The organism is Paraburkholderia bryophila (genome assembly GCF_003269035.1).
GTDB classification, from domain to species: Bacteria; Pseudomonadota; Gammaproteobacteria; order Burkholderiales; family Burkholderiaceae; genus Paraburkholderia; species Paraburkholderia bryophila.
Genome location: NZ_QLTK01000004.1, coordinates 1 through 56,508, shown reverse-complemented (window position 1 = coordinate 56,508; position 56,508 = coordinate 1). Strand labels below are relative to the sequence as shown.

Below are 56,508 nucleotides of genomic sequence, written 5' to 3'. Positions count from 1 at the left end.
AGCAAGTCACCATCATCGGCTATGGCTCGCAAGGCCATGCGCACGCGCTGAACCTGAAGGAAAGCGGCGTGAACATCACGGTCGGTCTGCGTAAGGGCGGCGCATCGTGGAGCAAGGCTGAAAACGCCGGCCTGCAAGTCAAGGAAGTGGCTGAAGCCGTGAAGGGCGCGGACGTCGTCATGATGTTGCTGCCGGACGAGCAGATCGCCGAAGTCTATGCGAAAGAAGTGCACGCGAACGCCAAGCAAGGCGCGGCGCTGGCCTTCGCGCACGGCTTCAACGTGCATTACGGTCAGGTGATTCCGCGTGCCGACCTCGACGTGATCATGATCGCGCCGAAGGCCCCGGGCCACACCGTTCGTGGCACGTACTCGCAAGGTGGCGGCGTGCCGCACCTGATCGCGGTCGCACAAGACAAGTCGGGCGCGGCACGCGACATCGCCTTGTCGTACGCTGCGGCGAACGGCGGCGGCCGTGCCGGCATCATCGAAACCAACTTCCGCGAAGAAACGGAAACCGACCTGTTCGGCGAACAAGCCGTGCTGTGCGGCGGTACGGTCGACCTGATCAAGGCCGGCTTCGAAACGCTGGTGGAAGCGGGCTACGCGCCGGAAATGGCGTACTTCGAATGCTTGCACGAACTGAAGCTGATCGTCGACCTGATCTATGAAGGCGGTATCGCCAACATGAACTACTCGATCTCGAACAACGCCGAATACGGCGAGTACGTGACGGGTCCGCGCATCGTGACGGCTGAAACGAAGAAGGCGATGAAGGCCGTGCTGACCGACATTCAGACGGGCGAGTACGCGAAGAGCTTCATCATCGAAAACAAGGCCGGCGCGCCGACGCTGCAATCGCGCCGCCGTCTGACGGCTGAACACCAGATCGAAACGGTCGGTGCGAAGCTGCGTTCGATGATGCCGTGGATCGCCGCCAACAAGCTGGTCGACCAGTCGAAGAACTAAGCTGGTCACCGCTTTTGCCCGGCGCGGCGCCAAGCCGCAAACGTAACGAAAGAGCCGGGCAGATCAAAAAGCCGTCCAAGGGTGCTGAACCCTGGGCGGCTTTTGCTATCCTACGGTTTTACGTGCGACACGCACGCTCGTGTCCGTCAGCCCCACGTTACGGGGCATCGACTAGAGGGTTATTGAGGAAGGTCTCGACTGGACTCACCATGCCCTCCGCAGGCGGCTCCCTTGTGAGCCGCACTTTAAGCAGTAGATGTGTCCTTAGGGGCACACCTTAGTAGTGAACACGGGACACGGTGCATTCCGCCGTCAACCGTATTGCATTGACCTGATTACCGTCAGGTCCCGCCCAGTCAGCGGCTTCATCTCCGCCGACAGGGCGGGGTGATGTTTGCAATTCCTGCGCCTCAGGGCAACGGAGTCGCTAAACGATACGAGCGAAAAGCTCGGTGTGTCATTGTTCGGCCTCGCTGGCTGCATTGGCGAGGGTAGTGAACCTGCTGTACGACCAGCAGTAGCCTAGGAAGACATGCGTCACTGGCAACGGTGGGGTGTGAAGCTCTTCTAACAATGTACCCCCCGGAAGTTCGGGCGGATGGTGGTTGCGAGATGACCATCCGGAGACTCCCAGCAGCAACGGGGTTGAGGGGCTAGGCTGGCTGATATGGTTAATGCAAGTGAACTGCTGATAAACCTCGTAAGTAGGACGGTGCCAAAGCTGCTGACAGGCATCAACCAAACAGGTGTGCGGTCGGATAACCCGCTGTAAATTCGGGTTACGTCGTCATCGGACCGCCGGGGAATAGGCAGAACCTAAGTCAGTCGTGTGACATGCCGGGAACGTGGTAAGCCTGTATGGTTGCCGGTCGTAGTTTGACTGGCAGGCGAACCGTGAGGGACGCTGTTGATTGTGCAGGTATGGGATGACGGAGAAAGCGAAAGCCGGTCTGTAATGGGTCGGATAGGGGTTGGAACATTACCCCACGCGAAAGCGGGCAGACTTCCGTCTGGTCTACCGTCGCAAGATGGCTGACTAACCCTTAGCTGGAAGATGATTGCTGTCGGGCTTCTGGACCGTCAGCATATGTTTTTAACCCCCTTGCGGGAGCAGATCGCTCCCGCAAGGGGCGATCTGTTCTTCGCTCGGGATTCACTTCTTCGAGTAGGAGAGCAGCATGAGAGTATCTGTCCGAAAGGACGGATCTGCGCTTTCCCACGCGCCGGACAACTGGTACGCCGTAGATTGGCGGCGGGTTGAACGGAACGTGAGAGGGATGCAGATTCGAATTGCGAAGGCGACGCGGGAAGGCAACTGGCGCAGGGGGAGAGCCCTGCAACGGATGTTGACCCGCACGTTGTCCGCAAAGCTGTATGCGGTACGACGTGTTACGCAGAATCAGGGTGCGCGAACGGCTGGAGTCGATCGCGAACTTTGGGACTCGCCTGAGAGCCGATGGCTTGCTGTCGGCAGGTTGAAGCGGCGTGGATATAAGCCTCTGCCTTTACGGAGAGTCTTTATCCCCAAGGCCAATGGAAAGGAGCGCCCTCTGGGCATTCCGACCATGCGGGACAGGGCGATGCAAGCCTTGTATCTGCTGGCCTTGGAGCCGGTGTCGGAATCGACGAGCGACCCGAACTCTTATGGGTTCAGGTTAAACCGCTCGACGGCTGACGCCATGTCACAGATATTCGTCGCCATGTCCCAGAAGGGCTCAGCCCGTTGGGTGCTGGAGGCGGATATCAAGGGATGCTTCGACCATATTAGCCATAACTGGTTGGAGACCCATGTCCTGATGGACAAGGAAATCCTCCGGAAATGGCTGAAAGCTGGCCTGATTTACAAGGGGCAGCTTCAGGCGACAGAGGCCGGTACGCCGCAAGGAGGGATCATTTCTCCGACGCTGGCGAATGTGACGCTGAACGGGCTGGAGCGAGAACTGCTAGCGCACCTTAGTGCGAAGTTTGGGATCGCAAAAGCCAACAAGCTTAAAGTCAATGTGGTGCGGTACGCGGACGACTTCGTGATCACCGGTGACTCGCAAGAGTTGCTGGAGCAGGAAGTTCGACCTTGGGTGGAAACATTCCTTGCCGTTCGAGGTCTGCAACTGTCCGAGGAGAAAACGCGGATCACACACATTGACCAAGGCTTCGATTTCCTGGGGTGGAATTTCCGAAAGTACTCGGGGACGCTACTCATCAAGCCGAGCAAGAAGAACGTGAAAACGTTCTATCGCAAGGTGGCGGATACGATCAGCGGTCATAAGACGGTAAAGCAGGAGAATCTGATTCGACTGCTGAACCCGATGCTACGGGGCTGGGCGCAGTATCACAGTCCTGTGGTCGCCAAAGAGGCATACAGCCGCATGGAGTCTTTGATTTTCCGAAGGCTTTGGCGGTGGTCGAAGAGGCGGCACCTGAACAAGAGCGCCGAATGGGTGAAGCAGAAATACTTTCACTCGGAGGGCAATCGACACTGGGTGTTCGCCGTTCCTGTAGCTCGTGACGACGGTGGTAAGGGGTTGCTTAGCCTGTACCAGATCAGCGGTACGGAAATTAAGCGACACAGAAAGGTCAAAGGAGCATTCAATCCCTTTGATCCTGAGTGGGAGCAGTACGGCGAACAGTTGCGACAGGCGCGCATGGAACACTCAATGCGTTATCGGAAGCAATGGGTTTCGCTGTATATGTCGCAAGACGGGCTTTGCTCGCATTGTGGCTGTGCCCTGACAAAGGAGACCGGCTGGCATGACCATCATCTAGAGTATCGGATGCACGGTGGCACTGACGCTATCTCGAACAGGGTTCTGCTTCACCCGCACTGCCATCAGCAGGTGCACGCAGGTAAAATTGCGGTAACTAAGCCGGCCCGGTCCTAAGACCGGGCTTTGTTTGTAGATTTGAGCCGTATGCGGGGAAACTCGCACGTACGGTTCTTAGGGGGCCCTTCTTCCGCGAGGAAGGGGGGCTACCCTCCAAAAACACAGAAGCCATTCATGAATTACCCTCATCCGATCATCGCGCGAGAAGGCTGGCCGTTCATCGCCATCGCGGCCGTCGTTGCACTACTGGTTCACTTCTTCGCGGGATTCGGCATTTCATGGCTGTTCTGGCTGCTGCTGATCTTCGTCGTCCAGTTCTTCCGCGATCCCGCACGTCCCATTCCCACTCAGGCGAATGCGGTGCTGTGTCCGGCGGACGGCCGCATCGTCGCAGTCGAGACCGCGCATGATCCGTATGCCAATCGTGAAGCGCTGAAGATCAGCGTCTTCATGAACGTGTTCAACGTCCACTCGCAACGCTCACCGGTGGATGGCGCGATTTCCAAGGTCGAATATTTCCCGGGCGCGTATTTGAATGCCGCAGTGGATAAAGCGTCGACGGAAAACGAACGCAATGCGGTGGTGATCGAAATGGCCGGCGGCCAGACGGTGACCTCGGTGCAGATCGCCGGTCTGATCGCGCGGCGCATTCTTTGCTACGTCCGGGCAGGTGAGCCGCTCACGCGTGGTCAACGTTATGGATTCATCCGGTTCGGCTCCCGAGTCGACGTCTATCTGCCGGTGGGCAGCCGTCCGCGTGTGTCGATCGGCGAGAAAGTTTCGGCGTCGTCCACGATCCTCGCTGAACTGTAAAGCGGCACCAAGGAGGTTTTCCGAATGGCCGCATTCAAACCGCGTCGCCCCCGCAATAGCGGACCGCTGCCGCGTCCGTTTCGCCGTAACAAGCCAATGGTGGCCGAGGCGGCGGTCGACAGCCGGCGCGCGCAACGCCAGCAGTTCCTGAGAAAGCGCGGCATTTATCTGCTGCCCAACGCGTTCACCACCGCAGCGCTGTTCTGCGGCTTCTTCGCCGTCGTGCAGGCCATGAACGTGCGCTTCGAAGTCGCGGCCATCGCGATCTTCGTTGCGATGGTGCTCGACGGCATGGATGGTCGCGTGGCCCGTATGACGCATACGCAAAGCGCGTTCGGCGAACAGTTCGACAGCCTGTCGGACATGGTGTCGTTCGGCGTCGCGCCGGCGCTCGTCATGTACGAGTGGATTCTGAAGGACCTCGGCCGTTGGGGCTGGCTTGCGGCGTTCGTCTACTGTTCCGGCGCGGCGTTGCGCCTGGCGCGCTTCAACACGAATATCGGCGTGGTCGACAAGCGTTTCTTCCAGGGTATGCCGAGCCCGGCCGCCGCGGCGCTGATCGCCGGTTTCGTGTGGCTCGCCACTGACAACCGCGTGCCGCTCAAGCTGGTCTGGCTGCCGTGGGTCGCCTTCGTGCTGACCATCTACGCCGGCGTGACGATGGTGTCGAACGCGCCGTTCTATAGCGGCAAGGCGCTGGACGTGCGGCATCGCGTGCCGTTCGGCGTGATTCTGCTGGTCGTACTCACGTTCGTGCTGGTGTCGTCCGATCCGCCGCTGATGCTGTTCGGCCTGTTCGTGCTGTACGGTCTGTCGGGCTATGTGTTCTGGGGTTACCAGGCGCTGCGCGGCCGCGCCAATCCGGCGCGTTCGGTGGTGCGGGACCGGTGAAGTTCAAGCGCAGGCGGGTGCCTTTCAACCTGCGTGCGACATGCCAGAACGGCGACCGGAAGGTCGCCGTTTTTCGTTGTGCGGAGGCCGTCGGCAGCGCCGCTGCAGGCAGGTTCGGCGCTAATTGCACGGCTGGGGGAATGCCGTTATAGTCGTTCGTTGAATACGTTCACACGCCTCTTTGGGCGCGCCACGTGCCTCGTCAGGCCGGCGTGTCATCCAGCGTGCCGGCGCGTGGCTCGCGCTGATCGTCGCCTGCATCGTCGTGTGAGTCGCCGCCTGGTCGTATTCGCGCGCCGCTCCGTTTGCCGCGTCTGTGGCCGAACGTCGCCAGCGGTGGCGCAGAAACCTCCGGACACCCCCATTCCAAGATCCGATCCCCACAATTGAACGACTCCTCAGGAGACCCGACATGTCCGACAAACTGATCATATTCGACACTACGTTACGCGACGGCGAGCAATCGCCCGGCGCGTCGATGACGAAAGAAGAAAAAATCCGCATCGCGAAGCAACTCGAACGCATGAAAGTGGACGTAATCGAAGCCGGCTTCGCGGCCAGCTCGAACGGTGACTTCGACGCGATCCAGACTATCGCCGGCATGATCAAGGACAGCACGATCTGCTCGCTGGCCCGCGCGAACGACAAAGACATCCAGCGCGCCGCCGACGCGCTCAAGCCCGCCGATCATTTCCGCATCCACACGTTCATCGCCACGTCGCCGCTGCACATGGAGAAAAAGCTGCGTATGACGCCGGACCAGGTGTTCGAGCAGGCGAAGCTGGCAGTGCGTTTCGCCCGCAAATTCACCGACGACGTCGAATTCTCGCCGGAAGACGGCAGCCGCTCGGATATGGATTTTCTGTGCCGCGTGCTCGAGGCGGTCATCGCCGAAGGCGCGACCACCATCAACATCGCGGATACGGTCGGTTACGGCGTGCCCGAGTTGTACGGTCAGTTGGTGAAAACGCTGCGCGAACGTATTCCGAACTCGCACAAGGCGGTGTTCTCGGTGCATTGCCACAACGACCTCGGCATGGCGGTGGCGAACTCGCTGGCCGGCGTGCAGATTGGCGGCGCGCGTCAGGTGGAGTGCACGATCAACGGTCTCGGCGAGCGCGCGGGCAACACGTCGCTCGAAGAAATCGTCATGGCGGTGAAGACCCGCAAGGATTATTTCGGCCTCGACGTGGGCCTCGACACCACGCAGATCGTGCCCGCGTCGAAACTGGTGTCGCAAATCACCGGGTTCGTGGTGCAACCGAACAAGGCGGTGGTCGGCGCGAACGCGTTTGCCCACGCCTCCGGTATTCACCAGGACGGCGTGCTGAAGGCGCGCGATACCTACGAAATCATGCGAGCCGAAGACGTGGGCTGGAGCGCGAACAAGATCGTGCTCGGCAAACTGTCGGGCCGCAATGCGTTCAAGCAGCGTCTGCAGGAACTGGGTATTGCGCTGGACAGCGAGGCGGAGTTGAACACCGCGTTTGCGCGCTTCAAGGAACTGGCCGACCGCAAGGCGGAAATTTTCGACGAAGACATCATCTCGATCGTCACCGAGGAATCGGCGGCGGCGCAGGAGAAGGAGCACTACAAGTTCCTGTCGCTGTCGCAGCATTCGGAAACCGGCGAACAGCCGCACGCGAAGATCGTGTTCTCGGTGGAGGGCAAGGAGATCACCGGCGAGGCGCGCGGCAACGGCCCCGTCGACGCCACGCTCAACGCGATCGAAACCGAAGTGGGCAGCGGTTCTGAATTGCTCCTGTACTCGGTGAATGCGATCACCACCGGCACGCAGGCGCAGGGCGAAGTGACGGTGCGCCTGTCGAAGAGCGGGCGTATCGTCAACGGCGTCGGCACCGATCCGGATATCGTCGCGGCCTCCGCCAAGGCGTATATCTCGGCGCTCAACAAGCTTTACTCGAACGTCGACAAGTTGAATCCGCAACGTTCGGAGTGAGTGAGACGAACGCGGCGCGCTGACCTGGCGGCCTTGCAGCGTTTATAAAAGCCCCGCGCCATTAGATGAATGGCGCGGGGCTTTTTCGTGGAGAGATTGCCAATCCGCGCGCTATTCCGCCGCCCGCCGCATCGACCAGCCGCGCGCCGCGCGTGCCTGCGCCTGAACCTGATGCCGTACCTCGACCGCGATCCCCCGGCGCGGCGCATCGGCCACGAAGGTATCGAGTAGTTCGCGTACATCGTGATCGACGAAATCGGCGCGCGTCGCGTCGACGATCAGCGTGGCGCCGTCGGGAATCTGCTGCAGATAATGCTTGAGCGGCACCTTGCTGAGAAACGACACGTCCTTGCGAAACGACAGCAGGTAGTGATCGCCGTGTTGCGCCAGCACGATCGGACCGCGCAGGTTCGCCACCAGCGCGAGCAGCACGCTGCACAGAATGCCGAGCACGATGCCGATCAGCAGATCGGTCGCGAGCACGCCGACCAGCGTGACGATAAACGGTGCGAACGGCGCGAAACCTTGCCGGGCAATCGCAACGAACAACGACGGTTTGGCCAGCTTCACGCCCGTGAAGATCAGGATCGCCGCGAGACAGGCGAGCGGAATCAGATTGATGACGCTGGTGAGCGCGAACACGCTGACCAGGAGCAACACGCCGTGAATGATCGCCGACAGCCGGCTCTGCGCGCCCGCGTGCACATTCGCCGAACTGCGCACGATCACCGACGTGATCGGCAAGCCGCCGATCGCGCCCGCGATCAGATTGCCCACGCCTTGCGCCTTCAGTTCGCGATCCGGCGGCGCGGCGCGCCGCTGGGGATCGATCTGTTCGACGGCTTCGAGGCTCAGCAGCGTTTCAAGACTCGCGACGATCGCCAGCGTGATGGCCACGCGCCAGATATCGGGATTGACGAGTTGCGCGAAGTGCGGGCCGAAGTCGGCCCATTGAAGCGCAACCTGCAACGCCGCGAACGATTCCAGCGACGGCAGCGCGACCCGGTGTTCGGCCGGCGGCGCGAACGAAGGCGCGAGCACACTGAGCAGCAAGGTCGCGCCGATCCCGAGCAACACGACGGCGAGCGGTGCGGGCAGTAAACGCACGAGTTTGAAGCGTCGCATGGCGCGGGTTTCCCAGCCGACCAGAATAGCCAGCGACAACAGCGTGATGACGCAGGCCGCGAGCGAGATCGAGCCGAACGGGGTGGCGATTGCGCCGGCGGCGTGGACGCCCGGCGCCGCTGCTGCCGTTGCCGCCGCGGATGACGCGGACGAAGCCCCGCCTAACCCCAATGCAAGCGGGAACTGCTTGACGATCAGCAGCACGCCGATCGCGGCCAGCATGCCTTTGATCACCGGCGACGGCACGTACGCCGCGAATCGCCCGGCCTTGAGCATGCCGAAGCCGAACTGGATCGCGCCAGACAGCAGCACGGCCAGCAGGAACGCGGAAAAGCTGCCGAGCTGCGCGATCCCGTCGACGACGATCACGACGAGGCCCGCCGCCGGCCCGCTCACGCTCAGACGCGAGCCGCTCAGCACGGCCACCACCAGGCCGCCGACGATACCCGAGACGAGCCCGGCGAACGGTTCGACGCCCGACGCGTTCGCGATGCCCAGACAGAGCGGCAAGGCCACCAGAAAAACGACCGTGCCCGCAAGCAGGTCGCGCTGAAACGTGGAGAAGAAAGCGCGTGGATTCATAGTGTCCGTGCAGTGAGGTATAGGGCATTGGCGAGCGGCCTGGGCGGGTAGCGAAGGGCGAGCCGTTGCCTCTGAATATCGGGCGAACTGCGAAAGCTGCGGCGCGTGCGTGCCTGAGTGCTCTGAATGCAGGCGATGCGGCGTCCGTCAGCGAGGGTCGGCGCTCCTTTGCGCTCTTCAGCGCGTTTTGCCGTTAAGCCGCGCTATGTGCCGCGGTCGCGCAGGTCATCGCGTCGTCGGCCTCGTAGCCGGAGGTGAGCACCTTGATGCGGCCGTCCTCCAGCGCAAAGATCCAGCCGTGGACGAGCGGTGCCGGACCGGCTTCCCGCACGATCGGATGCGCGCGTAAGCGTCGTACCTGATCCAGCACGTTGAGTTCGGCGAGGCGGTCGATACGCTCACGCCCGGTCGCGCGGGCGTCGAGTTCGTCGCGATGCGCGTCCGCCAGCGCGCACAACGGCGCGATCCGGCGGTTCACGTGCGGCAGGCTCGGCTCCGGCGGCAGCAGCGCGGCGCGCACGCCGCCGCAGCCGTAGTGACCGCAGACGATCACGTGTCCGACCTTCAGCACCTTCACCGCGTATTCGAGGACGCTCGCGGAGTTGTCGTCGTCCGGCTGAAACAGGTTGGCGATATTGCGATGGACGAACAGGTCGCCCGGCTCGCAATGCGTGATGGTTTCGGCGGGCACGCGGCTGTCCGAGCAGCCGATCCACAGCACGTGCGGGTTTTGCCCGCAGACCAGATCACGAAAGAACGCGGGGTTGCGCACGGCGGTTTCGTGCGCCCATGCAACGTTGGCGACCAGCAGGCGTTTGGGACGGTTCATCGATAGCGGCTCCGGGAGGGGCATCGATCCGGCCGAGGTGTGCGGCGGCTGTACTCGCATGTCAGCCAGCCTGCCCGTCACCTCGACGAATAGCGAATCAATGCTTACGAATGCCTTTCTATCAAAAAATAAATCCACCAGGCGAGAAATAAAATTCGCCTGCATGCGAAATAAATAAATAAAAGCCGCCCGGCGGGGCGGCTTTCGTAGATCCGTTCGGACTGGTTCGAGCGATTGCTTAGAACAGGCCTCGGCGATCGGGATCATGCAACGGATCCGGCGTTTTCTGCGTGGTTCGCAGAATGCCCTGATCGTCGAAATAAAAGCTGTACATCATGTACCAGACGTTGTCTTCCTGATAGCGGTAGGTCCAGACTTCGCGCTTCATCAACGGGAAGTACGCCGTTTCGACCGGGCGGCCGAAGTTCACCAGCACGTCGCTCTTGGTCCATTGACCGATTTGCGCCCGGTAGAACTCGTTGGGCTGCAGCACCTGGCGCACGTTGACGATCTTGCCGGACGCGTCGATATCGGCGGCGGTAGTGGTTTCGCCCATCGGCTGGGTCGGCCACATCAGCCGTTTGCCGCCGTTCGGCAGGTCGTAGCTTTCGCGCGGCGGCCCGAGGCGCGTGACGATGGTCGATTCGTCGGCACCCGGCTGGAATTGCTGCCAGGGCTGCGCGCAGCCGGCGAGCGCCAGCGCGCTCAGGCAGACGAGCGCGGCGCGGCGCAGGCGCCCAGTTGCCTGAACTCCGGCGGCCGGCGCTCCGGCGGCCGGTGCACCGGCCGAAGCCGCCGTAAAGGCGTGGCGGTTGAACATAAATTCCTCCGATGGCATTTGAGTCGCGGTTTTTATCATCGAGACCCGGTATTTTGACATGCGCTGCGGCCAAACAGCGGCGCTTCGTCAAAGGGCGCCCAAGTCAGTACGGTAACGCTTGCGGCGGCTTGCTTATTCCGTCGCGAACGACCTATGATCCGCGCTTCGACGAATCAAGCGGGGCGATCACGATGGCGAAGTGGCAACGAGCGGCGGCAGCGGCACTGGCGGCGATGTCGATGGCGGCGGCGGGTTATGCCGTGGCGCAAACGGGCGGCAAACCGACCGGCGCCCCGATCCAGCTCGCGCTGATCGAAGGCATGTCCGGTCCGTTCGCGAACGCGGGGGCTGCGGTGGAGCGCAATCTGCGCTTCGGCGTCGAGCAGGTGAACGCGCACGGCGGCGTGAAGCTTGCCGACGGCGCGCATCCGTTCGAACTGGTCGTGCTGGACAGCAAAGGCAGCGCCGAAGAGGCGCTCACGCAACTGCGCGCGGCCGCCGACCGCCATATCGGCTACATCATGCAAGGCAACAGTTCGGCGGTCGCCGCCGCGCTGATCGGCGCGATCGACAAGCAGAACAGCCGCGAGCCGGCCAACCGGGAGTTGTTCCTCAACTATTCCGCCGACGACCCCGCGTTGACCAACGCCAACTGCAGCTTCTGGCACTTCCGCTTCGACGCGCACGCGGGTATGCGCATGGATGCGCTGGCCGATGTGATCCAGCGCGACAAGGCGGTGAAGAAGGTGTACCTGCTGAACCAGGACTACAGTTTCGGGCACGACGTCAGCAGCCTCGCGCGTTCCACGCTGGCGGCGAAACGCCCGGATATCGCGGTGGTCGGCGACGAGTTCCATCCGATCGGCCGGGTGAAGGATTTCGCGCCGTACATCGCGAAGATCCGCGCGAGCGGCGCCGATGCCGTGATCACGGGCAACTGGGGCAACGACCTGACGCTGCTGGTCAAGGCGGCGCGTGAGCAGGGTCTGGACACGAAGTTCTATACGTTCTACGGCAACAGCCTCGGCGCGCCGGCCGCGCTCGGCGACGCCGGCGTCAAGCACGTGATCGCCGTGGCCGACTGGCACCCGAACGCCGGCGGCGCGGCGTCCGACGCCTGGTATGCCGCGTTCCGGGCCCGTTTCCCGGCCGCCCAGGACGATTACCCGGTGCTGCGCATGCCGCTGATGATCGAAACCCTCGCCGCGGCGATGAACCGTGCCCGCAGCGCCGACCCGCTGGCTGTCGCCCGCGCGCTCGAGGGCATCAGGTTCGACAACGGCTTCCACGCCTCGTGGATGCGCGCCGACGACCATCAACTGATCCAGCCGCTCTACGTGATGGAGATGGACAAGGCCGGCACGCCGGGCGTGCATTTCGATAACGAAGGCTCCGGCTACGGTTTCCGCACCGTGCTGGCGCTGCCGTCCGAGCGCACCGTGCCGCCGACCACCTGCAGGATGAAACGGCCGTAAGGCGTGCCTCGAGCGGCCTTCCGGTGCTTGACCCGCCCATGAGTCGTCCTCGAATCGCCCCGGCGCAGCAGGGTTCGCGGCCGCAATGGGCTGTGCTACAATACGCGTCCCGTTGTGAGGCATGGCCTATCAAGTTCAGGCTTCAGCTACGGGAGTAACCCACGGCACGGCCTTTCTTCCGTGACCGCCTGTCTAGTTCTTAAGGAAATCGACATGTCCGCAGTTGAAACAAGCACCAAGTCCGAAGTCGTTGCGCAATTCGCACGCGCAGCTAACGACACCGGCTCCCCCGAAGTTCAGGTCGCGCTGCTCACGACCCGCATCAACGAACTGACGCTCCACTTCAAGGCTCACACGAAAGATCACCACAGCCGCCGCGGTCTGCTGCGCATGGTGAGCCGCCGTCGTAAGCTGCTCGACTACCTGAAGGGTAAGGACGCGGACCGTTACCGCGCACTGATCGAGAAGCTGGGTCTGCGTAAGTAATCGGGCGCGCGGTTAGGCGCTCTCAGCAAGATGCCTGTGTCAGTTCCGCTGATGCAGGCATTTTGTTTTTGCACGGTGCGCTTCATGTGACGCGCGCTGCCTGTGGTCCGCAGTGGCGTGCCGGTTCATGCGGCGGGAACAGGAAGTCGTCGTAAAGCAGTAGCAAAGAGCGGTAGAACAAGCCGCACAAGAGAAACATGGCCGGGCTTCAGGGCAGAGCTTTGTGTCATTCCAGCGGTTCGCGCACGTACTCGACGTAGGGCGTGGTTCTCTGGAATGGCATAACACTACTCTTCCCCCTGCGGCGCCGGTCCTGGCGTTGCCGCGCCGCTTCTGGTCCGCGCGGCATTACGAAGAGGAAAAGCAATGACTATGTTCAATAAGATCGTCAAAGAATTTAAGTGGGGACAACATAACGTTCGCCTCGAAACGGGCGAAATCGCTCGTCAGGCGAGCGGTGCGGTGATCGTCGACGTCGAAGACACCGTCATCCTGGCAACCGTGGTCGGCGCCAAGACCGCCAAGCCGGGTCAGGATTTCTTCCCGCTGACCGTCGACTACCTCGAAAAGACCTACGCCGCCGGTAAGATCCCGGGCGGCTTCTTCCGCCGCGAAGGCCGTCCGTCGGAAGGCGAAACGCTGACCTCGCGCCTGATCGACCGTCCGCTGCGTCCGCTGTTCCCGGAAGGCTTCTACAACGAAGTCCAGGTCGTGATCCACGTCCTGTCGCTGAACCCCGAAATCCCCGCTGACATTCCCGCGCTGATCGGCGCGTCGGCGGCGCTCGCCGTTTCCGGTCTGCCGTTCAACGGCCCGGTCGGCGCAGCACGCGTGGCCTACATCAACAACGAATACGTGTTGAACCCGACGCGTCCGCAAATGAAGGAATCGGCGCTCGACCTGATCGTCGCCGGTACGGAACGCGCGGTGCTGATGGTGGAATCGGAAGCGCAGCAACTGAGCGAAGAAGTGATGCTCGGCGGCGTGGTGTTCGGTCACGAGCAGATGCAGATCGCGATCGACGCGATCCATGAACTGGTCCGCGAAGGCGGCAAGCCGGAATGGGACTGGAAGCCGGCAGCGAAGAACGAACCGCTGATCGCACGCGTGGCGGAACTGGCGCAAGCCGACCTGCTCGCCGCTTACCAGATCCGCGACAAGCAGGCACGTTCGGCCAAGCTGAAGGAAGTCTACGCAGCGACGTCGGCGAAGCTGGAAGAAGAGGCGGCTGCAAGCGGTACGGCAGCGGCCGACAAGGCGACCGTCGGCAATGTGCTGTTCGACATCGAAGCGAAGATCGTCCGTACGCAGATCCTGAACGGCGAGCCGCGTATCGACGGCCGCGACACGCGCACCGTGCGCCCGATCGAAATCCGTACCGGCGTGCTGCCGCGTACGCACGGTTCGGCACTGTTCACGCGCGGCGAAACGCAAGCGCTGGTGGTGGCAACGCTCGGCACCAAGGGCGACGAGCAGAACATCGACGCGCTCGAAGGCGAGTACCGCGAACGCTTCATGCTCCACTACAACATGCCGCCGTTCGCGACCGGCGAAACGGGTCGCGTCGGTTCGCCGAAGCGCCGTGAAATCGGTCACGGCCGTCTGGCCAAGCGCGCACTGGCAGCCTGCCTGCCGAGCGCCGACGAATTCGGCTACTCGATTCGCGTGGTGTCGGAAATCACCGAATCGAACGGTTCGTCGTCGATGGCTTCGGTGTGCGGCGGCTGCCTCGCACTGATGGACGCCGGCGTGCCGATGAAGGCGCACGTCGCCGGCATCGCGATGGGCCTGATCCTGGAAGGCAACAAGTTTGCCGTGCTGACCGACATCCTCGGCGACGAAGATCACCTCGGCGACATGGACTTCAAGGTGGCGGGTACGGAACAAGGCGTGACCGCGCTGCAGATGGACATCAAGATCCAGGGCATCACGAAGGAAATCATGCAGGTCGCTCTCGCGCAAGCGAAGGAAGGCCGCATGCATATCCTCGGTAAGATGACCTCGGCGGTGTCGGGCGCCAACACGGTGCTGTCGGACTACGCACCGCGCATGATCACCATCAAGATCAATCCGGAAAAGATCCGCGACGTGATCGGCAAGGGTGGTTCGGTGATCCGCGCGCTGACCGAAGAAACCGGCACGACGATCGATATTTCGGACGACGGCGTCGTCACCATCGCCAGCACGAGCAGCGAAGGGATGGCCGAAGCGAAGAAGCGTATCGAGAACATCACGCTGGAAGTCGAAGTGGGTCAGGTGTACGAAGGCACCGTGCTCAAGCTGCTCGATTTCGGTGCGATCGTGAACATCCTGCCGGGCAAGGATGGTCTGCTGCACATCTCCGAAATCGCTAACGAGCGTATCAAGGACATCAACGACTACCTGAAAGATGGCCAGCAAGTGAAGGTCAAGGTCATCCAGACGGACGAAAAGGGCCGCGTGCGTTTGTCGGCCAAGGCGTTGCTGAACGACGCGCCGCAAGGCGAGCCGACGCCGGAGTAATCCGGTAGCGGAGCAACGGCCGGCAGCGCGAATGCGCGCCGGCCGTTTTTCATGAAGGGTGCAGGGTGGATTGCGTTGCGGACGTATGCGAATGAGTACAAACGGGTACTCTGTTTGCATGGAGCGCTCCGTCGTAGGTCAGGCGGTTCGCGTTCCGGGCGGCGTGCAATAGATGTGCAACGGGTGAGCAACGCGGGTGTGCAACGCAATCCAATCTTGGAGTTGACGCAGATGAAAGCGATCGAAATCACCGAATTCGGTGCGCCGGATGTCCTCAAGCTCGCCGAGCGGCCCATGCCGCAACCAAAAGCGGGCGAGGTGCTGATCAAGGTGGCGGCTTCCGGCATCAACCGGCCGGACGTGTTTCAGCGCAAGGGCGGCTATGCGCCGCCGCCGGGCGCGTCGGACCTGCCGGGGCTGGAGGTCGCGGGCGAGATCGTCGGCGGCACGATCGACGAGAAGAACAACCCGTTCGGTCTGAAGATCGGCGATCGTGTCTGCGCGCTGCTGGCCGGCGGCGGTTACGCGGAATACGCGGCCGCGCCGCTGCTGCAATGCTTGCCGGTGCCGCGAGGTTTGTCGGATATCGAGGCTGCTTCGCTGCCGGAGACGTTCTTCACGGTCTGGACCAACGTGTTCGACCGTGCGCAACTCGGCAAGGGCGAGGGCGCGCCGAACGAGACGCTGCTGGTGCAGGGCGGTTCGAGCGGCATCGGCGTGACGGCGATCCAGATTGCGCACGCGCTGGGTTTTCGCGTGTTCGCCACCGCCGGCTCGGACGAAAAGTGTCGTGCGTGCGAGGCGCTGGGCGCCGAACGGGCGATCAACTATAAAACCGAGGATTTCGTCGAAGTCATCAAGTCGCTCACCCACGACCGTGGCGTCGACGTGGTGCTCGACATGGTGGCGGGCAGCTATGTGCCGCGTGAGCTCACCGCGTTGGCCGAAGGCGGCCGGATCGTGCTGATCGCGTTGCTGGGCGGCGCGAAAGCCGAGCTGAATCTGAACGACGTGCTGCGCCGCCGTTTGACGGTGACGGGTTCGACGCTGCGTCCGCGGCCGATCGAGTTCAAGGCGAAGATCGCCGCGCAGTTGAAAGAGCACGTGTGGCCGCATCTCGAAGACGGTCGCATCAAGCCGGTGGTGCATCGGGTGTTCCCGGCCGCGCAGGCGGCCGAGGCGCACACGCTGATGGAGAGCAGCACCCACGTCGGCAAGATCGTGCTGAGCTGGGGTCAGGACGCTTGAGGCGAGCGGCTCGATACGGCCTTGACACAGGCTGTTTGACCCGATCCACCCCAGGCAGTAAAATTGCGCGTTTTGCGCACGCCGCATGAGTCCGAAAGGCGGGCTGTCAGCGCAAACGAAGTCCGCCGCCAAGATAAGACGAGACGATGTCGAAACAACGAGCCAAGCTGGTAGTCGGTAACTGGAAAATGCACGGGCGCCTCGCTGAAAATGCGACGCTGTTGCAGGCTGTGTCGCAAGGCGCGAGCGCATTGCCTGGCGAAGTGCGAGTCGGTGTCTGTGTGCCGAGCCCGTATCTTGCGCAGGCTCAGTCGTTACTGGCAGGCAGCCGGATCGTGTGGGGCGTGCAGGACGTGTCCGCGTTCACGCATGGCGCCTATACCGGCGAAGTGGCCGCGCCGATGGTAGTGGATTTCGGCGCCTCGATCGCCATCGTCGGGCACTCGGAACGCCGTGCCTATCATCGCGAAAGCGCCGAGCTGGTCGCGATAAAAACGCAGCGCGCGCTGGAAGCGGGGTTGACGCCGATCGTTTGTGTCGGCGAAACCTTGGAGGAGCGCGAGGCCGGTGCGACCGAGCAGGTAGTCGGCACGCAACTGGACGAAGTGCTGGCGAAGCTGTCGGTGCAAGACGCGGCGCGTATCGTTGTCGCGTATGAGCCGGTCTGGGCGATCGGCACCGGCAAGAGCGCGACGTCGGAGCAGGCGCAGGCAGTTCACGCGTTTTTGCGTTCGCGGCTGGCGGCTAAGGGCGCGGAAGTGGCGGAAGTGCCGCTGTTGTACGGCGGCAGTGTGAAACCGGAAAACGCGGAAGAATTGTTCCGTCAACCGGATATCGACGGCGGTCTGATTGGCGGCGCGTCGTTGAAAGACCAGGATTTTCTGGCGATCTGCAAGGCGGCTGCGGTTGTAGTGGGCGTCGCTGGCTAAGCAGGGCGCCTCGGCGAGGATGCCCCATTCCCGTACCGCACACCGTGTGTGGTCCGGTTAATAAAGACTCAGGTGAGTGTGATGCTGTATTTGAAAACATTGATTATCGTCGTTCAGCTGTTGTCGGCACTCGGGGTTATCGGCCTCGTCTTGCTGCAACACGGCAAAGGCGCCGATATGGGCGCTGCTTTCGGTAGCGGCGCATCGGGCAGTCTGTTCGGCGCGACGGGTTCGGCGAACTTTTTGTCGCGTACAACCGCCGTCCTCGCAGCGGTGTTCTTTGTCACCACGTTGACGCTGACGTACCTCGGCGCGTATCGTGCGAAACCGTCCGCGGGCGTGCTGGGCGCGGCGGCGACTGCACCGGTTGCGGCCTCTGCGGCAGCGGCGCCGGCAGGTGGCTCGGCTGTGTTGCCGGCATCGGCTGCGTCCACGCCGGCCACTGACGTGCCGAAATAAATTTTCGTGCAAACTGCATTTTGTGCGTTGAACAAACCGCTTAAGCCAGTTATAATTTGAGTCTTGAAGCGATTCGCGGGTTTTACAAGTTGTTTTCCCGGATTGCATGCAGTGCCGACGTGGTGAAATTGGTAGACACGCTATCTTGAGGGGGTAGTGGCGAAAGCTGTGCGAGTTCGAGTCTCGCCGTCGGCACCAAAATGTTATCTAAATGCTAGCCGCTTGCTTCGCTTCGGCTGGCATTTTTTGTTTCTGGAGCACGGCTTGCGTTGGGCTTGCAGCTTGTGCGTTTCGGAAGTGATTTCGCGGCAGGAGTGCTATGCTCCTGTCGGCACTCAGAACCAACCGATTGAGGATAGTCTTGAACCTCGCAGCCTATTTCCCCGTCTTGCTGTTCCTCATTGTGGGCACCGGTTTAGGCGTAGCACTGGTCAGCATTGGTAAAATCCTCGGTCCCAACAAGCCCGACACCGAGAAAAACGCACCGTACGAGTGCGGCTTCGAAGCATTCGAAGATGCGCGCATGAAGTTCGACGTGCGCTATTACCTCGTCGCCATTCTCTTCATCATTTTCGACCTTGAAACCGCTTTCCTGTTCCCGTGGGGCGTCGCCCTGCGCGACATCGGCTGGCCCGGCTTCATGGCGATGATGATTTTCCTGCTCGAATTCCTGCTGGGCTTCGCCTATATCTGGAAGAAAGGTGGCCTCGACTGGGAATGATGGATTAATCGCCGGTTTGCGTGGGTGGCCAGGCTTGCCACCCCGTCTGGAGTGGAAAGCAAATGAGTATCGAAGGGGTCTTGAAGGAAGGGTTTGTCACCACCACGGCTGACAAACTGATCAACTGGACGCGCACCGGTTCGTTGTGGCCGATGACGTTCGGTCTTGCGTGCTGCGCGGTCGAGATGATGCATGCGGGCGCTGCCCGTTATGACCTCGACCGATTCGGCGTGGTGTTTCGTCCGAGTCCGCGTCAGTCGGACGTGATGATCGTCGCCGGCACGCTGTGCAACAAGATGGCGCCGGCTTTGCGCAAGGTCTACGACCAGATGGCCGAGCCGCGCTGGGTGATCTCGATGGGCTCGTGCGCGAACGGCGGCGGCTATTACCACTACTCGTATTCGGTAGTGCGTGGCTGCGACCGCATCGTGCCGGTCGACGTCTATGTGCCGGGCTGTCCGCCCACAGCGGAGGCGCTGGTGTACGGCGTGATCCAGTTGCAGGCCAAGATTCGCCGCACCAACACAATCGCCCGTCAATAAGGCCAAGGCCTCCCCCACAATATGGCAAGCAAACTCGAGACCCTGAAAGCGAACCTCGAGGCGGCCTTCAGCGGCCTCCTGTTGAGCACGACCGAGGCAATCGGTGAGTTGACGATCGTCGTGAAGGCAAGCGACTACCTCAACGTGGCAACCCGTCTGCGCGACGACCGTTCGCTCGGTTTCGAGCAATGCGTCGATCTGTGCGGCGTCGATTACCAGACCTACGCCGACGGCGCTTACGACGGTCCGCGTTTCGCGGCCGTTCTGCATTTGTTGTCGGTGCAGAACAACTGGCGTCTGCGTTTGCGGGTGTTTGCGCCGGACGACGAAATGCCGATTCTCCCCTCGGTCGTGGATATCTGGAATTCGGTCAACTGGTACGAGCGCGAGGCTTTCGACCTGTACGGCATCGTCTTCGAAGGCCACCCGGATCTGCGCCGCATCCTGACCGACTACGGTTTCATTGGTCACCCGTTCCGTAAAGATTTCCCTGTCTCCGGCTACGTCGAAATGCGTTACGACCCGGAAGAAAAGCGCGTCGTCTATCAGCCTGTGACGATCGAGCCGCGGGAAATCACGCCGCGCGTGATCCGCGAAGATCGCTATGGCGGTCTGAAACACTAAGAGAACGCCATGGCAGAGATCAAAAACTACACGCTCAACTTCGGCCCTCAGCATCCGGCAGCGCACGGTGTGCTGCGCCTCGTGCTCGAGCTCGACGGCGAAGTCATCCAGCGCGCCGATCCGCACATCGGTCTGCTGCATCGCGCGACTGAAAAGCTCGCGGAAACCAAAACCTTCATCCAGTCCGTGCCGTACATGGACCGTCTCGACTACGTGTCGATGATGGTCAACGAGCACGGCTACGTGATGGCGATCGAAAAGCTGCTCGGCATCGACGTGCCGGTCCGCGCGCAATACATCCGCGTGATGTTCGACGAAGTCACGCGCGTGCTGAATCACCTGATGTGGATCGGCGCCCACGCGCTTGACGTCGGCGCGATGGCGGTGTTTCTGTATGCGTTCCGCGAGCGCGAAGATCTGATGGACGTGTATGAAGCGGTATCCGGCGCACGGATGCACGCAGCGTATTACCGTCCAGGCGGCGTGTATCGCGATCTGCCGGAAGCCATGCCGCAGTACAAGGCCTCGAAGATTCGCAATGCGAAGGCCTTGTCCAAGATGAACGAGAACCGTCAGGGTTCGCTGCTCGACTTCATCGACGATTTCTTCACCCGTTTTCCGAAGTGTGTCGACGAGTACGAAACGCTGCTCACCGACAACCGGATCTGGAAGCAGCGTCTGGTCGGTATCGGCGTGGTTAGCCCGGAACGCGCGTTGAACCTCGGTATGACCGGCGCTATGTTGCGCGGCTCGGGTATCGAGTGGGACTTGCGCAAGAAGCAGCCTTACGAAGTCTACGACAAGCTCGATTTCGACATTCCGGTCGGCGTTAATGGCGACTGTTATGACCGATATCTGGTTCGCGTCGAAGAAATGCGCCAATCCACGCGGATTGTGAAACAGTGCGTTGAGTGGCTGCGCAAGAATCCGGGTCCGGTGATGATCGACAATCACAAGGTTGCGCCGCCGTCGCGTGTCGGCATGAAGTCGAACATGGAAGAGCTGATTCACCACTTCAAGCTCTTCACGGAAGGCTTCCATGTGCCGGAAGGCGAGGCATACGCCGCGGTCGAACATCCGAAGGGCGAGTTCGGTATCTACCTGATCTCGGACGGCGCCAACAAGCCGTATCGCCTGAAGATTCGCGCGCCGGGTTATGCGCACCTGTCCACGCTCGATGAAATGGCTCGCGGTCACATGATCGCCGACGCCGTGACGATCATCGGTACGCAGGACATCGTGTTCGGCGAAGTGGATCGCTAGGACGTATTCATCGCCGCGTGTCTTCAGCCTGCACCGAAGCGCGCGTCAAGCAAAGGAACGCCGGGTCTGTCGCAGCATGAGTGAGCGACGGGTTTTCGTTCGGTAGGAATTGAAAGAGTCGTGTCTGAAAATGATCTCAGCTGAAGGCCTGAAAGAAATCGATCGTGCGATCGCGAAGTATCCCGCCGATCAGAAACAGTCCGCCGTGATGTCGGCGCTGGCTACTGCTCAGGAAGAGCATGGCTGGCTGTCGCCCGAACTCATGCAGTTCGTCGCGGACTATCTCGGCATGCCGGCAGTCGCCGTGCAGGAGGTCGCTACCTTCTACACGATGTACGAGACCTCGCCGGTCGGCAAATACAAGATCACGCTCTGTACGAACCTGCCGTGCCAGCTCGGCCCGGACGGCGGTGCGGACAGCGCGGCTGACTATCTGAAGCAGAAGCTCGGCATCGACTTCGGCGAAACCACGGCCGACGGCAAATTCACCCTGAAAGAGGGTGAGTGCATGGGTTCGTGCGGCGACGCGCCGGTGATGCTGGTGAACAACCATCGCATGTGCAGCTTCATGAGCCGCGCGAAGATCGACCAGCTGCTCGAGGAACTTTCAAAATGACGTCTTTACACGATCGTCACATCAAACCGCTGATTCTCGCCGGCCTGAACGGCGACAACTGGCATCTCGAAGACTACGTGGCGCGCGGCGGTTACGCCCAGCTGCGCCGTATTCTCGAAGAAAAAATTCCGCCCGAGCAGGTGATCGCCGACGTCAAGGCGTCGGGTCTGCGCGGCCGTGGCGGTGCGGGCTTCCCGACCGGTCTGAAGTGGAGTTTCATGCCGCGTCAGTTCCCCGGCCAGAAGTACCTCGTCTGCAATTCGGACGAAGGCGAACCGGGCACGTTCAAAGACCGCGACATTCTGCGTTTCAATCCGCATTCGCTGATCGAGGGCATGGCCATCGGCGCATACGCGATGGGTATCACGGTCGGCTACAACTATATTCACGGCGAAATCTGGGAAACCTACAAACGCTTTGAAGCAGCGTTGGAAGAGGCGCGTCGCGCCGGATTCCTCGGCGAGAACATCATGGGTTCGGGCTTCTCGTTCGAACTGCATGCGCACCACGGTTACGGCGCTTACATTTGCGGCGAAGAAACCGCGCTGCTCGAGTCGCTGGAAGGCAAGAAAGGCCAGCCGCGTTTCAAGCCGCCATTTCCGGCGAGCTTCGGCGTGTACGGCAAGCCGACCACGATCAACAACACCGAGACGTTTGCCGCAGTGCCGTTCCTGCTCGCGGTCGGTCCGCAGAATTACCTCGAAATCGGCAAGCCGAACAACGGCGGCACGAAGATTTTCTCGGTAGCCGGCGACGTCGAACGTCCGGGCAACTATGAAATTCCGCTCGGCACGCCGTTCTCGACGCTGATGGAACTGGCCGGCGGTATGCGCGGCGGCAAGAAGATCAAGGCCGTGATTCCTGGCGGTTCGTCGGCACCGGTGATTCCGGGCGACATCATGATGCAGACCGACATGGACTACGACTCGATCGCCAAGCAGGGCTCGATGCTCGGTTCGGGCGCGGTCATCGTGATGGACGAGACGCGTTGCATGGTGCGCTCGCTGTTGCGCCTGTCGTACTTCTATTACGAAGAATCGTGCGGTCAATGCACGCCTTGCCGCGAAGGCACGGGCTGGCTTTATCGCGTGGTGCATCGTATCGAGCATGGGCTCGGCCGTCCGGAAGATCTGGATCTGTTGAACTCGGTCGCTGAAAACATCATGGGCCGCACGATTTGCGCGCTCGGCGATGCGGCGGCCATGCCGGTTCGCGGCATGCTCAAGCACTACTGGGACGAATTCGAATATCACGTCGCCCACAAGCATTGCCTCGTCGGCGGTCACGCCGGCGCAGCGGCGGCGTCGGAAACCGTAGCGGCTTAAGTAAGCAGACAAGCACGCAGAAGAACACGTCATCCGCGGGATTCATCGCCTGAAACGGGCGGTGAACCGGGCGAACGATTGAGCGGTAACAGGTTAAGGAAGATTGACCATCATGGTTGAACTTGAAATAGACGGCAAGAAAGTAGAGGTGCCTGAAGGCAGCATGGTGATCCAGGCTGCGCATAAGGTCGACACGTACATTCCTCACTTCTGCTATCACAAGAAGCTGTCGATTGCGGCCAACTGCCGGATGTGTCTGGTCGATGTCGAAAAAATGCCGAAGGCCGTGCCCGCATGCGCGACGCCGGTGTCGGCCGGCATGATCGTGCGCACCAAGTCGGACAAGGCGGTGAAGGGCCAGCAAGCCGTGATGGAATTCCTGCTGATCAACCACCCGCTCGACTGCCCGATCTGCGACCAGGGCGGCGAATGTCAGTTGCAGGATCTGGCCGTGGGCTACGGCAAGTCGGCATCGCGCTATAGCGAAGAAAAGCGCGTGGTGTTCCACAAGAACGTCGGCCCGCTGATCTCGATGGAAGAAATGTCGCGTTGCATTCATTGCACGCGTTGCGTTCGCTTCGGCCAGGAAGTGGCCGGTGTGATGGAACTCGGCATGCTGGGCCGCGGCGAGCATTCGGAAATCACGTCGTTCGTCGGCAAGACGGTGGATTCGGAGCTGTCGGGCAACATGATCGACCTGTGCCCGGTCGGCGCGCTGACCAGCAAGCCGTTCCGCTACAGCGCCCGCACGTGGGAACTGTCGCGCCGCAAGTCGGTGAGCCCGCACGATTCCGTCGGCGCAAACCTCGTGGTGCAAGTGAAGAACAACCGCGTGATGCGGGTTCTGCCGTTCGAAAACGAATCCATCAACGAATGCTGGATTTCGGACAAGGACCGCTTCTCGTACGAAGGCCTGAACAGCCCCGAGCGCTTGACGCAGCCTATGCTCAAGCAAGACGGCAAGTGGATCGAAACCGACTGGCAAACCGCGCTTGACTATGTGGTCAAGGGTTTGAAGGGCATCAAGGGCGACCATGGCGCGGATGCGCTGGCCGCAATCGGTAGCGCCCACAGCACGGTCGAAGAACTGTTCCTGTTGAAGCAACTGGCGCAAGCGGTCGGCACGCCGAACGTCGACTTCCGTCTGCGTCAGTCGGATTTCTCGGCGCCGCTGAATGGCGCACCGTGGCTCGGCACGAGCATCGCCGAACTGTCGAATGTCGACGCCGCACTGGTGATCGGCTCCGATCTGCGCCGCGACCATCCGCTGTTCGCCGCGCGTCTGCGGCAAGCCGCGAAGAACGGCGCGAAGCTCACGCTCGTGCAGGCCACGAACGACGACGCGCTGATTCCGCAAGCGCAACGCGTGGTCGCCGCACCGTCGGCCTGGCTCGACGCGTTGGCGGGTATCGCCGGCGCGGTGTCGGAAGCGAAGGGCGCGGCACTGCCGGAAGCTTTCGCCGGCACGCAGCCCACCGACGCCAACAAGCAGGTCGCGAAGTCGCTCAGCACTGGCGAAAGCCGCCTCGTGCTGCTGGGCAACGCAGCCGTGCGTCATCCCGATTTCGCTGCCATTCACGCCGCGGCGCAATGGATCGCGGACGCGACCGGCGCGACGCTGGGCTTCCTCACGGAAACAGCCAACACGGTCGGCGCGCATCTGGTGAACGCGTTGCCGGGCCAGGGCGGTCTGAATGCTCGCGAAGTGTTCGAGCAACCGCGTAAGGGTTATCTGCTGCTGAACGTCGAACCGGAGTTCGACACGGCCAATCCGGCGCAGGCGCTGGCCGCGCTGAACCAGGCAGAGATGGTTGTCGTGATGTCGCCGTTCCAGACGGGCGCCGACTACGCCGACGTGCTGCTGCCGATCGCGCCGTTTACGGAAACGTCCGGTACGTTCGTCAACGCCGAAGGCACGGTGCAGTCGTTCAACGGCGTCGTGCGTCCGCTCGGCGACACGCGTCCGGCATGGAAGGTATTGCGCGTGCTGGGCAGCCTGCTGGGCGTGCCGGGCTTCGAATTCGACACGTCCGAAGAAGTCCGCACGGCAGCGTTGGGCGACGGTGCATTGACGCCGCGTCTGTCGAACAAGACGGGTGCTACGGTTGCGCGCGGCCGGGCGGTCAAGGCAGCGGAAGGCCAGTTCGAGCGCATCGCGAACGTGCCGATCTATCACGCCGACGCGCTCGTGCGTCGTGCTGAATCGCTGCATCTGACGGCAGCATCGCGTGCGGCGAACTCGGTCGGTCTGCCGGCCGCGCTGTTCGACAAACTGGGTTTGAAGGAAGGTGACGCTGTGCGCGTGCGCCAGGGCGAGCAATCGGTGCAGTTGCCGGCCGTGCGCGACGCGAATCTTGCGGAGACGGTCGTCCGCGTATCGGCGGCTACGCCTGCCGGTGCGGCGCTGGGCAGCCTGTTCGGTGAACTGCTGGTGGAGAAGGCGTAAATGAGCTTGTTCGATACGATCAACTCGGGCGGCACCCAGCTTCTCGGTGTGGCATGGCCCACGGTGTGGGCACTGGTGCGCATCCTGGTGGTGGCCGTCGTGATCCTGCTGTGTGTGGCTTACCTGATTCTCTGGGAGCGTAAGCTGATCGGCTGGATGCACGTGCGTCTCGGCCCGAACCGCGTCGGCCCCGCAGGTCTTCTGCAGCCGATCGCCGACGTGCTGAAGCTGCTGCTGAAAGAAGTGATTCAGCCGGCGCAAGCCAGCCGCTGGATCTACCTGATCGCGCCGATCATGGTGGTGGTGCCGGCCTTCGCGGTCTGGGCGGTGATTCCGTTCCAGGCGGGCGCGGTGCTCGGCGACATCAACGCGGGTCTGCTGTACGCCATGGCGATTTCGTCGATCGGCGTGTACGGCGTGATCCTGGCCGGTTGGGCGTCGAATTCGAAATACGCGTTCCTCGGCGCGATGCGCGCCGCGGCGCAAATGGTTTCGTACGAAATCTCGATGGGCTTCGCGCTCGTCGTCGTGCTGATGACCGCCGGCACGCTGAACCTCTCGGGCATCGTCGGTTCGCAGGAACACGGCTTCTTCGCTTCGCACGGCCTGAACTTCCTTTCCTGGAACTGGCTGCCGTTGCTGCCGATGTTCGTCGTGTACTTCATCTCGGGCATCGCCGAAACGAACCGTCACCCGTTCGACGTGGTGGAAGGGGAGTCGGAAATCGTCGCGGGTCACATGATCGATTACTCGGGGATGGCGTTCGCGCTGTTCTTCCTCGGCGAGTACATCAACATGATCGTGATCTCGGCGTTGGCATCAACACTGTTCCTTGGGGGCTGGAGCGCTCCGTTCGGGTTCCTGTCGTTTATCCCGGGCATCTTCTGGCTCGTCCTCAAGGTTTTCCTGCTGTTGTCGGTGTTCATCTGGGCGCGTGCCACATTCCCGCGCTATCGCTATGACCAGATCATGCGTCTGGGCTGGAAGGTGTTCATTCCGGTCTGCGTGGTGTGGCTGGTGGTGGTCGGCTTCTGGATCATGTCGCCGTTGAATATCTGGAAATAAAGGGCGGATGAACCCATGACCGCAATCCAAAACTTTTTCAAGACCTTCTTTCTGACGGAACTGTTGAAGGGCCTCGCGCTGACCGGACGTTATACGTTCCAGCGCAAGGTAACCGTGCAGTTCCCGGAAGAAAAGACCCCGATCTCGCCGCGTTTCCGTGGGCTGCATGCGCTGCGCCGCTACGAAAACGGCGAAGAGCGCTGCATCGCCTGCAAGTTGTGCGAAGCGGTGTGCCCGGCGCTCGCCATCACGATCGAGTCGGAAACGCGTGCGGACAATACGCGCCGTACGACACGCTACGACATCGACCTGACCAAGTGCATCTTCTGCGGTTTCTGCGAAGAGAGCTGCCCGGTCGATTCGATCGTCGAAACGCACATTCTCGAGTATCACGGCGAGAAGCGTGGCGACCTGTATTTCACGAAAGACATGCTGCTGGCCGTTGGCGATCGTTACGAAACCGAGATCGCCGCGAACAAGGCAGCCGACGCACCGTATCGTTGAAGCGCTTCATTCGCAGTATTTCAGTTGAAGCAGTCAATGCGGCAGTAAATGCATCAGCAAAACGGCCTGTTGTCGGGCCGGGCGCCGCGGTTTGAACGCCGCGGCACGGCGCACCTGTGTGGTTGTTCCGGCGGTTTCCCTGCCTGTTCGACCCCGCGTGCCAAAGAACAATGCCTGACGATGGCCTAACGATGAACCGGTAATCATGGAATTCACGACCGTACTGTTCTACATCTTCGCGCTGTTCCTGGTGGTTTCAGGGCTGAAGGTGATCACCTCGCGCAACCCGGTGTCGTCCGCACTGTTTCTGGTGCTGGCGTTCTTCAACGCAGCCGCGATCTGGATGCTGCTGGAGGCCGAGTTCCTTGCGATTCTGCTGGTGCTGGTCTACGTCGGCGCGGTGATGGTGCTGTTCCTGTTCGTCGTGATGATGCTGGACATCAACATCGACGTGCTGCGCAAAGACTTCAAACGCTTCGTGCCGATGGCCACGCTGGTGGGCGCGATCATCGTGATCGAAACCGCGCTGATTCTCTGGCACGGTTACGGTGCGACCGCCACCGCGCTGCGCGACACCGCCGCCGCCGCGAACGGCATGGGCGACTGGTCGAACACCCGACTGATCGGCAAGGTGATCTACACCGATTACATCTTCGCGTTCGAAGTGGCCGGCCTCGTGCTGCTGGTCGCGATCATCGCGGCGATCGCACTGACCACGAACCACAAGAAAGATAGCAAACGCCAGAACGTCAGCGAGCAGGTCAAGGTGCGCGCTCAGGACCGTGTGCGTGTCGTGAAGATGAAGTCGGAAAAGACCGCGGCAACCGTCGCGGCGGAAGAAGCCGCTGCAGCAGCGGCGGCAGCAGCAGCCGACTCGGCACCGGCAAAGAACAGCTGAGCGGACAGGAGATAGAAATCATGTTGACCCTTGCCCATTACCTTGTCCTCGGCGCGATCCTGTTTGCGATCAGCATCGTCGGCATTTTCCTGAACCGCCGTAACGTGATCATCATCCTGATGGCGATCGAACTGATGTTGCTGGCGGTGAACACCAATTTCGTCGCGTTTTCGCATTACCTCGGCGACGTGCATGGCCAGATCTTCGTTTTCTTCGTGCTGACGGTAGCGGCGGCGGAAGCGGCGATCGGCCTCGCAATTCTGGTGACCCTGTTCCGTAGCCTCGACACGATCAATGTCGAGGATCTCGATCAGCTCAAAGGTTAATTTCAGGAAAAGCGGTTATGTCCACGATACTCAATGAAAACCTGCTGCTGGCGATCCCGCTGGCACCGCTGGCCGGTTCCCTGATCGCAGGGTTGTTCGGAAAAGCGGTAGGACGAGCCGGTGCGCATTCGGTCACGATCCTCGGCGTCGCGATCTCGTTCATCCTGTCGGCCGTGGTGTTCTTCCAGGTAATGGACGGCGCGAGCTTCAACGCGACCGTCTACCAATGGATGACGATCGGCAAAACCAATTTCGAAGTCGGCTTCCTGGTCGACTCGCTGACGGCAATGATGATGTGCGTGGTGACCTTCGTGTCGCTCATGGTGCACATCTACACGATCGGCTACATGGCCGACGACGACGGCTACCAGCGCTTCTTCTCGTACATCTCGCTGTTCACGTTCTCGATGTTGATGCTCGTGATGAGCAACAACTTCCTGCAACTGTTCTTTGGCTGGGAAGCGGTGGGCCTGGTGTCGTACCTGCTGATCGGCTTCTACTTCACGCGCCCGACCGCGATCTACGCGAACATGAAGGCGTTCATCGTGAACCGCATCGGCGACTTCGGCTTTCTGCTGGGTATCGGCCTGCTGTTCGCGTTCGCCGGTTCGATGAACTACGGCGACGTCTTCGCGAAGCGCACCGAACTCGCGGCCTTGAGCTTCCCGGGTACGGATTGGGGTCTGCTGACGGTGGCCTGCATCTGCCTGTTCATCGGCGCGATGGGTAAGTCGGCGCAATTCCCGCTGCACGTTTGGCTGCCGGATTCGATGGAAGGCCCGACGCCGATTTCCGCGCTGATTCACGCGGCAACCATGGTGACGGCCGGTATCTTCATGGTCACGCGCATGTCGCCGCTGTTCGAGCTGTCGGATACGGCGCTGTCGTTCGTGATGGTCATCGGTGCGATCACCGCGCTGTTCATGGGTTTCCTCGGCATCATCCAGAACGACATCAAGCGTGTGGTGGCGTATTCCACGCTGTCGCAGCTCGGGTACATGACGGTCGCGCTCGGCGCATCGGCTTACTCGGTCGCCGTGTTCCACCTGATGACGCACGCGTTCTTCAAGGCGCTGCTGTTCCTCGGCGCAGGGTCGGTGATCATCGGCATGCACCACGATCAGGACATCCGTAATATGGGCGGCCTGCGCAAGTACATGCCGATCACGTGGATCACGTCGCTGGTCGGTTCGCTGGCGCTGATCGGCACGCCGTTCTTTTCGGGCTTCTACTCGAAAGACTCGATCATCGACGCGGTGAAGCTGTCGAATCTGCCGGGCTCGGGATTCGCGTACTTCGCGGTGGTGGCGAGCGTGTTCGTCACGGCGCTGTATTCGTTCCGTATGTACTTCCTGGTGTTCCACGGCAAGGAGCGCTTCCGCAGTCCGAAGCATCCGGAATCGCCGATGGGTATCGAAGCCGCGGCGCACGCGCATGACGGTCACGCTCACGACGCACACGGCCACGGCCATGGCCATGACAACGCGCACGGTCACGACGACCACGCTCACGAGCCGCACGAAACGCCGTGGGTAGTGTGGCTGCCGCTGGTGCTGCTGGCGATTCCGTCGGTGGTGATCGGTGCGATCGGCGTCGGTCCGATGTTGTTCGGCGACTTCTTCCAGCACGGCGTGGCGTTCGACAAGGTGATCTTCATCGGCGCGAACCATCCCGCGGTTCACGAGATGGCCGAAGAATTCCGCGGCTGGGCGTCGATGGGTCTGCACTCGGTCTCGGGTCTGCCGGTCTGGCTGGCGCTCGCGGGCGTCGTGGTGGCGTGGTTCCTGTACATCGTTCGACCGGATCTGCCGGCTGTCATCAAGCGCGCGTTCGGCCCGATCTACACGCTGCTCGATAACAAGTACTACATGGACAAGATCAACGAAGTCGTGTTCGCGCGAGGCGCCGTGGCCATTGGCCGGGGTCTGTGGAAGGAAGGCGACGTCGTGGTGATCGACGGTATCGTCAACGGCAGCGCACGCTTCATCGGCTGGTTCGCCAGCGTGATCCGCTTCCTCCAATCCGGCTATATCTACCACTACGCGTTTGCCATGATTATCGGCATGTTGGGGCTCCTGACCCTGTTTGTAACGCTCGGCGGCAAATAAGGCGAGGGACACTAATGCACGCTTATCCGATTCTCAGTATCGCAATCTGGTTACCGATCCTCGTTGGCCTGCTGGTTCTGGCTATCGGTTCCGACAGGAACCCGGCGCCCGCGCGCTGGGTTGCGTTGATCGGCTCGGTCGTTAGCTTCATCGCGACGATCCCGCTGATCACGGGTTTTGATTCGAGCACCGCCGACCTGCAGTTCGTCGAAAAGGCCAACTGGATCGAGCGTTTCAACATTTCGTATCACCTGGGTGTCGACGGCATCTCGATGTGGTTCGTCGTGTTGACGGCATTGATCACGGTGATCGTCGTGATCGCCGCGTGGGAAGTGATCACGAAGAACGTCGCGCAGTATCTGGCCGCGTTCCTGATCCTGTCGGGCATCATGGTCGGCGTGTTCAGCTCGGCCGACGGCATGCTGTTCTACGTGTTCTTCGAAGCGACACTGATTCCGATGTACATCATCATCGGCGTGTGGGGTGGGGCGAACCGCGTGTACGCGGCGTTCAAGTTCTTCCTGTACACGTTGATGGGCTCGCTGCTGATGCTGGTCGCGCTGATTTACCTGTACGTCCAGACCGGCACGTTCGACCTCGCCACGTGGCAGCACGCGCAGATCGGGATGACGCCTCAGGTGTTGCTATTTATCGCGTTCTTCATGGCATTCGCCGTGAAGGTGCCGATGTGGCCGGTCCACACGTGGTTGCCGGACGCCCACGTGGAAGCGCCGACCGGCGGCTCCGTCGTGCTGGCCGCGATCATGCTGAAGCTCGGCGCGTACGGTTTCCTGCGCTTCTCGCTGCCCATCGCACCGGATGCCAGTCACTTCCTCGCGCCGGTCGTCATCACGCTGTCGCTGATCGCGGTGATCTACATCGGCCTCGTGGCGATGGTGCAGGCGGACATGAAGAAGCTGGTCGCGTACTCGTCGATCGCGCACATGGGTTTCGTGACGCTCGGCTTCTTCATCTTCAACCAGCTCGGCGTGGAAGGCGCGATCGTGCAGATGATCTCGCACGGTTTCGTGTCGGGCGCAATGTTCCTGTGTATCGGTGTGCTGTACGACCGTATGCACTCGCGTCAGATCGCCGATTACGGCGGTGTCGTCAACGTGATGCCGAAGTTCGCCGCGTTCGTGATGCTGTTCTCGATGGCGAACTGCGGCTTGCCGGGTACCTCCGGTTTCGTAGGCGAGTTCATGGTGATTCTGGCCTCCGTCCAGTACAACTTCTGGATCGCGGGCGGCGCGGCAGTCACGCTGATTCTCGGCGCGGGCTACACGCTGTGGATGTACAAGCGCGTGTACTTCGGCGCGATCACCAACGATCACGTGAAGAGCCTTGTCGACATCAACCGTCGCGAATTTTTCATGCTGGCAGTGCTTGCCGCACTGACGCTGTTCATGGGCCTGTATCCGAAGCCCTTTACCGATGTGATGCACGTATCCGTGGAAAACCTCCTCTCCCACGTTGCGCAGTCAAAGCTGCCGTTGCCTCAGTAACGCCGAGCGGAGGAATTTAAAGACCATGCAAAACGCCCCTATGACTGCTCTGTTGCCCGACGCGCTGGTGATGCTCGCCGTTGTCGTCGCGTGGCTCAACGACACGTTCGTCGGCCAGGCCGGTCGCCGTACCACGTACTTCATTGCGTTCTTCTCGACGCTCGTCGCCGGTATCTGGTTTGCGATGAACGCGTTCGACCCGCAAGTGCGCTACTACTTCGGCCACATGTACGTGGTGGATTCGTTCGCCAACGTGATGAAAGCGGTGGTGACGCTCGGCTATGCCGTGTCGATCGTCTATTCGCGCCGCTACCTCGAAGATCGCGGTCTGTTCCGCGGCGAGTTCTTCCTGTTGGGCATGTTCTCGTTGCTCGGCCAGCTCGTGATGATCTCGGGCAACAACTTCCTGACGCTGTACCTCGGTCTGGAACTGATGTCGCTGTCGCTGTACGGCGCGATCGCGCTGCGCCGTGACGCGGCGCCGTCGAACGAGGCGGCGATGAAGTACTACGTGCTCGGCGCGCTGGCTTCCGGTTTCCTGTTGTACGGCATTTCGATGCTGTACGGCGCGACCGGCTCGCTCGACCTGAACGAAGTGTTCAAGGCGATCGGCACGAGCCACTACGATCCGAGCGTGTTGCTGTTCGGCGTGATCTTTATCGTGGCGGGCGTGGCGTTCAAGATGGGCGCGGTGCCGTTCCACATGTGGGTGCCTGACGTGTATCAGGGTGCGCCGACGGCGATGACGCTGATGGTCGGTGGCGGTCCGAAGGTTGCCGCGTTTGCGTGGGGTCTGCGCTTCCTCGTGATGGGTCTGTTGCCGCTCGCGGTCGAATGGCAGCAAATGCTGGTGATTCTGGCGGCACTGTCGCTGATCGTCGGCAACATCACCGGTATCGTGCAGCGCAACGTCAAGCGGATGCTCGCGTATTCGGCGATCTCGAACATGGGTTTCGTGCTGCTCGGTCTGCTGGCCGGCGTGGTCGACCACAAGACGACCGGCGCCGCGAACGCGTACGGTTCGGCCATGTTCTACAGCATCGTCTACCTGATCACCACGCTGGGTACGTTCGGCGTCATCATGCTGCTGGCGCGCCGCGATTTCGAGGCGGACACGCTGGAAGACTTCAAGGGCCTGAATCAACGCAGCCCCGTGTTCGCATTCGTGATGATGGTCATGATGTTCTCGCTGGCCGGCATTCCGCCCGCGGTCGGCTTCTATGCGAAGCTCGCAGTGCTGCAGGCCACCATGAACGCCGGGTTGACCTGGTTGACGGTGCTGGCCGTGATGACGTCGCTGTTCGGCGCGTTCTACTACCTGCGTATCGTCAAGCTGATGTATTTCGACGACCCGGCAGACACCGCACCGATCCATGCCGACTCCAGCACGCGTGCTCTGCTCGCGCTGAACGGGTTGGCGGTGCTGGTGCTCGGCATTGTGCCGGACCCGCTGCTGAAGGCCTGCCTGCAGGCTATCCAGCACACGCTGTTGCTCTGATGTCGGCTGCGGGTTGGTTTATCGTGCTGTTGGCGCTGGTTGGCGCCAACCTGCCGTTCCTGAATCAGCGCCTTTTCGCCGCCGTGCCGTTGAAAGCGGTGAAGAAGAGCGCCTGGATCCGGATTGCCGAATTGATCGTGCTGTACTTCGCGGTCGGCGCGCTCGGATTTCTGCTCGAAGCGCGCGCGGGCAACCGTTTCGAGCAGGGTTGGCAGTTCTACGCGATCACGTTCGCCTTGTTCGTCGTGTTCGCATTCCCCGGCTTTACCTTCCAGTATCTCGTCAAACGCCGCTGACGGCGTCTCGCCGTCGCGCACCAAGCTGTCCCGAGGTCCGCATATGGCTGAACTTCGCAATCACGACGCCGCGCTCACCGAGACTTGTGTCGAGAGCAAAACGATCCACCAAGGGCCGTTTCTGACGTTGAAATGCGATACCGTCCGCCTGCCGGATGGCAAGCAGGCGACGCGCGAATACGTTCAGCATCCGGGCGCGGTCATGGTGATTCCACTTTTCGACGACGGCCGTGTGCTGCTGGAAAGTCAGTATCGCTATCCGATGGGCAAGGTCATGGTCGAATATCCGGCCGGCAAGCTCGACGCGAACGAAGGTGCGCTCGCTTGTGCCAAACGCGAGTTGCAGGAGGAAACCGGCTACTCCGCGCGTGAATTTGTTTACCTGACGCGCATTCACCCGATCATTTCGTACTCGACCGAGTTTATCGACATTTACCTCGCGCGCGGTCTGAGCGCAGGTGAGCGCAAGCTCGATGAAGGTGAGTTCCTCGAACTGTTTACGGCAAGCGTGGCCGATGTGTCGGAGTGGGTGCGTACCGGCAAGATCACTGACGTGAAGACGGTGATCGGTACGTTCTGGCTGGAAAAGGTGTTGTCGGGAGCCTGGCCGACAGGCACGCCGCAGTAACGCACAATCGGCCAGTCGCGCGGAGGGACGCGCAACGGCCAAGTCTGCCAAAAGCCCCTGCTGATCGATGACCAGCAGGGGCTTTTTTTACGCCGGGCGAGACACCGCTGCCTGGTCGTTGTCTAAAAAATGCCGTGTTGTCCTATGCCATCCGACAGTCTCGTCGCGCGCCGCTCATCGCTCTAGTATTGATCCTCTCCAACCGGGTTCATCGTTCGAATTGATTCGGATGACGAACCGGTTAACGGAGGGTTGGTTTTTAAATGAGTGGCATCAGGTTGTCGATTGACAACCATGCTTTAAGTCGCTAAATTGGAGGGTATAGATGAAACGTGGAACCCACTCCAAGAAGGAGATCGAGGCCGCGCTGGTCTATGCGGAAACGAATGGCTGGCGTGTTCAGAGCGGTGGTAAAGGGCATGCGTGGGGAAAAATATATTGTCCTCACAAAGACGCCGAGTGTCGTTGCGGAGAGTTTTGCATATCGAGCGTCTGGAGCACACCCAGGAACCCCGGCAACCATGCCAGACATATCAGGCGCATTGTCGACAATTGCACGGCCCAGCGGTAGCGCATGATGCTGTATCGCGGAAGTTTAGGCCGATTGAAGGTAGGAGTAACGTATGGAATATGTGTTCATCTTGAAGTACCGACTCGCTGCTGAAGACAGCGACCTCGACGCTATCGTCGAGCGATTGGGCGAGGCGGGTTGCGACGACGCCACGGTCGGCGTCGGACAACCGGGCCGTCTCGCGCTGTTTTTCTCCCGCGAAGGCGGGTCTGCGTTCGCCGCGCTCGTCAGCGCGCTCGAAGACGTCAAGCGCGCGGTGCCATCTGCACGCCTCGTCGAGGCAGGCCCGGATTTCGTCGGCCTCACCGACGTCGCCGAGGTTGCCGGCGTGTCGCGACAAAACATGCGCAAGCTGATGCTGAATCACGCAATCGACTTTCCGCCGCCAGTCCACGAAGGCAGTGCGTCCGTTTGGCACTTGTCGGACATTCTGGCGTGGCTGGCAACGCGCGGTGGCTACGACATCAAGGCAAACATCGTTGACGTAGCGAAATCGGCCAAGCAGATCAACCTCGCCAAAGGGGCGCGCGAACTCGAACCCCGGCTTAACCGCCAACTGGAATGCCTGGTGGCTTAGCGCCGCGCTGCGGTCAATGTCGGAACGCGCTGAGCGAACGCAACCCGCAGGCTGGCTCATCGTTGTGGCGCTACGTCATTTTCCAGGCTGGCGACCTTCAGCAGCCCTCTGCGCAAAGCGTTAAAATCGCCCACCGCGTTTGATTCGCACTGAGCGTCCGGCGTCGGCGTGTCGTGCGTAATAGTTTTACGAACGACCGTTCACAAATTTATGTTTTGCGCTAAACTGGCACGCAAGCCCTGATTCCACATGAAGGTCCTCGATTTACAGTGTCCGCATGGTCATCGGTTCGAAGGTTGGTTCGCTTCGGCCGAAGACTTCGAGTCGCAGCAGTCCCGTAAGCTGGTCGAATGTCCAATTTGCGGTGCGAACGAAGTAAGCCGTCTGCCGTCGGCTCCGCGCCTGAATCTGTCGGGTGCGTCTGAGGCGAAGGCGCCGGCGGCCGCAAGTGACATGCAGGCGCGTGTCATGCGCGCGTTGCGCGAGGTACTGGAAAAGACTGAGAACGTGGGCGACCGCTTCGCTGAGGAAGCACGGCGCATTCACTATAACGAGGCGCCTGCACGCAATATTCGCGGCGTTACGACACGCGAAGACGCGAAAGCCTTGGTCGAGGAAGGCATCGAAGTGATGCCGCTGCCGGTCCCGGCTGCCTTGAAGGAACCGCTGCAATAACGCAGTGGCTCACTGGCGGCGGGCGGTTGCGGCCAGGAGACACTACGCATGAATCTGGACTATTCCTCCGCTGATAACGCGTTTCGCGCAGACATCCGCAGCTGGCTCGAAGCGAATCTGCCTCGCGAGCTCAGCGACAAAGTTCTCAATCACAAACGTCTCTCCCCCGAAGATTTCGCAGGCTGGCATAAGCTGCTCGGCACGCGCGGCTGGTCGGTGATCGCGTGGCCCAAAGAATATGGCGGCCCCGGTTGGGACGCGACTCAGCGGCACATCTGGGACGAAGAGTGTGCGCGGATCGGTGCGCCGTCCGTGCTGCCCTTTGGTGTTTCGATGGTGGCGCCCGTGCTGATGAAATACGGCAACGAGGCGCAGAAACGCCACTATTTACCGCGTATTCTCGACGGTTCGGACTGGTGGTGCCAAGGCTACTCCGAGCCGGGCTCCGGGTCCGACCTCGCGTCGCTGCGCACGCGCGCCGAACGTGTCGGCGACCACTACCTGGTCAACGGTCAGAAAACCTGGACCACACTCGGTCAGTACGCGGACATGATGTTTTGCCTCGTGCGCACCGATAGCGGCGCCAAGAAGCAGGAAGGCATTTCGTTCCTGCTGATCGACATGAAGACGCCGGGCATCACCGTGCGGCCCATCATCACGCTCGACGAAGATCACGAAGTCAACGAAGTCTTTTTCGAAGACGTGAAAGTGCCGCTCGAGAATCGGGTCGGAGACGAGAACCGCGGCTGGACTTACGCGAAATATCTGCTCGGCCATGAGCGCACCGGCATTGCGCGCGTCGGGCAATCGAAGCGCGAGCTGGTTTTCCTGAAACGCCTCGCGCTGGATCAGAAAAAGAATGGCAAGCCGCTGCTGCAAGATCCCGTGTTCGCCGCAAAAGTCGCGAGCCTTGAGATCGAGTTGATGGCGCTGGAAGTCACCGTGCAGCGCGTGGTCGCTAATGAAGCCGGTGGACGCGGGCCGGGGCCCGAGGCGTCGATGCTGAAGATCAAAGGCACCGAGGTCCAGCAAGCGCTGACCGAACTGATGTTCGAAGCCGTCGGCCCACTTGCCGCACCGTTCGACGTACCGTTTCTCGAAGGCGAGCGGGATTACAGTCTGGCCGGCGACGACGACGCCGCGCCGCTCGCCGCTTACTACTTCAACTTCCGCAAGACGTCGATTTACGGCGGCTCGAACGAAATTCAAAAGAACATCATCGCGCAGATGATTCTCGGACTTTGAGGAGCGGCGCATGGACTTCAATTTCAACGACGAACAGCAGCAATTCGCCGACGCACTGCGCCGCTACCTGGACAAGAGCTACGGATTCGAAGCGCGCCAGGCAATTGTCCGGTCGGAGGCGGGCATATCGGATACGCACTGGGCCGCATTCACCGAATTGGGCCTGACCGCGCTGCCGGTGCCCGAGGCACAAGGCGGCTTCAACGGCGGCCCGATCGATATGCTGGTCGTGATGCAGGAGCTCGGCCGCGCGCTGGTCGTCGAACCGTATTGGGCAACGGCAGTCGGCATCGAAGCATTGCGTCTTGCCGGCAGCGGGCAGGGGGAAGATGCAGCGTTGCTGGAGCGCGCGGCGCAGGGTGAGATCAAGCTGTCCGTGGCATTTCATGAGCCCCACGCACGCTACGATCTGTTCGACGTGACTACGACCGCGAGCGGCTCCGGCGAGCAGCCGACCTTGACCGGTACGAAGTCGGTCGTGTTGCACGGTGCGCAAGCGCATTACTGGATCGTGCCGGCCCGGCTGAACGGCGAAGTCGCGCTGTTCGTCGTGGCGCGCGAAGCAGCGGGCGTGACGCTGACCGACTACCGTACGATCGACGGTCAACGCGCCGCGACGCTCGAATTCAACGGCACGCCCGCGCGCCGTCTCGAAGGCAAACACGCCGGCGCGGCCGCGCTCGAACACATCGCGGACTACGGCACGGTCTTGCTGTGCGCGGAAGCGATCGGCGCGCTGGATGCGCTGAATCTTGCCACCGTCGACTACACCAAAACACGCCAGCAGTTCGGTCAGCCGATCGCGCGCTTTCAGGCCCTGCAGCACCGCATGGTCGAGATGCTGATCCACGCCGAGCAAGCGCGCTCGGTCACCTATCTGGCCGCCATGCGCTATACCAGCGCCGACCCCGACGAGCGTCGCCGGGCCGTCTCGGCCGCGAAGGCGCGGGTGGGGCAGGCTGCGCGTTTCGTCGGTCAGCAGGCAGTCCAGTTGCATGGCGGTATGGGCGTGACGAACGAAGTCGCGGCGGCGCATCTGTTCAAACGCCTGGCGATCATCGAAACCACACTGGGCGACGTCGATCACCATCTCGCGCGGTTCGCCGCGCTACCCGCCTTCATGACCGCCGAAGTTTGAGCGGCCGGTCGAATCGGATAACAAGGAGCGCGACAATGGGTTTCAGTTTCGAGGACATGGTAGTCGGCACGAGCTTCGAGGTCGGCAAGCATACGTTCACGCGTGAAGAGATCGTGGACTTCGCGCAAAAGTTCGATCCGCAACCGTTTCACCTGGACGAGGCCGCCGCGGCCCAGTCGCCGTTTCGCGGCCTCGTCGCGAGCGGCTGGCACACCTGTTCGGTGATGATGGGCATGCTGGTGCGTAACACACTGGCGGGCTCCACGTCGATGGGCTCGCCCGGCATCGACGAGATTCGCTGGTTGAAGCCGGTGCGCGTAGGCGACACGATCACCATGAAAAACCTCGTGCTCGACAAGCGCGTGTCCGAGAGCAAGCCGGATCGCGGCATTGTGTCGACGCAGTGGGAGGGTATCAATCAGCATGGTGAAACGGTGATCACGGTGCGTTCGAAGGCATTGTTCGGACTGCGCAATCCGGGAGCCGCATCATGACGAACAGCGCTGCGCCTGCCGCGACGTTCGGCGATGCTGCGGCACTGCGGGAACGGGTCGGCGCCGAGCCGCTCGTCAGCGAATGGTTGAGCGTCGATCAGGCGAGCGTCGATCGTTTCGCGCAGGCCACCGGCGACCATCAGTGGATTCACGTCGATCCGGAACGGGCGCGGCGTGAGTCGCCGTTCGGCGGTCCGGTCGCCCATGGTTTCCTGACGCTATCGTTGATCCCGGCGTTGCTGGACAAGACGATCGCACTGCGACAGCGCATGGGCGTGAATTACGGCTTGAATCGCGTGCGGTTCACGTCGCCGGTGCCGGTTGGCTCGTCGTTGCGGGCGAAATTCGCGATTGACTCCGTCAGCGAGGTCGACAATGCCGGCGTGCAAGTGGTGTGGAATGTGACGCTGGAGCGGCAGGGCAGTGAGCGGCCGGTGTGCGTCGCGGAATTCATCACGCGGCATTACTTCTAACGCGGCCGAGGCCGGCGCAGCACCGCAACCGCACCACGGCGAACCTACCGCTTCGCATACTGCGTCGCGCCGAACAGCATTTCCTTCGCCTTTTCATCCATGACCGGCTGGCGTACCGAAGCCAGCACTTCCACACCGCGTACCACCGCCGGACGCGCGGCGATCTCTTCATGCCAGCGCTTCACATTCGGAAACGCATCCAGATCGACGCCCTGGTTTTTCCACGAACGCGTCCACGGAAACGCCGCGATGTCGGCGATCGTGTAGTCGTTGCCTGCAAGGTACGGGGTCTTGCCGAGTTGCGTGTCCATCACACCGTACAGACGCCGCGTCTCGTTCGTGTAGCGATTGATCGCGTACTCGATCGGCTCCGGCGCGTAGATGCGGAAGTGGTGCGTTTGCCCGAGCATCGGACCGAGGCCGCCCATCTGAAACATCAGCCACTGCAGAGTCGCGTAGCGTGAGGCCGGATCGGTCGGCAGGAATTTGCCGGTTTTCTCGGCGAGATAGATCAGGATCGCGCCCGACTCGAACAACGCGAACGGTTGGCCGTCCGCGCCTTTCGGACCTGCGGAATCGACGATCGCCGGGATCTTGTTATTCGGACTGATGGCGAGGAATTCGGGCTTGAACTGATCGCCCGTGCCGATATTCACGGCGTGCGCGGCGTAGTCGAGACCCGTCTCCTCGAGCATGATGTGGACCTTGTGGCCGTTCGGGGTTGCCCAGCTATAGACGTCGATCATTCTGGCTCCGTTGTTTCGTGAAAGCGGCGCCACGTAGGGCGCCGCTGTTGACGAAAATTAGAGCATAGATCGCGCGATGCTGCTGGCGACGCCGCGGACCCTATCTCAACCCGTCGCAACCTCGAGCAGGTTCAAACACGCGTAACCGGCAACTCCACGCGAGCCGCCGCGCCGGCATCCCTATGCCGCGCCAGTTCGAGTTTGGCGATCGCGTTGCGGTGCACTTCGTCGGGACCGTCGGCGAAACGCAGGGTCCGAGCGGATGCGTAGGCATAGGCCAAGGGGAAGTCGTCGCTGACGCCGCCGCCGCCGTGGGCCTGAATGGCCCAGTCGATCACCTGGCACGCCATGTTCGGCGCGACCACCTTGATCATCGCAATCTCGCCGCGTGCGCCCTTGTTGCCGACCGTGTCCATCATGTACGCGGTCTTCAGCGTGAGCAGACGGGCCTGCTCGATCATGCAGCGCGCCTCGGCCAGACGCTCCTGGGTGACGCCTTGCGCGGCCACTGGCTTGCCGAACGCGACGCGTTGCATCGACCGTTTCGCCATCAGTTCCAGCGCGCGTTCGGCGAGGCCGATCAAACGCATGCAGTGGTGAATCCGGCCCGGTCCGAGGCGGCCCTGCGCGATCTCGAAACCGCGGCCTTCGCCGAGCAGCATATTGGTCACCGGCACGCGCACGTTGTCAAGCGTGATTTCCATGTGGCCGTGCGGCGCGTCGTCGTAACCGAACACGGTCAGCGGACGGTGCACGGTGATGCCGGTCGCCTCGGCAGGCACCAGGATCATCGACTGCTGTTGATGGCGCGGCGCGTCGGGATCGGTCTTGCCCATGACGATATAGACCTTGCAGCGCGGATCGCCCGCGCCGGACGACCACCACTTGTGGCCGTTGATCACGTAATAGTCGCCGTCGCGCACGATGCTGGTCTGGATATTGGTCGCATCCGACGACGCCACTTCCGGCTCCGTCATCAGAAACGCCGAACGTATCTGGCCTTGCAGCAGCGGTTCGAGCCATTCGCGCTTGTTGTCCTCGCTACCGTAGCGCTCGATTGTTTCCATGTTGCCGGTGTCGGGCGCGTTGCAGTTGAACACTTCCGGCGCCCAGGGCACGCGGCCCATGATTTCGCACAGCGGCGCGTATTCGAGATTCGTCAGGCCGGCGCCGCGCACGGATTCAGGCAGGAACAGATTCCACAAGCCAGCGTCGCGCGCCTTCACTTTCAGTTGTTCGATCAGGTCGGTGGGCAGCCACGCGTTGCCGTTGTGGCGATTGCGCGCGATCTCCGCGTAGAACGCCTGTTCGTTCGGATAGATGTGCGCGTCGAAGAAGGCGAGCAGTTTCTCGCGCAATGCCTGAACCTTCGGGGTGTAATCGAAATTCATGTGTGACCTCGCGGATAAAACGGGTAACGAACGATTGGACTCGATGCCTTCAATGCACCTTCAGCGCACCTTCTGCGCGTAGCGCCAGGCAAGTTCCGCCATGGGTTTCGCTCGGCTGCCGGCGTCGAGCGCCTGAGCGCTGGCCGCGGTGCCGTCGACCACACGCTTCATGATTCCTTGCAGAATCGCGGCGATGCGGAACATGTTGTACGCCAGGTAAAAGTTCCAGTCGCCGTGAATCTCGAAGCCGGTGCGCTTGCAATAACGCGCGACGTAGTCGGCCTCGTCGGGAATGCCGAGGGTGGCCCAATCGAGTCCAGCGATGCCGCGGAATTGCGTCGGATCGACATGCCACGCCATGCAGTGATACGCGAAGTCGGCGAGCGGATCGCCGAGCGTCGACAATTCCCAGTCGAGCACCGCGAGCACTTTCGGTTCGGTGGGGTGGAAGATCAGATTGTCGAGCCGGTAGTCGCCATGCACGATCGAGGCGCGCTCGCCCGTTTCCGCCGGCATATGCTGCGGCAGCCATTCGATCAGCCGCTGCATCGCGTCGATCGGCTCGGTTTCGGACGCAAGGTACTGCTTGCTCCAGCGGCCGATCTGACGGGCGAAATAATTGCCCGGTTTGCCGTAGTCGGCGAGACCGGCGGCGGTGACGTCGACGCTATGGAGCGCCGCGATCACGCGATTCATTTCGTCGTAAATCGCCGCGCGTTCGGCGCTCGTCATACCGGGCAACGACTGATCCCACAGCACACGGCCATCGACGAACTCCATCACGTAAAACGCGCGCCCGATCACGCTTTCGTCCTCGCACAGGGCGAGCATGCGGGCGACCGGCACGTCGCTGCCGGCCAGCGCGTGCATCACGCGGTATTCGCGTTCCACGGCGTGCGCGGACGGCAGTAGCTTCGCGGCCGGCCCGGGCTTGGCGCGCATCACGTAAGAGCGCGACGGCGTGACCAGTTTGAAGGTGGGATTGGACTGTCCGCCGGCGAACTGCTCCAGCGTGAGCGGCCCGGCAAAACCGTCGACGTGCTGGCTCAGCCATGCCGCGAGCGCGTCGCTGTCGAAGCGTTGCCGATCGTTGACCGGGCGCGTGCCTTCGAAAGCCGAATAATCCGGTTTGCGTTCTGGTTCGCCGCTCTGTGTGGCTTGCACCATGTGTCTCCTCCAGTTCGGGTTCAGCTACGCTTGTATTGAATGAATTGTGCGTAGAGCATTTCCATCGTCGTATTGCGGACGTCGCGATGCAGCGGCGACGGCGGTGAATAGTTGACTGTGCGCAGCACCCAGTCGCGCGGCGCGGTGCCGACGTCGAGCGCATTGATGCAGCCGGTGGCTTGCGCGAGATGGCCGAAGAACGTGCGGCCTCCCGCCGTGATCGCATGCGACAGGATCGCGCGATTCACGCCACCGTGCAGAACCAGCAGCGCGGTGTCCCATGAGGTGTCCGCGCGCAATGCATCGATAGCCGGCAACACACGATCGAACAAGGCGCCGATCGTCTCGCCGTCGAGAAAGCGCGTGCTCTCCTGCACGATGCCGTCGAACGCGCCGAGGAACGCGGCTTCGATATCCTGCGGCGCAATGTTGCTGAGCTTGCCGCCGCGAATCTCCTGCCACGCCGGTTGGATCTCGAGTTCGATCGGCTGCCCCGTTTCGGCCAGCACGCGCTGGGCGGTTTCGACGGTGCGCGGCAAACCGCTCACGATCACCCGGTCGAAACGAACGTTCTGTTCGGCGAACACGCGGCCCGCCGCGCTGGCCTGCTCGCGGCCGTTGGCATTCAGCGGGACGGTGTCGGGATCGATCGCGCGGCCGGAATCGTCGAAGTAGGTGACGTCGCCGTGACGCATCAGGAAGATGCGGCGGCGTTCAGGTAATTGATAGTCGGGCATGGTTCCTTCGGTCATTTGTAAACCGGCGCGCGCTTGTCGAGGAACGCGGAGATGCCTTCGAGGCCGTCGCGGTGATGCAGCGAGGCGACGAAGCTGTCGCGCTCCGCGACCAGATGGTCGGCGAGCGGCTGCGCGCCTGCCGCGCCGATCAACCCCTTGATGCGCGCAATCGAGTTCGGCGAAATCTTGCCGAGCTCGTCGGCCCATGCCACGGCGGCGTCGCGCACGGCGCCCGTTTTGGCCAGCTTGTTGACGAGGCCGAGTTCGTGCAAGCGCGCGGCGCCGATCGGTTTGCCTTCGATCAGCACTTCAGTGGCCAGTTGACGCGGCAAAGCCTGGGCGAGGAACCATGAACCGCCGCCGTCGGGCGTCAGGCCGACGCGTGCGTACGACATGACGAATTTGGCGTCTTCCGCGGCAACGATCAGGTCGCACGCCAGCGCGAGCGAGAAGCCGGCGCCGGCCGCCGCGCCGTCGACGGCGGCGATCACCGGTTTCGACGAGAGCCGCAATGCCGAGATCCATTCGCCCAGCAGGTCGATGCTTTCGGCTTGCACGGACGGATCTTTCGCGCGGTTTTCCAGCAGGCGGTTCAGATTGCCGCCCGCGCAGAAAAAGTTGTCGGCGCCGGTCAGCACCACGGCGCGGATCGACGGATCGCGTTCCGCCGAATCGAGCGCTTCGATGCCGGCTGCGTACATGTCCGGATGCAGCGCGTTGCGTGCGCCGGGGTTCGACAGCGTGAGGACCAGCGTCGATTCGCTTTCGGTCGGGCGCGAGGTCAGCAGTTCGGCGCTCATGGTTGGATCTCCGTTTGCGTTTGCGTTTGCGTGTCGGCGGCGTCGCGTTGGGTCAGCGACAGGCCCAGTTGCGCGCGCCGCGCGAGCCACGGCGATGGACGATAGCGCGGGTCGCCCAGCACGCTGAACATATTGCGCAGGATGGTGAGGATCGTGCCTGAGCCGAGCGCATCGCCCAGCGCGAGCGGGCCGCGCGGGTAACCCAGGCCGAGCATTACCGCGAGATCGATATCGTCGGGCGTGGCGATCTGCTTCTGCGCGATGTCGCAGCCGATGTTGACGATGGTCGCCACGACGCGCTGCGCGACGAAGCCGGTGGAGTCGCGGATTACGGTGACCGGCACGCCGTCGGCGGCGAACAGGGCATGGGCCGTATCGCGCGCGGCGCGCGTGGTGGCGGGCGTGGTCATCAGCGTGCGGCGTTGCGCGGCGACGAGCGGGAAGAGGGCGTCGATCGCGACGACGCGGCTCGCGTCGAGCGCTTCGTCGACCGCGGCCGTGGTCGCGTCGTGACCGAACGGCGTGACCACGACCAACGAGTCGGCGGCGGGTGTCGCGCCTTCGTCGAGCTTGACGCGGGCCTGGCCGATCAGTTGAACGACCGCTTCATGCGCTTGCGGATAACGCTTGCTGACCCACACGCTGACCGGCAACGCGGACGGCGCGGGCTCTTCGGCGGGCACCTGCTGCTTGCCGTCTTCGTAACGATAGAAACCTTCGCCGGTCTTGCGGCCGAGCAGTCCGCCCGCGAGCCGCGTGCCGGTGATCGGCGACGGCGTGAAGCGCGGCTCTTCATAGAACTGATGGTAGATCGATTCCATCACCGGATGCGACACATCCAGCGCGGTCAGATCGAGCAACTCGAACGGCCCGAGCCGGAAGCCGGCCTGTTCGCGCATGATCCGGTCGATCTCGGCAAAGCTCGCGACCCCTTCGCCGGCCACGCGCAAGCCCTCGGTATTCATGCCGCGGCCCGCGTGATTGACGATGAAGCCCGGCATGTCTTTCGCCCGCACCGGCGTATGACCCATGCGACGGGCGAGATCCATCAGCGCGTCGCCGGCGGCAGGGTCGCCGCGCAGACCGTCGATCACTTCGACGACCTTCATGAGCGGGACAGGATTGAAGAAGTGGTAGCCGACCACGCGCGACGGATCGGTACAGCCGGCGGCAATCGCGGTGATGGACAGCGACGAGGTATTCGACGCCAGCACGCAACGGCCGCTGACCACCGTCTCGAGTTCGCGGAACAGCGCCTGCTTCACGTCGAGCTTCTCGACGATGGCTTCGACGACCAGATCGCACCCGGCGAGGTCACCGATGGTTTGCGCGCCGCTCACATTCGCCAGCGCGGCGAGCGAGCGGGCCTGATCGAGCTTGCCTTTAGCCGTTAATCTGGCGAAAGTCTCGGCGAGGTAATCGCGCGCGGCGCCGATCGCAGCAGGATTGGTGTCGTACAGACGCACGGTGAAGCCAGCGAGCGCGGCAATCTGTGCGATGCCCCGACCCATTGCTCCGGTTCCGACAATGCCGATAGTCTCGATACTGAAATGGCGAGAGGTCATTGTGATGCTCGACTCCATGGTTATTTTAGAATAGCACGATCGTGCAATTTACTGGATGATTGTTCGAAGGCGGCTACCTTGGCATCGATGCGTCGATGCACGGTCGCACCCACCCAAAAGAAAGGAGACACCCGATGATCAAGTTGTGCGGTTTCGCGCTCTCTAACTATTACAACAAGGTGAAGTTCGTGCTTCTCGAACACGGCATTCCGTTCGAGGAAGTGTTCGTGATACCGAGTCAGGACGAGGCCGTGCTGGAGCATTCGCCGCTCGGCAAGGTGCCGTATCTGCAGACCGAAGACGGCGACCTGTGCGAGTCGCAATGCATCGTGGAGTATCTGGCCGCGCGCTTTCCCGACAAGGCGATCTTCCCCGCCGATCCATGGGAAGCGGCCAAGCAGCGCGAACTGATCACGTTCGTCGACGTGCATCTCGAGCTGACCGCGCGCAATCTTTACAAGGAAGCGTTTTTCGGCGGCACGGTGACGGACGCGACCAAGGGGCGCGTCGAGAAGCTGCTGGCGCATCACATTACCGGCTTCAAACGGATCGCGAAGTTCGGGCCGTACCTGGGCGGCGAGCGTTTCGGCGTGGCCGACGCGGCAGGTTTCGTGAGCTTGCCGCTGGTCGGCATGGCGACGCAAACCATTTACGGTCGCGATTTGCTGCTCGATGCGGGCGTCGACTGGAAAAGCTATGTGAAGGCGATCAGTGCCAGGCCGGCGGCACAACGCATCACCGAGGACCGCAAGGCGTATGTCGCGGCGTCGCGCCCGGCTTGATAAGAGGTGCCGCGGCTGATTTGCGTTCGCCGCGGCGTCATGCCGGTCGAGCGGGTGACGGCGTGCCATGCACGCTGACCTGGCCGCTGCGCGCGATAACGGGGAACGTGGTGTCGTTCGCAGCATCGCGCGGGGCGTCCTAGAGCCGCGCCAGCCGTTCGAGCGCGGTGGCGAGGGTGCTCTCCTGCTTGGCGAAGCAGAAACGCACCACGCCCGATTCGTGCGCCTCGTGATAGAACGCCGAGACCGGAATGGCCGCGACGCCGATTTCACCGGTCAGCCATTGGGCGAACTCGGCCTCGGGCAAGTCGCTGATGGCCGAATAGTCGACGCACTGAAAGTAAGTGCCCGTACACGGTAGCAGCTTGAAGCGTGAATTCGCGAGACCCGCGCGGAAGAAGTCGCGCTTCTGCTGATAGAACGCGGGCAGTTCGAGATACGGCGCCGGGTCTTTCATGTAGTCGGCCACACCGATCTGCATCGGCGTATTGACCGTGAACACGTTGAACTGATGCACCTTGCGGAACTCGGCCATGAGCGCGGCCGGCGCGGCCACGTAGCCGATCTTCCAGCCGGTCACGTGATAGGTCTTGCCGAAACTCGACACCACGAAACTACGCTGCGCCAGTTCCGGATAACGGGCCATGCTTTCGTGCGGCGCGCCGTCGAACACCATGTGTTCGTAGACTTCGTCGGAGAGGATCAGCACGTTGGTGCCGCGCACGATCTCCTCGAGCTTGCGCATGTCCTGTTCGCGCCAGACTGTACCGGTCGGATTGTGCGGCGTGTTGATGAGCAGCAGTCGCGTTTTCGGCGTGATCGCGGCGGCGAGCTTGTCGAACGGAATCGCGTAGTCGGGCGCCTCGAGCGTGACGAACACCGGCTTGCCGCCGGCCAGTTCGATGGACGGCACGTAGCTGTCGTAATTCGGTTCGATCACGATCACTTCGTCGCCCGGGTGGACGGTGCACAGAATCGTGGTCAGCAGCGCCTGGGTGGCGCCCGCAGTCACGGTGATCTCCGTGTTGGCGTCGTAGCGGCGGCCGTACAGTTTTGCGAGCTTGTCCGAAATCGCCTGACGCAGCGGCGCGGCGCCGGCCATGGGCGGGTACTGATTGTGGCCGTCGCGCATGGCGTTCGAGACTGCGTCGACAATGCGCGGATCGCAGCCGAAATCGGGAAAGCCCTGGCCCAGATTCACCGCGCCTTTTTCGGCGGCGAGCGCGCTCATCACGGTGAAAATCGTCGTGCCGACGTTCGGCAGGCGCGACGGAAACGAAGGGCTCGTGGGCGTGTCGTGCGGTGCATTCATGGTGCTGTCCGGAGCGGAGTGGAGTGGGTGAGCGGATGAGCCGAACCGGCAAGGGCGATGGCGTCGACGAACGGCGCGGGCTGCGCGATCTGGAAGCCGAAATCGCGCGCGATCCGTTTCGCGAGCTTCAACACCGCGCGGTCTTTCGAGACCAGCCAGTCGGCCTGCGCGGCATGGGCGAGTTCAAGGAACTTCTGGTCGTCGCGGTCTTTGCATTTGGGCAAAGGTCTGGCGTCTTCAGCCGGCGCGGCGGTTTCGACCCGCTGCGAAAGCTGCGCGACGACTGCGAGCGCGGCGGCTTTATCCACATTCCGATGCGCGAATTGCGGATAGTCGAGCACATAGGCAAGTTCGGCGAGGCAACGCGCGTCGATCAGCGCGCTCAGCGTGCCGCTTTCGAGCGCGGCGCGAATCGGCCGCGTATGCGGGTCGTCGAACACGAGAATATCGATCCACACATTGGAATCGAGGACGACGCGCAAAGCGCCGTGTGAGGCATGGGAACCGGGCATTCGTTACAATCTGGCTTTCGTCTTTGACCGCCAGGCACGGCGTGCCTGCAAGCCTCTATGATAATCGTTCTGTCGCCGGCGAAATCGCTCGACTACGAAACCCCACCGCACGTCAAAAAGCACACCATTCCCGATTTTGTCGACGACGCGGCCGAATTGATCGGCGGATTGCGTCGGTTGTCGCCGCAGCAGATCGCTTCATTGATGGACATTTCGGATCAGCTCGCGCATCTGAACTTCCAACGTTACGCGGACTGGTCGCCGAAGTTCGACACGCAGAACGCCAAGCAGGCGGTACTCGCGTTCAATGGCGACGTATACGAGGGCTTCAACGCGAAGACCTTGTCGTCGGCCGATCTGGACTATGCGCAGAGCCATGTGCGGGTGCTCTCGGGTCTCTACGGTCTGCTGCGGCCGCTCGATCTGCTGCAGCCGTACCGGCTCGAAATGGGCACGCGCTTCGCCAATCCGCGTGGCAAGGACCTGTATGCGTTCTGGGGTGAGCGGATCACGCAGGCCTTGAACGCGCAACTGAAGAAGAATGCGGTCGCGTCCCGGGTGCTGGTGAATTGCGCATCGGGCGAATATTTCAAATCGGTCAAGCCGAAGCTGCTCGACGCGCCGGTCGTTACGCCCGTGTTCGAAGACTGGAAAGGCGGCCGCTACAAGATCATCAGCTTCCATGCAAAGCGCGCGCGCGGCCTGATGGCGCGCTATGCGGTGGAAAACCGTCTCGACAGGCCTGAGCAGCTCAAGGCGTTCGACTCCGAAGGTTATGCGTTCGAGGCCGCGGCATCGAACGACTCCACTTATGTATTCCGCCGCCGCGTCGCTGAATAAGCGTTGAAGCGTTTCGCGGTGCAACCAGCAGGGAAGAACACCATGACCTTATCCATCACGAGCAACTTCGACGCCGGCGCGATTGAAGTCCTGTCCTGCGAAGACGCGGGCAACATCCGTCTGCGCGTGCGGCCGGACAGCCATGCTGAGTTCGCGCAGTGGTTTTACTTCCGCTTGTCCGGCGCGGCGGGCGAGCGCTGCGTGATGACGTTCGAGAATGCCGCCGCGTGCGCGTTCGCCGAAGGTTGGCGCGACTATCAGGCGGTCGCGAGCTATGACCGGGTGAACTGGTTTCGCGTGCCGACCTCGTACGACGGCCGCGTGCTGACGATCGATCACACGCCGGATTTCGACCGCATCTATTACGCGTATTTCGAACCGTATAGCGAGGAGCGTCATTCGGAGTTTCTCGGCGCGGTGCAGCAGTTGCCGCAGGCCACGCTGACCGAACTGGGCACCACCGTCGAAGGCCGGCCCATGTCGCTGCTCACCCTCGGCACGCCGGAAACCGGCGACACGCCGAAGAAGAAAATCTGGTTGATCGCACGCCAGCATCCGGGCGAGACGATGGCCGAATGGTTTATCGAAGGGCTGGTCAAGCGGCTCGCGGGCTGGGGCGATTGGGCGGGCGATCCGGTCGCGCGCAAGCTCTACGATCACGCGGTGTTTTATATCGTGCCGAACATGAATCCGGACGGCAGCGTGCACGGCAATCTGCGCACCAACGCGACCGGTGCGAATCTGAATCGCGAATGGATGGAGCCGGACGCCGCGCGCAGCCCGGAAGTACTGGTGGTGCGCGACGCGATTCACGCGGTGGGTTGCGACCTGTTCTTCGATATTCACGGCGACGAGGCGCTGCCCTATGTATTCGTGGCCGGCTCCGAAATGCTGCCGGGCTTTACCGAGCGGCAGGGCGAGGAGCAGAAGGCGTTTATCGAAGCGTTCAAGCAGGCGAGCCCGGACTTCCAGGACAAGTATGGTTACGCCGCGAGCAAGTATCGCGAGGACGCGTTGAAGCTGGCGTCGAAGTACATCGGCAACGAATTCGGCTGCCTGTCGCTGACGCTCGAAATGCCGTTCAAGGACAACGCCAATTTGCCCGACGAGCGGGTTGGCTGGAACGGCGACCGTAGCGCGTCGCTAGGTGCTGCCATGCTGCAAGCGATTTTGCGGCATGTGGAGACGTTTGCGTAAGGGTCGCTGTCGTTGGATGGAAAAGAGGCCCACACGGTGACAGTGTGCCTCTTTTTTTGGGGCTGAAGATTTGTGTGAGCGTGGCGTGTGGTGTGTAGCGTATGTGCGCTCTTCGCTCCTGGCTCTTCACCGCTGACTCGGCAAGTCTGTTCCGGCGGACATATTGCCGCTACCTCTATTGAGCCTTCTTTTTCGTCGCGGTCTTTTTCGCGGGCGCTTTGCCCGAAGACTTGCTCGACGTCGACTTCGACGATTTGCCCGAACTGGCCTTGGAAGACATCGTCGTCGCTTTCTTCGTGCTCTTGCCGCTTGCCGAGTGTTTGCCCTTCGCGCTCTTATGCTTGCCTGCCGCGGCGCGCGACCCCGAAGGCTCACCGCTGCGCACGCGGGCGGGCGGCACCGGGTCGTTCCAGCTGAACGCCAGCATCTGCGTGCCGACATAGCCGCAGCGGAATTTCAGGTCTGCCGGATCGCCACCACCGCCTTGCGCAATGCCGAGCCCTTCGACGACGACGATGTTGTCGACCTTGACGCGTTGCTTGCCCTCGTCGAACGAATCGTTCCAGGGCGTGACCGACGCGTGTGCGCTGTCGAAAGAACTGGGGGGAAACTCGACGTGATCGAAAGCGGTCGAGGTGCTGGCGACAAAATTGCCATGAGCGGCGCAGTCCGCGACGAGCGGGTCCGCGTGCATGTCATTGACAAATTTGTTGACGAGATCGTTGTGCTGTTCGAGTTGATCGGCGAATGCGGGGGCGCTGCAAATGAGCGAGAGACTCGCTGCAAGTGTCGCCAACCGGCCGACCAGCCGCAGCAATCGGCGCGGGACGTTGGTGCTATCCATCTAGTTCGTTAGACGCTAATGTGACATGAGGCACGTAAGATGCCTCGCGATAGGGTGGAGTTCAATCCTGGCACAAATATTTTGTCCTGTCGTGGTGTGCGCAACCAAGGCGGTTCCAGACGGCCGAATGGCCGATCGCCGCGAATGCGCCTTCCATGCAGAGCCTGAGTCAGGTGCGTGGTCCGCCCAGTCGGTATCGCCGGACGTCGTAAGTGGTGACCCAGGCGGGGCGATAGACAGCGATCAGCGCGGTCGACATGCCTGTGAACCAGGCCTCGCCGGTAGCGAGTAGCAACACGCTGAACGCGTAGCCGGCAGGCATCACGGTCATCGAGCCATCGGCAAGCGTGATGTGAATGCCGAGCGCGGCCGCAGCCGTGAGCGACACGGCGATGGCCGGCGAGACGAAGCCCTGGCCGAAGATAAACATGAAGAGGTTGCGCGGCAACCAGGCGATGCTGGCGCGCTGGAGCAGCGTTGAAATGCCGACCGGCAATGCGCCGTATACGAGGAACGTCAGCGCGATACCTTGCCAGGGAGCGTCGAAGACGACGGCGGCAAGGCCCGTGACCACCGCCATGGCGATCAATGCCAGCGCCCAGTCGAAGAGCGTGACGACCAGCGTGGCGCCGAGCAGATGCATCACCGTGCCGTCGTCGAGCCATGCATTACTAGCCCACAGCACCGACACTGCGACGATGATCGCAAGCCAGACATGCTGCAAGGTGCCGTCCTGAAGTCGTTTGAAAGGATTTTTCCACAGCGCGAGCGCAACCACTATCGCAGTGGCGATCCAGCCACCGACAGCGACCCAGAACGGAAGCGGTGTGTAGAGGAAACCCATGTGTCTCATATTACTCGTTGGACGGGAAAAGGTGTGAGCGGATTCCATGCCAGCGGGCATGGACGCCGTCACAACGTGCGCGCCCGGTGTCTGGCGTATTCATTCGGGATTGCTATGCCGCTCCCGGCGGAGGCGGTTCCAATGACGGTCCGGCGGGCGGCGCGTCGCCATAGGGTGGGCTCGGCTCGGCAGCCATGGCGAGCGGAGCTGTCGTGTCACTGACTGGCAACGGATATTGAAAGCGCTTGCGCAACCGGCGCCGCAATGGCACGACGTTGCTTTGTCCCATGATCGGGCGCGCCGTGCCGTCACCGTCAATGCGCAGCACTTGCAAATGGTTCGACAGCCAGCCGTTGTAAAGCGCGACCGCTGCCGCGCGATTGGGTGCGCCGAGTTGCTGGAATATGCTGGTCAGGTGAATCTTGACGGTGCCTTCGCTAATGCCCAAGGTGCGCGCGATCATCTTGTTGGTGCTGCCCATGTGGACGCACCGCATGATCTGCTCCTGGCGCGGCGACAGTACGCTGGACAATTTGCCGCGGCGCGGTGGTGGCGTTTTGTCGTCGAATGGGCGGATGGCAATGTCCGGCGGCAGCGGAGGATTGATCGCCAGCGCGCCGGGCGGCACGTAGTGGCCGCCTAGCAGCACCATTTCGAATGCGCGCACGATCAGGCAAGGATCGGTTTCGCGTGAGACGACGCCGAGTACGCCCTCGTCCATGAGCGCTCGCACATGGGTGGGGGAGATCTGGTCCGTGAGCACGGCGATGCGCAGGTCCGGGTAATGGCTGAGCAGATCGCGGGCATCCGCGACCGACATCCAGTCCTGCCAGTCGATCACGAGCAGATCGGGCCACTGGCGCTTGAGCGTGCGTTCGACCTGGCGCCAGTCTTGTGCTTCGTTGAAGCGTGCCAGCCGGTCGATTTGCCGCAGTAGTACTTTGAGCCCATCACGCCGTTCCGCGTCTGAGTTGAGTATCGAGAATCGCATGCATGTCTCCAGATGAATCGGGCGAGGTGGCGCGATGCGCGCACCCGGCAAACGCGTCGAGTGCAGTGCGATGCGTCGCCGTTCCTATGATGACAAATTCCCTTCAATTTGACGGCCTGTCCAAAAGGCATAGGAGGAATGACGTAAAAAAGCCGGACGTAAAAAAAGCCCCGCATGACGGGGCTCTTTTATCGCGACGGCGACCTGCTGGCGCGGTCGTGGCGCGATGCTCAATGAAAATGCGGCTGGGCGGGCTCTGCGTCTTCCGGCATCTCGGCGTGGACGATTTCGCCGAGCGGATCCGCATAGAGCGGGACGCCGCAGTCGTCGCAATATTCAGGCTCGAAGCGACCCGCATGACGGCGCACGTCGGTCACGCCGGTATCTTTGAGCAAGGCTACGATTTCCTCGAGCGGATCGTCCGATGCAGCGATTTCCTGCGGTTCCTCGTCGATGCCGGGCTCGCTGTTCTCACGGCCGTACAGCGGCCAGACGACGCCGTAGATCACGTCGTTACTACCCCGGCGCGTGAAACCGACGCGGTATTCGTCGATGCGACGTTCGCCGAACCCGGCGACGACCGCGCGCAATTCTTGCGGCGCGGCGCCGATCGTGTCGAACAGGTAGCGCACGGCGGTGCGCACCGTGTGAGGACGCACGCGCTCGTCGGCGTCGCGGCAGGCCGAATAATAGGCATCCGGCAACAGGCATTCGAACTCGCAGCCCGGCAGCACCAGCGACAGATTGGCGCCGCCTTGCGTGGTCCATTGTTCGAGGCATTGGCCGCGTTCGATCCGGCTGCCGTGCTCTTCTTCCTGCCAGCGGAAGGTCGCCGCGCCCACCGGCGCTGCTACTACCGCTAGCAGGAAACGCGGGTCGGCGAGAATCGGCGAGGTTTCCGGCAGTTCGCCGAAATTGAGTTTGGCGTTGCCGCCGGCCAATGCTGCCTGCGTAAGCTGTTGGGCTATGCGCCATGTTTCGACGTGATGCCGCGGCAATTGATCGATGCTGTACAGGAACGGCGCCATGGCCACACGCGTATTGGCGGCCAGCACATGAGCTTGCAGATGCGCGCGCAGCGCGTCGGCCGCGTCGGTTTTGAGCGGACCCGACGGAATCATGTAGCGCGTCCAGGCGAGCACGGGCGCCGCGATCAGCAGCGCTTCATAAGGCACGCCCTCATGCTCGACGACGAACGACTCGCTGTGAGTTTCCGCCATATCGGCGAGCGCGCCGTACGCATCGGGATGATTCTGCTGCAGATGATCGAGCGCGGCGTCCAGCGTGGTCTGGTTGGCATTGCGGACGATCCTGGCCAGCAGCGTGTCGAGTTTCGCTTCCCAGAAGCGGTCTTCGGTTCGGCTGCCCGACGCGAAAAGCGCGAGCGAGAGACCGACGAGCTTGTCGGCATCGGGGGGGAGACGTTTGGCGATTCGCGAGCGCATAAATCCGGAAGTTGGGGTGCACAGAACCTTATATTCTAGTCTTTTCTCTGCCGCCATATTATTTGGCTGGTTACGCCGGGTGAATTAAGGCATTTCTGCGCGGAAATTTCGGTTTTCCTACATGGCGCGAGGCCGCCGTACCCACAGACCTGGCCGAATGATATAAGACGCCCCCGGAGGCTTGACTCGCTTCTATACTGACCGCTTTCAGGGATCGTCTGACAAGTGTGTGTCCACTCGCCGCCGTGGTCGGGCGCAACAGGAGATTCATCGTGAAATCGGACCAACTGATCGAACGTCTTGCCGCGGTATTCGCATTGATCATTCTGGTGGGCGGCTCGCTGGTGGTACTCGCGCCTTTTACGACTGCGCTGCTGTGGGGCGCCATCCTCAGCTATAGCTCGTGGGGCTTGTACCGGCGGCTGACCTCGGCGGTGGGCGGCCGGCGCAAATGGGCGGCCACTTTGATCGTGATCCTCATTCTGGTCGTGGTGCTTGGGCCGTTCGTGTATGCAGGTTTTGCGTTCGGCGCGCATGTCCATGAGATCGTCGCACTGGTGCAGCGGCTCTTCGAGGCTGGATTGCCTGATCTACCGCCGTGGGTGGGCGGTATTCCCCTGGTTGGTTCGAGCATCGAGACCTTCTGGGAACATCTGACCAGCGGGAATTCGGAGTTGATCGCGCAATTGCATTCGCTCGCGGCCCCTGCGGGCAAATGGATTCTTGCGGCAGCGCTTGCGGTCACACATGGCCTGGGACTGTTGGCGTTGAGTATCGTGCTCGCTTTCTTTTTCTATACCGGCGGGGAGGGTGCTGCGGCCTGGTTGAACGCGGGTATGCGGCGGATCGCGGGCGAGCGTGCCGACTATTTGCTGGCATTGGCGGGCAGCACCGTGAAGGGCGTGGTCTACGGGATTCTCGGCACGGCGCTCGTGCAAGGGATTCTGGCCGGATTCGGTTGCTGGATCTCCGGCGTGCCGGCCCCTGCGCTGCTCGGGTTGGCGACTTTCTTCCTGTCTGTGATACCTGGCGGCCCGGTGGTGGTGTGGTTGCCCGCGGCGATCTGGCTGTATCACGGCGGCGCGACCGGATGGGCGATCTTTCTGGTCGTCTGGGGGGTACTGGTTGTCGGTATGTCCGACAACGTCATCAAGCCGATTCTGATCGGCAAGAACAGCGATATGCCGCTAATTCTGGTGATGCTGGGTATTCTGGGCGGCGCGTTTGCGTTCGGTTTCCTGGGTGTTTTTATCGGGCCGACATTGCTTGCGGTTGCCTATACCGTGCTGCATGACTGGACGATCGGCGCGACGGGCGCACGCGCCCTTGCGCCGGATCTGAAAGTGCCGGCCGTCGACGAGCCGGGGCGGGTAAAGAAGACGCCCTGAATAAATTCCAGATAACGCTTGCAAGGCCCTGCGCGGGTCGTTAAAATCTCGCTCTTTCGTGCTTCGGACACCGGGGCACGGGAGGCGGGAGAGCCAGCAATGGCAAGGGTTTCAGCGAAGTGAACGGGTTGAGAAAGTTATAAAAACCTGTTGACGACGCAGCGGAAATTCTTCATAATCTCGTTTCTATGCTGCAGATGCAGCGACGCAGAACGAAGCGGTTCCGGTAGTTGTGAAGTTGGCAGCACGGTGCAGGTTCGGTGGTGAATGCGTATCGATCTTTAAAAATTAACAGCCGATAAGTGTGGGCGCTTGATGCGAGACGCGAGGCGGGTTCTGCGGAATCTGCCGTAAAGCGAAAGTATCAAGTCTCACACAGTAATGAAAGGAAGGTTTGAGTGTCGGAAGACAGTCGAACAATTCGTCAGTACGTTGAGTGAGCGACCGGTTCCTAACGGAACCGAAAAACAGTAACAGGTTTGAACTGAAGAGTTTGATCC

53 protein-coding genes and 1 tRNA gene (1 of these 54 only partly in view) are annotated in these 56,508 nt (G+C 61.8%); 39 read left to right on the top strand and 15 right to left on the bottom strand.

Translation table 11 applies throughout. The features are described from left to right. From ilvC to BX591_RS08940, 5 genes are all read left to right on the top strand, one after another. Window positions 1-968, top strand: the 3' portion of a protein-coding gene (gene ilvC, locus BX591_RS08960) for a ketol-acid reductoisomerase (RefSeq protein WP_074763518.1). Its footprint begins 49 nt before the window's first position; only the last 968 of its 1,017 coding nucleotides appear in the window; the start codon falls outside the window, past its left edge; it ends in the stop codon at window positions 966-968. A gap of 1,178 nt (window positions 969-2,146) precedes the next feature. Continuing rightward, on the top strand, window positions 2,147-3,847 hold the full coding sequence (ltrA, locus tag BX591_RS08955; protein WP_111930399.1) for a group II intron reverse transcriptase/maturase: 1,701 nt from the start codon (window positions 2,147-2,149) through the stop codon (window positions 3,845-3,847). 117 nt (window positions 3,848-3,964) lie between these two features. Then, window positions 3,965-4,603, top strand: coding sequence for a phosphatidylserine decarboxylase (locus BX591_RS08950; RefSeq protein ID WP_035551798.1), 639 nt, complete (start codon window positions 3,965-3,967; stop codon window positions 4,601-4,603). A 24-nt stretch (window positions 4,604-4,627) separates the two neighbouring features. Further along, window positions 4,628-5,494 carry a CDP-diacylglycerol--serine O-phosphatidyltransferase gene (gene pssA, locus BX591_RS08945; RefSeq protein WP_111930397.1) on the top strand — a complete coding sequence of 289 codons (867 nt, stop codon included), beginning with the start codon at window positions 4,628-4,630 and terminating at the stop codon, window positions 5,492-5,494. Window positions 5,495-5,906: 412 nt separating this feature from the next. Next, on the top strand, window positions 5,907-7,454 hold the full coding sequence (locus BX591_RS08940; RefSeq protein ID WP_111930395.1) for a 2-isopropylmalate synthase: 1,548 nt from the start codon (window positions 5,907-5,909) through the stop codon (window positions 7,452-7,454). Window positions 7,455-7,565: 111 nt separating this feature from the next. Here the strand turns inward: BX591_RS08940 and BX591_RS08935 are convergent, their stop codons facing one another. The 3 genes from BX591_RS08935 to BX591_RS08925 all read right to left on the bottom strand — a co-directional run bounded on the left by BX591_RS08935 (window position 7,566) and on the right by BX591_RS08925 (window position 10,810). Then, window positions 7,566-9,161 carry a SulP family inorganic anion transporter gene (locus tag BX591_RS08935; RefSeq protein ID WP_111930393.1) on the bottom strand — a complete coding sequence of 532 codons (1,596 nt, stop codon included), beginning with the start codon at window positions 9,159-9,161 and terminating at the stop codon, window positions 7,566-7,568. Between the two features lie 193 nt (window positions 9,162-9,354). Then, complete coding sequence (locus BX591_RS08930) at window positions 9,355-9,990, bottom strand: carbonic anhydrase (protein WP_111930391.1); 636 nt, start codon at window positions 9,988-9,990, stop codon at window positions 9,355-9,357. A 238-nt stretch (window positions 9,991-10,228) separates the two neighbouring features. Further along, window positions 10,229-10,810 (bottom strand): hypothetical protein, encoded by a 582-nt coding sequence (locus BX591_RS08925; RefSeq protein WP_176343048.1) that lies wholly within the window; start codon window positions 10,808-10,810, stop codon window positions 10,229-10,231. 191 nt (window positions 10,811-11,001) lie between these two features. Between BX591_RS08925 and BX591_RS08920 the strand changes: the two genes are divergently transcribed. From BX591_RS08920 to BX591_RS08775, 30 genes are all read left to right on the top strand, one after another. Beyond that, entirely contained in the window at window positions 11,002-12,285 is a 1,284-nt protein-coding gene (locus BX591_RS08920) for a branched-chain amino acid ABC transporter substrate-binding protein (RefSeq protein WP_111930881.1), read from the top strand. Window positions 12,286-12,498: 213 nt separating this feature from the next. After that, window positions 12,499-12,771: a 30S ribosomal protein S15 gene (gene rpsO / locus BX591_RS08915; RefSeq protein WP_105511589.1), complete on the top strand. Its 273-nt coding sequence runs from the start codon at window positions 12,499-12,501 to the stop codon at window positions 12,769-12,771. Window positions 12,772-13,137: 366 nt separating this feature from the next. Then, window positions 13,138-15,273: a polyribonucleotide nucleotidyltransferase gene (gene pnp / locus BX591_RS08910; protein ID WP_176343047.1), complete on the top strand. Its 2,136-nt coding sequence runs from the start codon at window positions 13,138-13,140 to the stop codon at window positions 15,271-15,273. A 231-nt stretch (window positions 15,274-15,504) separates the two neighbouring features. Next, window positions 15,505-16,521 (top strand): NAD(P)H-quinone oxidoreductase, encoded by a 1,017-nt coding sequence (locus BX591_RS08905; RefSeq protein WP_111930879.1) that lies wholly within the window; start codon window positions 15,505-15,507, stop codon window positions 16,519-16,521. Between the two features lie 146 nt (window positions 16,522-16,667). Continuing rightward, entirely contained in the window at window positions 16,668-17,450 is a 783-nt protein-coding gene (gene tpiA, locus BX591_RS08900) for a triose-phosphate isomerase (protein WP_111930387.1), read from the top strand. 81 nt (window positions 17,451-17,531) lie between these two features. Beyond that, the gene (gene secG / locus BX591_RS08895) at window positions 17,532-17,909 is read left to right on the top strand and encodes a preprotein translocase subunit SecG (protein ID WP_111930877.1); all 378 of its coding nucleotides are present in this window, start codon (window positions 17,532-17,534) and stop codon (window positions 17,907-17,909) included. A gap of 113 nt (window positions 17,910-18,022) precedes the next feature. Further along, window positions 18,023-18,107: transfer RNA gene (locus tag BX591_RS08890), tRNA-Leu, on the top strand. Window positions 18,108-18,270: 163 nt separating this feature from the next. Further along, window positions 18,271-18,630: an NADH-quinone oxidoreductase subunit A gene (locus BX591_RS08885; RefSeq protein ID WP_007175615.1), complete on the top strand. Its 360-nt coding sequence runs from the start codon at window positions 18,271-18,273 to the stop codon at window positions 18,628-18,630. A 62-nt stretch (window positions 18,631-18,692) separates the two neighbouring features. Continuing rightward, on the top strand, window positions 18,693-19,172 hold the full coding sequence (locus BX591_RS08880) for a NuoB/complex I 20 kDa subunit family protein (RefSeq protein ID WP_006052903.1): 480 nt from the start codon (window positions 18,693-18,695) through the stop codon (window positions 19,170-19,172). A 21-nt stretch (window positions 19,173-19,193) separates the two neighbouring features. Further along, window positions 19,194-19,796: an NADH-quinone oxidoreductase subunit C gene (locus BX591_RS08875; protein ID WP_111930385.1), complete on the top strand. Its 603-nt coding sequence runs from the start codon at window positions 19,194-19,196 to the stop codon at window positions 19,794-19,796. Window positions 19,797-19,805: 9 nt separating this feature from the next. Then, window positions 19,806-21,059 (top strand): NADH-quinone oxidoreductase subunit D, encoded by a 1,254-nt coding sequence (locus BX591_RS08870; protein ID WP_111930383.1) that lies wholly within the window; start codon window positions 19,806-19,808, stop codon window positions 21,057-21,059. A gap of 130 nt (window positions 21,060-21,189) precedes the next feature. After that, on the top strand, window positions 21,190-21,675 hold the full coding sequence (nuoE, locus tag BX591_RS08865; protein ID WP_105511583.1) for an NADH-quinone oxidoreductase subunit NuoE: 486 nt from the start codon (window positions 21,190-21,192) through the stop codon (window positions 21,673-21,675). Continuing rightward, window positions 21,672-23,000 (top strand): NADH-quinone oxidoreductase subunit NuoF, encoded by a 1,329-nt coding sequence (gene nuoF, locus BX591_RS08860; protein ID WP_105511582.1) that lies wholly within the window; start codon window positions 21,672-21,674, stop codon window positions 22,998-23,000. Before nuoE ends, nuoF begins: the two co-directional genes overlap by 4 nt. Before the next feature lie 112 nt (window positions 23,001-23,112). After that, entirely contained in the window at window positions 23,113-25,446 is a 2,334-nt protein-coding gene (nuoG, locus tag BX591_RS08855; RefSeq protein ID WP_111930381.1) for an NADH-quinone oxidoreductase subunit NuoG, read from the top strand. Then, window positions 25,447-26,511, top strand: a complete 1,065-nt coding sequence (nuoH, locus tag BX591_RS08850) for an NADH-quinone oxidoreductase subunit NuoH (RefSeq protein ID WP_111930379.1) — start codon at window positions 25,447-25,449, stop codon at window positions 26,509-26,511. It abuts the gene before it with no gap. 15 nt (window positions 26,512-26,526) lie between these two features. Beyond that, window positions 26,527-27,015, top strand: coding sequence for an NADH-quinone oxidoreductase subunit NuoI (nuoI, locus tag BX591_RS08845; RefSeq protein ID WP_007175608.1), 489 nt, complete (start codon window positions 26,527-26,529; stop codon window positions 27,013-27,015). Between the two features lie 205 nt (window positions 27,016-27,220). Then, the gene (locus tag BX591_RS08840) at window positions 27,221-27,913 is read left to right on the top strand and encodes an NADH-quinone oxidoreductase subunit J (protein ID WP_111930377.1); all 693 of its coding nucleotides are present in this window, start codon (window positions 27,221-27,223) and stop codon (window positions 27,911-27,913) included. A 20-nt stretch (window positions 27,914-27,933) separates the two neighbouring features. Further along, window positions 27,934-28,239, top strand: a complete 306-nt coding sequence (gene nuoK / locus BX591_RS08835; protein ID WP_006052894.1) for an NADH-quinone oxidoreductase subunit NuoK — start codon at window positions 27,934-27,936, stop codon at window positions 28,237-28,239. Window positions 28,240-28,256: 17 nt separating this feature from the next. After that, window positions 28,257-30,347 carry an NADH-quinone oxidoreductase subunit L gene (nuoL, locus tag BX591_RS08830; RefSeq protein WP_111930375.1) on the top strand — a complete coding sequence of 697 codons (2,091 nt, stop codon included), beginning with the start codon at window positions 28,257-28,259 and terminating at the stop codon, window positions 30,345-30,347. Between the two features lie 14 nt (window positions 30,348-30,361). Beyond that, entirely contained in the window at window positions 30,362-31,852 is a 1,491-nt protein-coding gene (locus BX591_RS08825) for an NADH-quinone oxidoreductase subunit M (RefSeq protein WP_111930373.1), read from the top strand. Between the two features lie 25 nt (window positions 31,853-31,877). Next, the gene (gene nuoN / locus BX591_RS08820; protein WP_111930371.1) at window positions 31,878-33,350 is read left to right on the top strand and encodes an NADH-quinone oxidoreductase subunit NuoN; all 1,473 of its coding nucleotides are present in this window, start codon (window positions 31,878-31,880) and stop codon (window positions 33,348-33,350) included. Continuing rightward, entirely contained in the window at window positions 33,350-33,646 is a 297-nt protein-coding gene (locus BX591_RS08815; RefSeq protein ID WP_111930369.1) for a DUF2818 family protein, read from the top strand. The genes nuoN and BX591_RS08815 overlap by 1 nt, the downstream gene beginning before the upstream one ends. A gap of 43 nt (window positions 33,647-33,689) precedes the next feature. Continuing rightward, the gene (locus BX591_RS08810) at window positions 33,690-34,274 is read left to right on the top strand and encodes an NUDIX domain-containing protein (RefSeq protein ID WP_111930367.1); all 585 of its coding nucleotides are present in this window, start codon (window positions 33,690-33,692) and stop codon (window positions 34,272-34,274) included. Between the two features lie 325 nt (window positions 34,275-34,599). Further along, the gene (locus BX591_RS36880) at window positions 34,600-34,845 is read left to right on the top strand and encodes a hypothetical protein (protein WP_111930365.1); all 246 of its coding nucleotides are present in this window, start codon (window positions 34,600-34,602) and stop codon (window positions 34,843-34,845) included. A 52-nt stretch (window positions 34,846-34,897) separates the two neighbouring features. Then, on the top strand, window positions 34,898-35,422 hold the full coding sequence (locus tag BX591_RS08800; RefSeq protein ID WP_111930363.1) for a helix-turn-helix transcriptional regulator: 525 nt from the start codon (window positions 34,898-34,900) through the stop codon (window positions 35,420-35,422). Between the two features lie 249 nt (window positions 35,423-35,671). After that, window positions 35,672-36,097 (top strand): DUF1178 family protein, encoded by a 426-nt coding sequence (locus tag BX591_RS08795; RefSeq protein WP_111930361.1) that lies wholly within the window; start codon window positions 35,672-35,674, stop codon window positions 36,095-36,097. A 48-nt stretch (window positions 36,098-36,145) separates the two neighbouring features. Next, window positions 36,146-37,342 carry an acyl-CoA dehydrogenase family protein gene (locus BX591_RS08790; protein ID WP_111930359.1) on the top strand — a complete coding sequence of 399 codons (1,197 nt, stop codon included), beginning with the start codon at window positions 36,146-36,148 and terminating at the stop codon, window positions 37,340-37,342. A gap of 10 nt (window positions 37,343-37,352) precedes the next feature. Further along, window positions 37,353-38,480: an acyl-CoA dehydrogenase family protein gene (locus BX591_RS08785; RefSeq protein WP_111930353.1), complete on the top strand. Its 1,128-nt coding sequence runs from the start codon at window positions 37,353-37,355 to the stop codon at window positions 38,478-38,480. Window positions 38,481-38,515: 35 nt separating this feature from the next. Next, complete coding sequence (locus BX591_RS08780) at window positions 38,516-38,974, top strand: MaoC family dehydratase (RefSeq protein WP_111930351.1); 459 nt, start codon at window positions 38,516-38,518, stop codon at window positions 38,972-38,974. Continuing rightward, a complete protein-coding gene (locus tag BX591_RS08775; RefSeq protein ID WP_111930349.1) occupies window positions 38,971-39,447 on the top strand; it encodes a MaoC family dehydratase in 477 nt (158 codons plus the stop codon). The genes BX591_RS08780 and BX591_RS08775 overlap by 4 nt, the downstream gene beginning before the upstream one ends. 44 nt (window positions 39,448-39,491) lie before the next feature. Here BX591_RS08775 and BX591_RS08770 read toward each other — a convergent pair whose 3' ends face one another. The 6 genes from BX591_RS08770 to BX591_RS08745 form a co-directional block, all read right to left on the bottom strand. Continuing rightward, window positions 39,492-40,193: a glutathione binding-like protein gene (locus BX591_RS08770; protein WP_111930347.1), complete on the bottom strand. Its 702-nt coding sequence runs from the start codon at window positions 40,191-40,193 to the stop codon at window positions 39,492-39,494. A gap of 131 nt (window positions 40,194-40,324) precedes the next feature. Beyond that, a complete protein-coding gene (locus BX591_RS08765) occupies window positions 40,325-41,584 on the bottom strand; it encodes an acyl-CoA dehydrogenase family protein (protein WP_111930345.1) in 1,260 nt (419 codons plus the stop codon). A 60-nt stretch (window positions 41,585-41,644) separates the two neighbouring features. Further along, window positions 41,645-42,751, bottom strand: a complete 1,107-nt coding sequence (locus tag BX591_RS08760; RefSeq protein WP_111930343.1) for a phosphotransferase — start codon at window positions 42,749-42,751, stop codon at window positions 41,645-41,647. A gap of 20 nt (window positions 42,752-42,771) precedes the next feature. Further along, window positions 42,772-43,488 (bottom strand): histidine phosphatase family protein, encoded by a 717-nt coding sequence (locus BX591_RS08755; RefSeq protein WP_111930341.1) that lies wholly within the window; start codon window positions 43,486-43,488, stop codon window positions 42,772-42,774. An 11-nt stretch (window positions 43,489-43,499) separates the two neighbouring features. Continuing rightward, complete coding sequence (locus BX591_RS08750) at window positions 43,500-44,288, bottom strand: oxepin-CoA hydrolase, alternative type (protein WP_111930339.1); 789 nt, start codon at window positions 44,286-44,288, stop codon at window positions 43,500-43,502. Then, window positions 44,285-45,853, bottom strand: a complete 1,569-nt coding sequence (locus BX591_RS08745) for a 3-hydroxyacyl-CoA dehydrogenase (protein ID WP_111930337.1) — start codon at window positions 45,851-45,853, stop codon at window positions 44,285-44,287. Before BX591_RS08745 ends, BX591_RS08750 begins: the two co-directional genes overlap by 4 nt. A gap of 134 nt (window positions 45,854-45,987) precedes the next feature. Here BX591_RS08745 and BX591_RS08740 point away from each other — a divergent pair, with 134 nt between their 5' ends. Beyond that, the gene (locus BX591_RS08740; RefSeq protein WP_111930335.1) at window positions 45,988-46,635 is read left to right on the top strand and encodes a glutathione S-transferase family protein; all 648 of its coding nucleotides are present in this window, start codon (window positions 45,988-45,990) and stop codon (window positions 46,633-46,635) included. 139 nt (window positions 46,636-46,774) lie between these two features. Here the strand turns inward: BX591_RS08740 and BX591_RS08735 are convergent, their stop codons facing one another. Together BX591_RS08735 and BX591_RS08730 are read right to left on the bottom strand one after the other, a co-directional pair. Next, window positions 46,775-47,947, bottom strand: coding sequence for a pyridoxal phosphate-dependent aminotransferase (locus tag BX591_RS08735; RefSeq protein ID WP_111930333.1), 1,173 nt, complete (start codon window positions 47,945-47,947; stop codon window positions 46,775-46,777). Then, a complete protein-coding gene (locus tag BX591_RS08730) occupies window positions 47,944-48,459 on the bottom strand; it encodes a putative toxin-antitoxin system toxin component, PIN family (protein WP_111930331.1) in 516 nt (171 codons plus the stop codon). The genes BX591_RS08735 and BX591_RS08730 overlap by 4 nt, the downstream gene beginning before the upstream one ends. 57 nt (window positions 48,460-48,516) lie before the next feature. On the opposite strand from BX591_RS08730, the gene yaaA reads away from it, so the two are divergent. Further along, on the top strand, window positions 48,517-49,299 hold the full coding sequence (gene yaaA, locus BX591_RS08725) for a peroxide stress protein YaaA (protein ID WP_111930329.1): 783 nt from the start codon (window positions 48,517-48,519) through the stop codon (window positions 49,297-49,299). Between the two features lie 42 nt (window positions 49,300-49,341). Continuing rightward, a complete protein-coding gene (locus tag BX591_RS08720) occupies window positions 49,342-50,496 on the top strand; it encodes a M14 family metallopeptidase (protein ID WP_111930323.1) in 1,155 nt (384 codons plus the stop codon). A 175-nt stretch (window positions 50,497-50,671) separates the two neighbouring features. On the opposite strand, the gene BX591_RS08715 is transcribed toward BX591_RS08720, so the two are convergent. The 4 genes from BX591_RS08715 to BX591_RS08700 form a co-directional block, all read right to left on the bottom strand. Continuing rightward, window positions 50,672-51,340, bottom strand: a complete 669-nt coding sequence (locus tag BX591_RS08715) for a BspC domain-containing protein (protein ID WP_111930321.1) — start codon at window positions 51,338-51,340, stop codon at window positions 50,672-50,674. A gap of 169 nt (window positions 51,341-51,509) precedes the next feature. Beyond that, window positions 51,510-52,184 carry an energy-coupling factor ABC transporter permease gene (locus BX591_RS08710; RefSeq protein ID WP_111930319.1) on the bottom strand — a complete coding sequence of 225 codons (675 nt, stop codon included), beginning with the start codon at window positions 52,182-52,184 and terminating at the stop codon, window positions 51,510-51,512. A gap of 112 nt (window positions 52,185-52,296) precedes the next feature. Continuing rightward, window positions 52,297-53,175 carry a helix-turn-helix transcriptional regulator gene (locus BX591_RS08705; RefSeq protein WP_111930317.1) on the bottom strand — a complete coding sequence of 293 codons (879 nt, stop codon included), beginning with the start codon at window positions 53,173-53,175 and terminating at the stop codon, window positions 52,297-52,299. Between the two features lie 230 nt (window positions 53,176-53,405). Then, window positions 53,406-54,620 carry a DUF2863 family protein gene (locus BX591_RS08700; protein WP_111930315.1) on the bottom strand — a complete coding sequence of 405 codons (1,215 nt, stop codon included), beginning with the start codon at window positions 54,618-54,620 and terminating at the stop codon, window positions 53,406-53,408. A 272-nt stretch (window positions 54,621-54,892) separates the two neighbouring features. Here BX591_RS08700 and BX591_RS08695 point away from each other — a divergent pair, with 272 nt between their 5' ends. Continuing rightward, window positions 54,893-56,008 (top strand): AI-2E family transporter, encoded by a 1,116-nt coding sequence (locus tag BX591_RS08695; protein ID WP_176343046.1) that lies wholly within the window; start codon window positions 54,893-54,895, stop codon window positions 56,006-56,008. Window positions 56,009-56,508 lie beyond the last annotated feature (500 nt).

Excerpts from the sequence above, each read along its gene's own strand:
- yaaA (WP_111930329.1), top strand. The coding sequence starts at position 48,517 with ATGATAATCGTTCTGTCGCCGGCGAAATCGCTCGACTACGAAACCCCA.
- BX591_RS08750 (WP_111930339.1), bottom strand. The coding sequence starts at position 44,288 with ATGAGCGCCGAACTGCTGACCTCGCGCCCGACCGAAAGCGAATCGACG.
- BX591_RS08770 (WP_111930347.1), bottom strand. The coding sequence starts at position 40,193 with ATGATCGACGTCTATAGCTGGGCAACCCCGAACGGCCACAAGGTCCAC.
- BX591_RS08790 (WP_111930359.1), top strand. The coding sequence starts at position 36,146 with ATGAATCTGGACTATTCCTCCGCTGATAACGCGTTTCGCGCAGACATC.
- tpiA (WP_111930387.1), top strand. The coding sequence starts at position 16,668 with ATGTCGAAACAACGAGCCAAGCTGGTAGTCGGTAACTGGAAAATGCAC.
- BX591_RS08800 (WP_111930363.1), top strand. The coding sequence starts at position 34,898 with ATGGAATATGTGTTCATCTTGAAGTACCGACTCGCTGCTGAAGACAGC.
- BX591_RS08700 (WP_111930315.1), bottom strand. The coding sequence starts at position 54,620 with ATGCGCTCGCGAATCGCCAAACGTCTCCCCCCCGATGCCGACAAGCTC.
- BX591_RS08950 (WP_035551798.1), top strand. The coding sequence starts at position 3,965 with ATGAATTACCCTCATCCGATCATCGCGCGAGAAGGCTGGCCGTTCATC.
- BX591_RS08795 (WP_111930361.1), top strand. The coding sequence starts at position 35,672 with ATGAAGGTCCTCGATTTACAGTGTCCGCATGGTCATCGGTTCGAAGGT.
- BX591_RS08815 (WP_111930369.1), top strand. The coding sequence starts at position 33,350 with ATGTCGGCTGCGGGTTGGTTTATCGTGCTGTTGGCGCTGGTTGGCGCC.
- BX591_RS36880 (WP_111930365.1), top strand. The coding sequence starts at position 34,600 with ATGAAACGTGGAACCCACTCCAAGAAGGAGATCGAGGCCGCGCTGGTC.
- pnp (WP_176343047.1), top strand. The coding sequence starts at position 13,138 with ATGACTATGTTCAATAAGATCGTCAAAGAATTTAAGTGGGGACAACAT.
- BX591_RS08935 (WP_111930393.1), bottom strand. The coding sequence starts at position 9,161 with ATGAATCCACGCGCTTTCTTCTCCACGTTTCAGCGCGACCTGCTTGCG.
- BX591_RS08870 (WP_111930383.1), top strand. The coding sequence starts at position 19,806 with ATGGCAGAGATCAAAAACTACACGCTCAACTTCGGCCCTCAGCATCCG.
- BX591_RS08840 (WP_111930377.1), top strand. The coding sequence starts at position 27,221 with ATGGAATTCACGACCGTACTGTTCTACATCTTCGCGCTGTTCCTGGTG.
- BX591_RS08755 (WP_111930341.1), bottom strand. The coding sequence starts at position 43,488 with ATGCCCGACTATCAATTACCTGAACGCCGCCGCATCTTCCTGATGCGT.
- nuoE (WP_105511583.1), top strand. The coding sequence starts at position 21,190 with ATGATCTCAGCTGAAGGCCTGAAAGAAATCGATCGTGCGATCGCGAAG.
- rpsO (WP_105511589.1), top strand. The coding sequence starts at position 12,499 with ATGTCCGCAGTTGAAACAAGCACCAAGTCCGAAGTCGTTGCGCAATTC.
- BX591_RS08920 (WP_111930881.1), top strand. The coding sequence starts at position 11,002 with ATGGCGAAGTGGCAACGAGCGGCGGCAGCGGCACTGGCGGCGATGTCG.
- nuoG (WP_111930381.1), top strand. The coding sequence starts at position 23,113 with ATGGTTGAACTTGAAATAGACGGCAAGAAAGTAGAGGTGCCTGAAGGC.
- nuoL (WP_111930375.1), top strand. The coding sequence starts at position 28,257 with ATGTCCACGATACTCAATGAAAACCTGCTGCTGGCGATCCCGCTGGCA.
- pssA (WP_111930397.1), top strand. The coding sequence starts at position 4,628 with ATGGCCGCATTCAAACCGCGTCGCCCCCGCAATAGCGGACCGCTGCCG.
- nuoK (WP_006052894.1), top strand. The coding sequence starts at position 27,934 with ATGTTGACCCTTGCCCATTACCTTGTCCTCGGCGCGATCCTGTTTGCG.
- BX591_RS08775 (WP_111930349.1), top strand. The coding sequence starts at position 38,971 with ATGACGAACAGCGCTGCGCCTGCCGCGACGTTCGGCGATGCTGCGGCA.
- BX591_RS08765 (WP_111930345.1), bottom strand. The coding sequence starts at position 41,584 with ATGAATTTCGATTACACCCCGAAGGTTCAGGCATTGCGCGAGAAACTG.
- BX591_RS08810 (WP_111930367.1), top strand. The coding sequence starts at position 33,690 with ATGGCTGAACTTCGCAATCACGACGCCGCGCTCACCGAGACTTGTGTC.
- BX591_RS08735 (WP_111930333.1), bottom strand. The coding sequence starts at position 47,947 with ATGAATGCACCGCACGACACGCCCACGAGCCCTTCGTTTCCGTCGCGC.
- BX591_RS08730 (WP_111930331.1), bottom strand. The coding sequence starts at position 48,459 with ATGCCCGGTTCCCATGCCTCACACGGCGCTTTGCGCGTCGTCCTCGAT.
- BX591_RS08940 (WP_111930395.1), top strand. The coding sequence starts at position 5,907 with ATGTCCGACAAACTGATCATATTCGACACTACGTTACGCGACGGCGAG.
- nuoH (WP_111930379.1), top strand. The coding sequence starts at position 25,447 with ATGAGCTTGTTCGATACGATCAACTCGGGCGGCACCCAGCTTCTCGGT.
- BX591_RS08780 (WP_111930351.1), top strand. The coding sequence starts at position 38,516 with ATGGGTTTCAGTTTCGAGGACATGGTAGTCGGCACGAGCTTCGAGGTC.
- secG (WP_111930877.1), top strand. The coding sequence starts at position 17,532 with ATGCTGTATTTGAAAACATTGATTATCGTCGTTCAGCTGTTGTCGGCA.
- BX591_RS08825 (WP_111930373.1), top strand. The coding sequence starts at position 30,362 with ATGCACGCTTATCCGATTCTCAGTATCGCAATCTGGTTACCGATCCTC.
- BX591_RS08875 (WP_111930385.1), top strand. The coding sequence starts at position 19,194 with ATGGCAAGCAAACTCGAGACCCTGAAAGCGAACCTCGAGGCGGCCTTC.
- BX591_RS08745 (WP_111930337.1), bottom strand. The coding sequence starts at position 45,853 with ATGACCTCTCGCCATTTCAGTATCGAGACTATCGGCATTGTCGGAACC.
- nuoI (WP_007175608.1), top strand. The coding sequence starts at position 26,527 with ATGACCGCAATCCAAAACTTTTTCAAGACCTTCTTTCTGACGGAACTG.
- BX591_RS08905 (WP_111930879.1), top strand. The coding sequence starts at position 15,505 with ATGAAAGCGATCGAAATCACCGAATTCGGTGCGCCGGATGTCCTCAAG.
- BX591_RS08785 (WP_111930353.1), top strand. The coding sequence starts at position 37,353 with ATGGACTTCAATTTCAACGACGAACAGCAGCAATTCGCCGACGCACTG.
- BX591_RS08715 (WP_111930321.1), bottom strand. The coding sequence starts at position 51,340 with ATGGATAGCACCAACGTCCCGCGCCGATTGCTGCGGCTGGTCGGCCGG.
- BX591_RS08760 (WP_111930343.1), bottom strand. The coding sequence starts at position 42,751 with ATGGTGCAAGCCACACAGAGCGGCGAACCAGAACGCAAACCGGATTAT.
- nuoF (WP_105511582.1), top strand. The coding sequence starts at position 21,672 with ATGACGTCTTTACACGATCGTCACATCAAACCGCTGATTCTCGCCGGC.
- BX591_RS08925 (WP_176343048.1), bottom strand. The coding sequence starts at position 10,810 with ATGTTCAACCGCCACGCCTTTACGGCGGCTTCGGCCGGTGCACCGGCC.
- BX591_RS08720 (WP_111930323.1), top strand. The coding sequence starts at position 49,342 with ATGACCTTATCCATCACGAGCAACTTCGACGCCGGCGCGATTGAAGTC.
- BX591_RS08930 (WP_111930391.1), bottom strand. The coding sequence starts at position 9,990 with ATGAACCGTCCCAAACGCCTGCTGGTCGCCAACGTTGCATGGGCGCAC.
- ltrA (WP_111930399.1), top strand. The coding sequence starts at position 2,147 with ATGAGAGTATCTGTCCGAAAGGACGGATCTGCGCTTTCCCACGCGCCG.
- BX591_RS08705 (WP_111930317.1), bottom strand. The coding sequence starts at position 53,175 with ATGCGATTCTCGATACTCAACTCAGACGCGGAACGGCGTGATGGGCTC.
- BX591_RS08740 (WP_111930335.1), top strand. The coding sequence starts at position 45,988 with ATGATCAAGTTGTGCGGTTTCGCGCTCTCTAACTATTACAACAAGGTG.
- BX591_RS08880 (WP_006052903.1), top strand. The coding sequence starts at position 18,693 with ATGAGTATCGAAGGGGTCTTGAAGGAAGGGTTTGTCACCACCACGGCT.
- BX591_RS08710 (WP_111930319.1), bottom strand. The coding sequence starts at position 52,184 with ATGGGTTTCCTCTACACACCGCTTCCGTTCTGGGTCGCTGTCGGTGGC.
- nuoN (WP_111930371.1), top strand. The coding sequence starts at position 31,878 with ATGCAAAACGCCCCTATGACTGCTCTGTTGCCCGACGCGCTGGTGATG.